The following is a 55111-nucleotide window of genomic DNA, read 5'->3' as shown; positions in this document are numbered from 1 at the left end:
AGACTGCGGTCATCGATTAACTGAGGGCTGCAAAATGAACACCGTTAAAAAATTGCTGGACTCGCTGCATAAGCTTGCTGACCGCGCTGACAAACTGGTTCCTCTTGTCTTGTCGTTTGCCGTGCTTGCGGCTTTTGTTGTCATTGGTCTGTTGGGGGTGTCGAAATGAGGATGTTGCCTTGGGTGCGCACTCCAGCTGTTTGGCTGCGCGAAGGCGGACTGAAGAGTTTCGGCTGGAGCCATAAGTCCACCGTTCGTGGATCGACGGCCATCGCCTCGCTGCAGCTGTACATAGCGATGCTGACGCAGCAGCAAGAGGTATGGAGGGACGATCAGCTTCAACTGGTATGCGAAGAGACTTACAACCGGCTTAGTGAGATTACTGGTTTGAGCCGGGCGCTCGTCGCCGAGGGAGTCGAGGGGTTAGTGCTCACAGAACGGATTCAGGTAGAGAAGGAGGGACGCAACAATCGCTACATTTTCCCTGACTTCCAACCTGGTGGTAACTGGTGCAAGCTGCCAGCGCGAACCTTGTACAACACACGTTCGCGGCACATCGAGGCCTTCCAGCTTTTCCACAAGCGCACCAAGTGCGAGCTTGATGCCCTGAAGCTGTTCCTGTTCTACGCGGCGAACCGCGACAATTACTCGTTCCACAGCATGTGTTCGTTCGAAACGATAAACAAGAAAACTGGAGTGCCTGAGAAGCGGATCCCCGCTGCAAACGCCTTCCTCGTGAGCACCGGGCTGCTGATGAATATCGGCAAGGAGCAGACCGAGGAAGGAGGCCGCAAGAAGGAGTCGAACAAGTATTTCCTTCGTGGCAATCGCGAATTTTTCGTTGGCAGCAAAGTCGCCCCCGATAAGGTGCCAGCGACCGCATAGCGCGGTCGTCCGTCATCAAATCCTCACCAAGACCTGGTCGCCGGCATATGCCGGCTCCTGGTGCTGGACGTACATGACTCGGGGCGGGCGATCCGTGTCGGATTTGGGCTGGTCACCAGCCTGCAGCAGTGCCACGATGTAGGCGCTCAATACCGCAATGACCACATCCCGCACGATTCTTTTTAGATCAGTTTTCATCATTGGTTGCCCCCCTCCATTTTTCAGGGCAACCGTATTTAAACAGCAGATTTTCGGCAGATTTGGCAGGGTTTCCGATTTGTTTTTTGCGATAACCGTCGCTTCTGCATGCCCCGTCGTCGGCAGGGCGTAGACCCAGTTGCAGCTGGTATCGAGCCCAATTGCATCACTCAACCTGCCTGAGGATCATCTCCTGTAGAGAGCGATTCCCATTGCATATTTTGAGAGTGCTTTCCACTCGCTCAACGTAGTGTCCTTGAAGCTTGATCTGATGAACTGCATTCGGTGGGTGCGGAGATCTCTGTTGATATCGGTCTGGATCCAGAGCTTCTCGGTATCCAGCGCTTCATGCTGAAGGCTGCGAAGCATTGTGTTCAGTTGTCTCTGCTGGTACTTGATCCTGGTCAGTGGCACCTGCTCCCCGGTCTGAATCTCTCGCATATTCACGAGGTCATAGTCTTTGATATCAGCAATCCGCAGGTCATGCTTTTCGCGAATGCAGTAGCTCCAGACCACGTTCAGAACGCACAGGTTATGAAGAACGCTCTCGCTGACCTCGTGCTTGATGAAGTCGATTCTTTCCCAGTCCATGATCCATTTTGCTTGATCGTAAGCCCGGTCTAAATGCATGTTCTTCAACGAGCGCCAAGCCCGCTCTTCCCCAAATTGCGGGCCAGAAAAGCGATCCATCAGCCAAGCCCTGAACTCTTCCTCTCCGAGGTCGGCTGGGACGCGGTCGTCTCCAATTGCCTGTAGGCCTTCAATCAAGCGCTGCAGGTTCGAAACTGCGATTTCTTCATAGCGCTCCAGCTCCAGAAATTCCCAGTGATATCGATTGAGCATGCTCGACAACATCAGCTTTGCAGCAAGTGAGTCCTTGCTGGGTTCGACGCCCTTGAGGACAATCCGAACCGCTTCCTTGCTTTTAGCTGTGACCCGCTGGTGTCGCCATTTAGCTTCAGTCCGAGGGTCGAAGATAGGCACATGTGCCAACAGCTCATTAATATCTTCGTATCGGAATTTCCAGCACAGATCCAGGTGTTCCAGGGTTTCGCCGAGCTTGATGTTTGGCAGAGCACTCAGCATCGCCTCGCAGCTAGCTAGGAGGCCACCGTATTTCTCCTTCTCTTGCGGACGCAATTGATTCAGCAGCTCTACGAGGAAGCGCCTTCTTGCGTCGTTCAGCTCGGAAATATGATCAGCTGCGTCTCGCAGATATTGAGGTACAGGCTTGCCATCTTTGATGGCTCCATCCAGAAGTTTTCCAAGTGGGCCGATGTAGCTAGCCTGATCTTTGCCTGGTGTCACCTCTGGCGCAGCCAGTTGAAGCTGACCCGACCATTGCGGACGCAGGGCATACATGATCGTGCAAAGCTCCATGTACCGTCCGACTTCCTCGTCGTGGGTAGAGCGGTCATCTGCCGTCATGCTGTCAAGCCAGTTTTGATACGCTTGCTTGTCGAGGCCTAGGATTTCTTGGATGCTTTGAACTGCTCGATCTTTTCGAGCGAGATATCCTTGAGCAAGCCTCTCTTGTCCTTTGTCGCTCATCATCTTTCCCATATCTGATTACCGGGCAGGAGCGGCGGCAGGTTGGTCTTCGAGGATTGCCCGAGTGCGTTTGCCCAGTTCCTGGCCGCCGAGCACGCCGACAGTGTACTCATCCACCGTGATGGCTTGGCGCATAGCGTCACGGAAGCAGGTGCCGGGTTTCACGTCCTGGATAGCCTGGGCCAGAGCGTTCAGGTACTCGGGCTCCGAGAACTTCTTACGAGCCTGCTGCAAGTGGTAGGAGTCACCACCAGCTGTCCAGGCGAAGGAAACGGTCTTCTTGATCATGGATAACCTCTGCGTTTCTGTTGATTGGGATCGCCAGTCCAGTGTCATCCGATCAACCATCCACCTTCGAGCAGGTAATCCGATTTAATTTTTTGGGCTACGGTTTTGGGGAGGTCACCCGCTTCCTCACTGACCGATTCTCCATTGGCCTGAGCATCTGTAGATGGAGTATCCCTGGCCGTTTTCCACGTGGTTGGCGATCTCATATTCCCGCCAATCACGCATTGCTCCGCCATCGATTTCCCTATGCTTACGCTCGAGTAGCCAAACCACTGTGTTGATGAACTGACCATGCGCGAACGCCGCGATGTCATTGGCCGGTTGGTCTGCGAGTCGGTCAAGGAAATGCATAGCCCTGGCCACGAAATCAAGAAATGACTCCGCACCTTCTCCATCACAGAGAGCCGGATCAGCCTTTGACCAGTAGGCCTCAACCCAGCCGCGTCGCTGTGAAATCGTGGTATCGACGCATCGGGCCGGCGCCAAGTACGTGTACTCCTGAATCGGCCAGGTTTCGAAGGCAACAGCGGGGTAGAGGGCTGCCGTCACCTGAGCGGTTGCCTGGGCGCGAAGAAACGGAGAAGCAACGATGAGATCAGGGGCTCTGGTGAATGACCTAGCGACCATATGGGCTTGCTCCAGCCCTTTTGCGGTGAGGGGAATACTCGCGTGATCCCTGGTAGGCTGGCCTGCGTTCGCGGCGCTCTCGCCATGTCGTATGAGCCTCACATTCTTCATCGACTATCTTTCTCTGATGACGCTTCCTAGGTCGAGTAATGCTGGCACGGAACAGTGCGGGATAGCCATGGTGAAGGGATGTCGATGTATGCTTGCCTCAACCGACCTGCCTGAGATTCGTTGGAGTGACTCGACAAATTTTCCATGAGCCGAAGAAGACTCCCCCGAGCTCCTACGAACGCAAGATGGCCCGTCCACGCCCACCGTTCCTAAACCAGGAGACGTTGGACACGGTTGTCCGGGATCATCAGGCTTATCTGACTGAGCTCGCTAACTGCACCCCAATCGCAAAGGGGTAGGTCAGACAAAGCGGAGAGGGTGATGAAGAAAGACCTCAGCAAGGTGTTGTTGCCTGATGACCCTCTGTACAGCCAGGCCGTTGAGGCGCTGGAGGTGTATCACCAAGCTCAGGCTGACGGAGTCGCGGGGGCTGAGCTGGAGCGACTGAGGCTTCTGGCGGAGCATAGCTTCCAAGCCGTCACGGATTACCAACTCCGGGCCTTTGGCATGCCCGCTGATAACGGCCATTGAGCCGCTGGGCCGAGCGCGCCCCGTCTATCAGCGACTTAACGCTTCCTGTACCGCATCAACCGTACCGATCCAGTGACGGCCTTTGTCTCGTGGGCTGAAGCCCAGCCTTTCGGCGAACGTTGAAGGCGACTTCATTGTGCTCGCGGTACGGCAGTCTAGAAGGGCAGGTCTTCGTCGCTAATGGGCTCAAGGACAACTGGGGGCTTCGGTGCCAAGGCTTTGTGAATGGCTTCGAGCCGTTCCAGCATTTCATCGAAAGTGATCACCAGGACATCCTTCAAGCTGTTGCGGTACTGCTCAAAGGCACGCTGCTCAACGACCTTTGTTGGATTGCGCCCGATGATGACGATGGCCGCCACAGCATGTGCGTGGACGCGCTCATCGAGATCTTCGGTAAGCCCAAGGATGTTCTTCTGCAGAACGCTCCGCTGGCTGATCACCTGAGCCACGGATCCACTTAGTTCATAAGAGGGGACGTAGGTCTTGCGGTAGGGTTTCCCCAGTAGGTCGTGCTGAGGGTGTTTGATTTCGATCAGAGCAAGATTCCCGGTGGCCTTTGCCGCCATCACGAAGTCGGAATACTGGCCTCCTTGCCCATTGATGTCCTTGCCACCGACATAGGGTTGTTCTGCAATCAACTTCACGGGATACCCGAACGCCATATCCAGGACGAACGAGTTTTCACTGAGGAAACGCTGCCACCTGTTCTCGTTGGCGTTGCCGTCCAGCATGCTTCGGTACGCTGCGATGAGTTGTCCGAGGGTGACGAGCTCGATTTCCGATTTGAGGTTGTACAGAGTACGTCGGGCAGTTTTTGCGAGCGCCGGCACGCTCTGCTGAGCAAGAGCCGCCGCCTGCTTTTGATCCTTCAGGGAAAGGCGAGTTGGCCCGGATCCCAGAGCCACAAGGTTGGCAAGGAAGTCAGGAGGAAGTCGCCTTGCTCTTGCTGGGTAATTCTCAGGTGAAGCTTTGTGTAGCAGACCGGCATAGCAGACCAACCTTTTGTCTTCCGCAGTCTCACGTTGATGACGCTGCGTCAGGCGATCCAGATGCTTCCTCAAACGCTGGAACTGCTCAACCCCCAGGAGATAGGTTTCTCCCTCCACCACGGTGTCGTTTCGGCCATCCTGGCCGTGCAGCATGATGGTTTCCACCCCTTGAATGCTGGCCACTGCCTGAACGATGAAGCGGTACTCGTAGAGCAACCCAAGACCGTGCCGCCAGTCTTTCGCGAAACCTTCAGGGAGCGAGCCCAGCAACAATTCGAGATCGTATTCGTTGCCAGGATGGGTGTATGGCCGGTAGACCGAACGAGTTATCCTGATCGACTTGATGCTGTCGTATTTTGGCTTGCCGTATCTCGCATGGCCCGACCGGGCGTAGATGGGGTAGATCGTCAGATCTTCCGAAGTCACTTCCAGTATCAGGTGCCAATCCGGCGAGTCGTTCGGCAGCGGCACATCGCTGTAGAACACACGTGAAATTCCATAGTCCTCAATGTCTTCTTCAGGCTCAAACCCACTGTCTGCATGGTGTGGGGATAGCACATCTTCCTCGAACTCACCGAGGTACTCTTCACGTTCAAACAAGAGGAAAGGGCCATCGTCGGTACGCTGTTGCATGGCGTACTGCGAGGGGCGCATGGAAGGCATAGTCGTGTCGTCCCTGATCAAAAAAGTGGTCGGAGTCGCCTGGTCGTCGAACGCGTGATACCGAGTCTAACGAGCAGTTTGAGCTCCGGAAAGACGAGCACCAAAATGCCGATACGCCGGGGCCATCGGTGAGCATCTGCCAAGGCGAATCGGTCTGTTCACTCAACCAGAAAGACCGTGTTTCAAGGAGAAAGGCATGAGGCCCACTGACGCGATACGAGGAAGGGAAAGGGAGATTCGGGGCCTCATCAAGGCCTATGGCTTCATTGAGCCGAAACTCTTCGGCTCTATCGCTCGAGGCGATGACCACGAAGGGAGTGACCTTGATCTGCTCGCCACCATCCCTCCAGCAATGGCTGGCAAGATTTCCTTGTTCGACATCGCCGAGCTCGAAGACGAGCTTCAGGCTTTGGTGGGCGTACCGGTCGACTTCCACGTTCACAACAACATGCCTGAGCACCTCAGGCCATCCATTGAGCGGGAGATGGTTACGCTCTAGTTGCTGGAGGGGAGCGTGAACCAGATCGTCAGTAATAAGTCTGGTCTATGCTGATGTGCCGTACTGTGAGCACGAGTGCCCAATGAGATTGGCCGAATTCATTCTTCAAGAGATGGAATCCATACTGCAGGCTTGGGAGAATTTTGCGCGCACCGTAGACACGCCTCTGCCCGATCTTGACGATGCTGGCCTACGAAATCATGCAGAGGGCATTTTGCGTACCGTGGCAGCTGATATGGTCTCGCCTCAGTCAGCAATTCAGCAGTTTGAAAAGTCCCGAGGTATGCAGGCGCCTAACCCGCTAGAGACCGCCGCCCAGCTACATGCTGTGACCCGCCTTGAAGCTGGATTCTCACTCGACCAGGTCGTTGCCGAATATCGAGCGCTGCGCGCTAGCGTGATCCGCTTATGGCTATCCCAGCAATTGGCCGGGGAGCCTCATGACGTCGACGACATGGTTCGTTTCAACGAGGCCATTGATCAAGCCTTGGGCGAGTCCATCACTTCATACGGCATAGCCGTCGAGACTACCCGGAAACTGGTTCTTGGTGTGCTCGGACATGACCTGCGAACGCCTTTGACTGCAGCCCTCTTGGGGGCAGAAATGCTGTGCCGTAAAGGCAATCTTTCAGAGGGTGATCTGAGGGTTGCAAATCAGGTCGCCGCGAATGTGGGACGGTCTAAGCAAATCGTGACTGATCTGCTAGATTTGGCCAAAGCGAATCTCGGATCGGGTATCCCTGTCCAAAAAGAGGACGTCGATTTATCTCTGGTGTGTAAAGCGCTCGTGGAGGAACTTCGTGTTTCTCGACCTGAGATCACGGTGAATCTTCAAGGGGGAAGTCCGGCTCAGGGCCAGTTTGACGCGGCTCGAATGGGGTAGGTGTTCTCCAACCTGATCGCTAATGCATTTCACCATGGCGATCATGCCAAGCCCATTACCGTAACGTTGACCCAGAACCCTGCGGCGGTAGAGTTCACCGTGCATAACTGGGGTAAACCCATTCCACCTGACGTATTGCCTCACTTGTTTGACCCTCAAGGCCGATACTCGCGTCTGACTTCGGAGCACCATGAGGCTTCGGGTGGGCTAGGCCTTGGACTTTTCATCGTTGGAGAAATCGTGGCCCGTCATGGTGGGACAATTGACGTTCAGTCGACTCTGGCATCCGGCACCACTTTCCAGATATTGTTACCTACCCACTAGCTGCCGGCGCTCTCCAACCATCAACGCAATCAGCTACCAAGCTCAGAGGAACACAGCCGCTCTGCAAGTTTATACAGGCAAAAGAAAGCCCGCTGGGGGCGGGCAAGGGAGCTTCTATCACACGTAGGGATTACTGACGTTCGCATAGGGCATGTGAAAAGGTCGTGAAGTGGAGAGGCCAAATGCCAGTGCCTCACTGGGAGCTAGGAAGGTTGTCCACTTACGGCCTCACGCAAATATCCCAGCGATGATCCTGGCGTCGAGCAGGGCGTGATGAGGCAGTTCTTCCCCATCATTCGTCGCGGTCAGGGTCGTGGCATCGGTGGGGAAGTTCCTGACGTTCTGGGGCCATTTTCCATCGTGATAGGCGAGCTCGCAGAACAGCTCCCAGTCGTAGGCAGGTGCGTCTGTGACAATCTTGAGCTCTTCGTCATAGGTTGCCAGGAACCGCAGGAGCGCCGCTCTGGCCTCGATGATTGGCATGGCGTACTCACCACCCCACAACTGCGGCAGTACGATCTCTTTCACGAAATCACTGCAGTCTTCTTCTCGCCACGCGTCGATCACTTCCACGTAGAATTCCCGGCGATCCTGGCCAACCAGAGCCAGGGAGATCAGATTTGCCTGCGCGGTGAGCTGAGTGAACTCACAATCGAGAAAGAGCTTCATCTGTTGGAACCTCTGCAATGACTAGGGCCCGCCTGAAATTGTCCCAGGAAGGCTGCCTGTGGAAAATCGCCTTGGCGTATTTCGGCCCCGAAAAGCTGTTGGAAACGATTGTAGATCTGTGGGGCGGTGCGAGCCCTCCCACAAGGCCGACCGTCGAGCACCTGTCGACCGACACGCTACCCGCTGATGTCGTGAATATACTGAAAATTGCCCAGGTGCGAGTCGGGGCCCTCGTTCCAGATCGCGTGCCTGTACCCGGTGTTGTCACGTTGTACGCCCGGCACGCCAATGACCTCGCCGATGGAATCCTGGCAAGACTGCCGAGAGGCGAGCTCACCCGTACCTTGCGGGGATCGCAGTTAGAAGTCGAACTTGGCCTGTGACGCCCACCTCCAGCAGGGAGAAGTGATGTGACGATTGATCATCGACTACGAAGCCTGGAGATCGCGAGGCGCAGAGCGCTGTGGGCACTTGCCGATCTACAGCCTGGGGACGCTCGTGCTGAAAAGGTGCTGACTGAACTCAACGAGGTTGAACAGGGCCTGCAGGGGGTCGTGAGCGGTGATCAGCTCTCCGCCCAGGAGCTCGTCGATGTGATCAATACGAAGCTCCACAACGGCGTTCAGCTGGTCGTCGAGGACAGCATCCCCGAGCCATGGCTGCAGCGCTTCCAAGCGGCAAGTGTTGGCTCTACCCGCCTGGCAGAGGGGCCCTACCTGCGCGACTTCGAGAAGTTCGTGGCGGTGTGGCAGCAGGAGCTTGAGCACCTGAGCATCCATCGGGCCCACAGATCCAGTGCGAGGTCGCAGTGAAAAGAACGATCCTGGGTATGGCAGAAGCCGGCGAGCCGCTATTGCTGCAGGCTCTCCAAGCCATCCGGGCCCACCAGCAGGCGATGGATGAAGGGCGACCAGCCGAGGAGGTCGAAAGGCTCCGTCTTGAGACTGATCACCTGTATCAAACCGTCATAGACTACCAGTTGCACAAGGCCGGTACGCTAGGCCAGTCAATCCACTGAGATGTATTGAGTAGGAGGAGATTGGCTTGAGATGCAGATTCAAGCATTCTGCACAGCCATACCCTGTGACCTCGACAATATCCCATAAGCAAGCCAGTTTTCCCTCAGCCCTTTTTAGCGATTGGCTGCTCCCAATGTCGTGACCTTGCTAGCCTGAATTTCGAAATTTGCTGATGCTGCCAAAGTGCAAGGGCAACGTTCGGAACCATCATGACTAAAGCAGTACCCTGAGCCATGATTTGGCTCAAAACCAGGACTAAGGTCATCAGCGGGATTGCAACCAGGCCTCCTTCGATACAAAAGAACCCCCTAGAGCGCCCATATCCTGTAGCAACAAATAGATCTCGATGGTTTACGATGTGAGCCTGACTTCTACTAACCGCACCAAGGATTCCCTATGTCCCGTTTGGCAGAATTTCGTCAACTGGAGCAGCAGCTCGCTGCACAACTCGCAGAGCTTGAGGCCCTGAAAGGCAGCTCTGAGCTGCAGAAAGAAATTGAATTTGAGACCAAATTGCGTGATTTGCTTGGCCAGTATGGCTACAGCCTGCGCGATATCATCAACATCCTAGATCCCCAGGCGGGCCGACGTGTTGCCGCTCCTGCTGGTGTCGAAAAAGCGCCGCGCCGTGAGCGTCAGGTGAAGCAGTACAAGAACCCGCACAACGGTGAAATAATCGAAACCAAAGGCGGCAATCACAAGCTCCTGAAAGAGTGGAAAGCTCAATATGGTGCTGATGAAGTCGAGTCTTGGCTTGCCTAATTGCTAAGCTATCGGCGTGGTACGCAGGTATTGCGACCACGCCATGATGGTTGCCAGTATACATCTGGCAATTGCTAAGGTACTATTGGTTTGGAATGCCTAGGTACATAGCATCCTCTCCATTGCCAAATTTTGGAAGCCATTCTTTGTCAGTTGCTGGGTCGATTTGATATCTATAGCTCGAGGTTGAGAATATAACTTGGGCATTATTTTTCGAGGCGAGCGACTTAAGTTCTTCTATGTAATCAGACAGATGAATGTCGGGAATGTCCTGCTGTTTTGGGGTGTCCAGGATTAATATCCTGAAAGGAGAGTTTTTGTCTTCTAGACATATTTCGAATAGTGCGGCGTGGAATGCAAGAACTGTACGGGTCTTTGAGCTGCCTTTGAATATTTCAAGCTTCTCATCTCCCATCATTGGTTTTAGGTTGGAGTCGATTTTGATTTGATTCGATACATTGCGCGCATGCAAAGTATCCAGCCATTTGGTCATGGCCTGCGACAGCCGTAGACGGAATGTAATTACCTCAGCAGATTGTTCGCTTGGTTTTTGGGCCGCCTCTAAGAGTGACAGCGTCTTGTCGCGACGAGCCAGCAAATTGGCGTGGTTGGTTTTCTGAGCTTCTACCTTTTTTAGCTTGCCCAGCTCAAGTTGAAGCTCGAAGATATCTGATGTCGTGGTGCTAATTGCCTCAATGAATGCATCTATTCCAGCCTCGCGCTCGGCGATTGAACGCTTGTGTATAAAGGATTCGATATGGCGATTGGTTAGCGATTTCGCGATCTCCAATCTTTCTGCGGCTTGAATGTTTGCGGCAGTAGAAATCTCTAAATCCTTTATCTGGTCTCTCAAATAGAGAAGGCTCTTGCCATATGACTCGGCACTGGCCATGAACATGCCGCAGTTCGGCGTGGTGCATAGCTCGGAGAAAGATATGAAGGCTCTTCGAGCGTCCTCATTCAAGTTTAGTGTTTGAATTTCGCTTTCTATTTCGTCTCGAATTAGCTTGGCACTGGATATCTTTGACTCGAGCTGTATGGATTCATTGCTAAGTTCGCGGTATCGTACTCGTTGCTCTGCTATCAAATCGTCAAGACCAGACAGAGCTTCGCTCTTAACATTTTTAGTGTTTTTCAGCTCTTCCAGTCGTGTTTTGGAACGTTCTAGTTTTTTCTCTAGCGTATCAATTGTGCGGATAGGAGCTGTCAAGTCTTGCTGTAGACGTTCCAAAAGTTTTCGGCTCGAGACGATAGATGTATCGAGATAGTCAGCCTCTTTTTTTAGTTCTATACCAGTGCGTTTCTTGTCATATAAATTGAAAGGTGGGAGGCCTACCAACAATCTAACCATTTCGGAGTATTGGTCTTTGACGAAAGACTGACGTGCTGCGTAAAACTCCAAATATCCATGATCTTGATCTAAGTAAAAAAGCGGTATTAAGCTTGAAAAATATGGGAGGGTAGGTGTGCCGCTAGTGGTGATTAGTTTATTGGTTTTGATATTTATGAGGTTTAAAAAGAATCGCGAAAAATCCTCGTCATTATAAAAGCGATTGATGGTTTTCGAGCTTTCGTGGACAGTTAGGTCAAACTTTTCTCCGATGGAGCGCTGGAGAGTTATCTTTTTATCATTTATCGCGATTTGTAATATTGCTGACTTGCAATTTCTAGTGATGTCTGCACGAAATTTTACATCCATTCCCAAGCAGAATAGGGTGGACATTATGAGCGGTGTTTTTCCGCTTTCATTCTCTGCAAATAGTTGAGTTATATCACTGCCGAACTCAAGCAGGCCTGATCCCCAGCCATTAGGGCCATTGGCGACAATCTCTAAGGATTCGAATCTCATAGTTTTTCCTCTACTGCGCGTTCCTTGCAAATGTTCCTGTATTCCCGTTGGATGGTTAGGAGGAAAACGCAAAGCTCACCTTCCGACTCGATTGCTCCATCGACGATTTTTTTGCCAGTCGAGGTTGCCTCAAGTCTGGAAGTATTTTTATTTATGGTGATTAAATTAGTCGACTCTAAAAAGGTTAGGGCCTTCACCGTTCGGATTCGAAGGTTGGCCGACCAGCCTAGTTCTTGGCTCGAGCCGCTGAATGTTGCGAGACTATGTTCAAAGCATTGGCCTATGAGCTTGCCAATTTCATCGGCTTTAGGTTTCGATCTACCTTTGGCTAGGCTCAATATCGAAAGTGCAATAAGTGGCATATGGAACAAGCTTTCGTTCTGAAGTGCATCCCTTCGAGAGCGCGGAGCGCTTCGAGTAATGATCAAGGGGGCTTCAGTGGAGGCGATTTCTATAGCTTCAACGAGTTTCATGTTGCTTCGCCTCTTACCAGTTCCGAGAGGACTGCGCCAAAGGTCAGTTCAAGGGTTATGTCAGTTCGCATCAATTGGTTGCAAAGCTTGGTTTGTAGTGTAGTTACTTCGGTAGTGATTTCTGCTGTCTTAATGGCACCTAAAGCCAGTTTTCTAGCGCTTTCAACTACGAGCTCAATGGCTATGGTCATCAGGAAGTCTGGTATGTCATGGCGATACTTTCTGTGCCAAGCTTCCCATTGGCACTTATAGCCCGCAAACGCGTCAATGGTGTTGGAAGAGAATCCCGAGCGTTTCAAGGTTCGCTGAAGAATTGATGCCGACTTGATGGCTTTTTCATCACCGCCGTCTCGTAAAATCTCATAAGTTGATGTAGAGATGGAGAGCACATCCAAGACATCTTTCATGCCAATACTGGCCTTTCGATCTAACTCGGCTGCGGAAATATCTTTAATTAAGATTTCGGCGGATTTAGATTCAATTGTTGAAAGAAGTCGGACTATTATTTTTTGAACTTCGTCAGGCTTTAAGTGGACTTCGCTAAATTTATATATTTGATTGGACGCCATTGAGACGAAAAGATCGTCTTGCTCACTCAGAATCTGTTGCCTTGGTTCCAGGCAGAGGTGCGAAAGAAAATGAAGATGCACATCTTCGGATTCAAAGGCTAGGCTAGGTATCAGTTTTTGAGTTTCTGCTATCAATGTCTTTGTGTGCGCACCTACTGGGCGCTTTCCTCTTACTTCCTCGAGGATTTGCTCCACTTCGTCTTCAAAGTTAATGTTGGTTCGGATTTCTACCGAGTGACATGATTTTCCAAAATTCTTGATGTGGGGTAACAGCTTTCCAGCAAAGCTGTCGGGTAAATTGTGCTCCGTGTTACGGCGTTTTTTGATCCCGAAGATATCAAGTATCGTGTACTGGTCGTTAAGCTTCGTCTTGGTTTTAACTTGGACAAAGCGATATCGAGTTTCACCATCAATAACATATTTTACGACGTAGTCTTCATGGTAATCGCAATATATGCGCTCAATTTCGCTTTCTTCTAGGATCGCTAGGCTTTCGATTAGTGCCGCTCGGAACTGAGCACGAAATCGGTTTATCGTATCCCTGCCTGCCTGCTCCCGGAGGTCAACTTCATTTAGTTTCATGTCGTTTCATTGCTCCAGGTGAAACACATACTTGCTGCCAAGTTTGTTCTGAGTCAGAGATAGTTTTTTGCATGAATAGCGAGACATCGCCAGCAAATAAATAAGGCATGAGCCATGCTTTAGCTGCGAGAGTGGTATGTAAAGGCGCGAGTACCCACTATCTCTTTTCTGAGATCCGTGACCCATGCTAGTCGAACTGAAAGGTTGTAGACGAAGATCCATTCATATCTGTCCCTGATCACCCAACTTTTCCTTTGTCCCTGCTGCTGGCTGGCACATAGCCAGCTTAGCTTAACCTTTTCCAACCTAAGGGCGGAAGTCGAAACCTACTCTCTAGGCCTCAGGTTTCAGTGTTAATGATGGTTGATAGCGAGAAACCTTTCCACTCCTGTAAAAAGGTTTGAGGTTTTCGTTAGGCATCGCTATGCTTGGCCAGGAAAGGAGAGAAAAGGAGTAAGCTCATGAAGGTTTTGGTTGAGATTCGCGATGACCTGATGGCTGCTGTGCTGGGTCTCAGCAGTAGCTCGGGAAGCACTGCAGATGAGGTTCTTAACAACCTTCTAGCGGTTGCTTTGGATCAACCTGAGGCAGAGGCTGTTGATTTGGTGCACGCCGTTCAGGTGACCCTGAAAGCGGTGGAGAAGGTGCCTTTTGGAGACACCTTCCTCGTTGAGGATGTGATCCCAAATGACCTTTGGCATTTGATGACCACTGGTGACAGGAAGTCGTTTGGAAAGGCGTTTCGAAAGCAGGTCGACCTAGCTGGTCTAGCAGAATGGGTCTCACGTAACAGCGGCAATAAAGCCGTATACCGTCGTTCTCTCAAGTAAGGAAGTGCACAATGACAGACCTCGCGTTTGCTGATCGATTCCTTGATGCGGTAATTGATGGTCATCTGGGAAGCGGCCTGGTTATCACCCGCCAAGAACTGATTAGCTATTTCCCTGAAGATCCTGAGACGACCACTGGGTGCTTTCTGTCGAACTCGGAAATCTCCAGCGCTACACATAGCCCGACCTATCGCAAAATGACACTCCGCGTTAGCCCTGGGGTTTACCGTGTTCACCCTGAGGCTCTCCTGGAGCGCATGAAGCAGCGAGGAATTGCAGCGTAGTGAACGCGGGTCACTTGAGAGCAGAGTGGAGCGGATGACGTGATCAGGGATCACATATCATTGCCTGTTTCATGCTTTTGGGGTGGTGGTCAGTGGACACATCAAGTGGCACAGGTTTCGCCATTTACCGAGTGAACATGCCTGCGATGATTCGAGCGTCCAAGAGAGCATGGTGTGGCAACGGGGCTCCATCGTTGCAAGCGTCCAGATTTGTAGCGTCAGTGGGCCTGTTCAGCACGTTGTTAGGCCAGCGTCCGTCGACGTAGGCGAATTCGCAGAATAGCTCCCAATCGAATGCCGGTGCATCGGTCACAATCTCTAGCGTCTCCGTGAAGCCTTTGAGGAAGGTCAAGAGGGCGTCACGCGCGGCAAAAACGGGCATCGCGTAACTCCCATGCCAGAGCTGTGGGAGTACAATCTCGATTACGAAGTCACTGCAATCCTGATAACTCCATGTGTCGAGCAATTCGACGTAGAATTCGCTCCCGTCTTCAGCAACCAAGGCGAGCGAGATCAATTTCGCTTCCGACGAGAGCTGGGTGAACTCGCAATCAAGGTAGAGCTTCAAGGCAGTGACTCCTTTCGCATGAGTGGCAACCGCATCGACATTTCACAAGAGGCCCTTCTCTGGAAGGCGGCACTGGATCATTTCGGGCAATCTGCGCTGTACCAGATCGTCGTCGAACTGTGGCAAGGAGCAGGGCCTCCCGCAAGGCCAACGGTCGAACATCTCGATGAGCATGAGGTAGGCCTTGAGATGATTAATTTACTGAAAATTGCCCAGGTGGAAGTGGATGGTGTCGTGCCTTTCAGAGACGAATCCTCAAGCCGCGTAACGCTGTATAGCAGGCACGCTCAGCACCTGGTTGATGGCCTGCTGGAGAGGATGCCTGTCACTATGCTAACGCGGCAAATGCGGACGGCTCGCGTGTCAAATGACCTAGGCGTGTGAAGCGAGGCTGGAGCCAAGCGAAGCGGCGATGAACGGTCATTGCTAGGCGACGGAGATACGATCAGGATGGCGCTTCGCCATTATGAAAGGGATCTTCGTTATGCCGCCGTATCAGCATCAGTTCGTGTGCTTGGCCAGCTCAATCAAGCATGAGGGGCTCTGTATCGCGGGAAAAATCTGGGATGGGCAAAACCCTGGCTCTTGGATTCGGCCAGTCAGCAATCGCCCTAAAGACTCTATTTCTAACGCAGAGCGTACCTATGGTAACGGCCAACCGGCCCAGTTACTCGATCTGACAACAATATCGTTTTCCGCTGAGCAGCCTCATCCCTATCAGAATGAAAATCACATCATTCTCCATCCGCCCTTGTGGGCTTCGGAACGTCGTCTGGCCTTGGAAGAGATCGAGGCGCTTGAAGATCGCCCAGAGCAACTATGGGAGCTGGGCCACCGCAGCAGATGCGGTGTTAACGATCGCGTCCCCGAGGATCTGTTAACTGGCAGGCGACAGACGCTGTACCTTATTCGCCCCCAAAATATTTCTGTTACCGTATCAGCCGAAAGTGCTGAATGGAACAACCCTAAGCTGACCGCTCGCGCCTCGTTCACCTACAGCGGTAATCAGTACGCTCTGAGCATCACTGATGAGCGTGCTAAGGCATATTTTCTGCGGCAAGGGGTGGGTGTGTATCATCCCCCCCGCATTACCTATTTCACGGTGAGCCTGGGTGAGATTGATCCTCACACCAACTGTGCCTACAAGCTCGTAGCAGCAATTCTCTAAACGGATGCCCATGAAGATTCTGACTATCGGCTTCACCGAGAAGAAGGCTGAACGCTTCTTCTCTCTGATCAAGCTCTCAGGTGCCAAGCGTGTTGTGGACGTTCGGCTGAACAACGTCTCGCAGCTTTCCGGCTTCGCTAAGCGGGACGATCTGAGGTATTTCCTCACAGAGATCTGTGACGTCGATTACGTCCATCTGCCTGACCTGGCTCCTACCAAGGAGATCCTCTCGCCCTACCAGAAGAAGGACATCACCTGGCAGCAGTACGAGGAGAAGTTCATGAATCTGATGGCGAAGCGAAACATCGAGAAGCATGTGCGCCGCGACTTGATGGACGGAGGCTGCCTACTCTGCAGTGAGCATCAACCTCATCAATGCCATCGTCGCCTCGTGACCGAGTATCTAAAAGAGCACTGGAGCGACGAGCCGATCGACGTCAAGCATCTCGTATGAGTGATACCAAGACCATCCTCATCGCCTACCCGAAGGAATTCCTCTGCTTCTCTAAGCTGCAGAGGAAGGTGCAGTTCTACACCAGCCAATCCCATGAGGTGCGGCTGGTCGCGATGTCTGACCCCAACGGATATGTGAATGCCTATGCGGAAGAGCGGGGCATACCCTTCGAGCTGCTGGAAGATTTGAATGGCGCTGTCGAGAAATCAACTCACGCAATTCTATTTGAGGATCGCGAGTGCTTTGCCGAGTTGAGAGGTGCCTTGATCCTGGCAGGAATTCCTACCCGTGTTGTTCCCCTGCAGCTCACGCTGGTGGTAAACAAGGATCGAGGAGACGTCTACGACGTGTACATCGGTCGAGGCACTATCTGGGGAAACCCATACCAGATGGGCCAGGACGGTGACCGAGACGAGGTCATCCGGAAATTCGCCTATGACTTCGGTCGCGGCTTTCTGAAGGCATCAGAAAACCTCGAGCATAATCTGGGCATCATCCGCGGCAAGGTAATCGCGTGCCACTGCAAGCCCGCTGCATGCCACGGGGATGTCTTGGCTGCGCACCTGAATGCTCAAGATGATGGGCTCTAGCAAGCGCTGAAGGGTGTTGGTAGAACGTGGCCCAGGCGTCAACTGCTCGGGCCCCGCCTTCGATAGTCCAGCTAGACAGTCTGGCTCGATGACCTACTCAGTCTCACACGCTTCTGGTCTCTAGAGCCCAACTAGAGCTTAGCGCTAGAAGAGGTTCCCTCACGGCTGGGCCCCATTGCCAAGTAGTCCTTGTAGGCTGCAGTCGAAATACGCACACGGTGCGGAGAGAAGCTGCCTTCCTCAAGGCCTGCCTCCCGAGCCCATTGGGCACAGAGCCGCTGTAGACTATGAGGGCTCATGGGGAGCTGTGAGTTCCTACGAGATGGAAACAGAAAGTCACCTTCTACTAAACCTTGCGCTGTTGCATATTTCTCTATGATGAGCTGGCAGCTATGCGGAATAGTCGCAAGTGGGGTTCGTCCGGAGTCAATGTGTCTGGGGGGACTTGAAATTGATTGGCCGTACCTGGCACTCAGATATTCAAGAGCTCGTACCCCAGTCAACATGCAAGCCAGCAGTGCCTGATCTCTGAGATCTCCAGAAGAATGAACCACTTTTGCGACGGCCTGAATCTGTTCAGATGACATGGCGACGCGCTGACTCGAAGTTTGCTTAGGGCCGATGTGGTTGCTGGGCTCTGGCCGAAGATCCGACCGGTAGGCAGCCAACACGTTAAGTGGGAGACCTTGCACGACTTCTTCCAGCGTGCGCTCGTCCACCTCATTTCCCAGTCGCAAAAGAAGGGTCTTCCTGATGGACTGCTTCGCCAGATTCATTTCGGGCACCGCACGGTTACGGAGATGAACTGGCGGCGTGTTTTGAGCAGTCTTATTGAGCTCGTAGAACCCTTGGTAGCCAAAGCTAATCGCAAGAATTTCGTGCATTTGGGTAAGAGAAATCGACGTTTCTGCTGGTAAGCGCTTGAAAACCCATTTGGCTAGGCGCTTGAAACCATGCTTACGGTTGAGGTCTATCAAAAAGATTGGAATGCGCATGCAGTTCTCCGGTGCCAGGGTGTCGGCTGCCCACTGACTTCGTCGAAGTGCGTGCTAGAGGAGGGTAATGCAACCTGTGGATGTAGCCTTTGCGTGCCGACCGCTCGATGCAGGTACATCGGAAGCTGAAAGCTAGCACAGCACCATTTGAGGTGTCTACCATCGGGCTTTCCATGATGGAGTACATTTGTACTCTAGACGGTTTAAGCCGGAAACCTGAGCCCTATCGAGATTGTTCGCTGTGATTGGTGTCTTCTTACCAGGCGCATCCTCTGATTGAGCTGCCTAAGAGCGCTCACTTTCCATTGCAGGTAGGCTCACTAAAAGAGACTTCCCCCCGCATTGCGTGCCATCATTATGCTACTCTCCGCTGATGGCAGCGAATCGATCGCTGCCACTCGCTAGGGAGCGGGTGCTGGATGAGTAGTCAGGAACGACAGCTACAATTTCGCCAGACTGTAATGAAGTTTGAGCTTTATATAATATCGCTTTGGCTTCTGTTTGTGCTGATGATTGTAGTTAAGGTAGACATCCCAATTTGTTTTGGGGCGGATTGCCATTATGTGGGAACTCTGGCGCTTGTTCGAACTAATGTCCTGCCGTTAATTTCATTGGTTTTCATCGGGCTCGTGGCTCTTTGTTATTATCGGTTTAAATGCAGGATTCAGTCGAATGTAGGTCTGCCGGCTGTTGCAAGCAAAGTGGAGGATTTGAGCTATGAGCATCTCACTTTTCTTACAACCTATATCGTTCCTCTGATCTGCTTTAATTTAGACAATATTAGATACATCATTGCGCTATTTATCCTCTTGTTTGTTATTGGCCAAATTTACGTCAAGACAGATAAATTTTACGCGAATCCAACTTTGGCGATACTCGGATTCAGGCTTTACAAGCTTGAGGTGAATGGCGTCAGCAAAGTAATGATCACAACTCAGCGTATCAATGAGTTGGATAAGGTAGTGTTTACGACAATCGACGAAAAATTCGTATCTGGAAGGAAGGCATGAGCATAGATGCATTGCGACTGACCGCACAAACTCTGGCAAATGATCAGCAAACAGTGGGGATTATGTTCTTCATTTTGCGAGAGCAAAATGCGTTCGTTGCTCGAAAGGTGGAGCTGTCACGCGATGCTCAGCTGGCTTTGACTGCAGAGTTGAAGCTAGAACTTCAAGAGTTTTTTGAGACGGATTACGTCTTACGAGATCTCACAGCGATTGACCTACGCCAGGATGCAATCTTTCGGTACAACCTTCCAAACTATCCGTCTCAGCTGGAGGTGTTGAAAAGTACGCTTGATGCACCGGCTACCATTGCCGACTTCAATCATGCAAATGATTCAGTCACAAATTTGAAGGCGATAGTAGTGGTGTTGGGGAATGGGAATGAAAGCCTCGCAGTCTACAAGCATCACTATCCTACCAACACCTATCGTAGGAATGGCTTCAGTCTACTGCGTGCAGGCATAGCTCAGGATCGCTTTGAGAAGCTTGATCAGGATATTATCCGGATGGGGCATACCATCGATTTCATTTATAATGGAACTGATGTGTTTGTCACAAACTTTAAGGTTCTTGAGAAGTTTTTTGGCTTCAAGGAAGCAGTGAAGGCTGACGCCACTGTAAAGCTCGCGACGCTCACCGCTCGTAATATTATTCAAGATATTGCGGTGCTTGAGGAAAGGATAGCAACTCACGGGGATTTGACGTTCGCGAGGAAAGTGATCAGGGCGATCTCACACTCACGGGTTCTTGATACCGTCCCTAACGACCAGATAATCCAGTTCATCAAGCAGCATCACAGTCTAAGTAAGAAGATCAAAATCAATGCTCTTGATGCTCAGATTATACTGGATACAAAGGTTTCTCAGAACTTCTTTATGAAGCTGCTCAATGATGATTATCTGAAGTCCGAGTTGACAAAGTTTGAGTATGATGCTGATAGCAAGGATTTGGTAGAGGCTGGCCCGTGATTTAAGGGGTAAGTTTTAATGGGTAAAACATGCGACATTCATGAGCGAAAATATCAGGAGAAGGCTATTTCTGCGTGGTCGTAAGATTGGTCGCAGGTTCCTGATTATATCTCTGAGTGCAGCAATTTTAGTTGTTAAAGTGTAAGTGGTGCTTTTTCTACGAGCTTTGTAATTAAGAGGGATCTTTGTGAAATTGGAGACGCTAATTTATGAGGCTTTCGTCTCGTTTAGTAAAGCGCATACCGGTGAGGAGCCAGCTGCTTTTGGTATTGAGGCGGATAGTAAGGGGCGACAGCTGAGTATTAGTTCTGGTACTGAGAGTAAGATTAAGTTGGTCTCCTTGGCGCTTTTGAAGCTTAATTGGCCAGGCTGCATTAAGCTAGATCTGGCGGAGCATCAAAAACTAACAAAAAAAGCAATTCTTGAAGCTTACGTTCAGTGTTTGGATTTCGGAACTCTACCCGTTGCGGCTAGATACTTTTCACACCCCTATTTAAAAGGCTTGGTTAAATCCTTCGTGGTGGAGTTCGCGTCTTTTCTGCCCAAAAATTTCACATGTCATTTGCCGGCTGCATCCACAGGACTGGAGCGTAATGAACCGTATGTGATCGGGCCAGTAAAAATATATAGTCGTATGGATTGGATTGATTCTATTGATTATCCGTCGGGTGCGCTTGATTATGCAGGAGTGGACAATTCCGATTGGCGTGAAAACCTTAAGTCGGCTCTGGTTGATAAAGAAGTAAAATTAAAACCGTTGAGTGCATCGCTTTATGGGATTCTAATCAAGTCTAAGTGTGTCATTAGTGTGGCTACTGAAGGTTATGGTGAGGGTCTTTCTCAAAAACTTTCCACGATAATGGCGAGAACGGCGCTTGACTCCATATCTTTAATTTTTGGAAAATACAAGCTCTTTAGAAGTCTTATGCTTTACACTGAGAGAAGGCCTCCGATCTTGACGCATAGCCTAGTTGAGACAGATGGGTTTCTATGGCTTGCGGGCGCTAAGCTCTCTGATGAAGTAAGTCCGTTCCTTCCTTGTGTTGAAGATTTGAGTGATGCTAAGAAAAAATTTTTAGAAGCTGTTGGTAGAGTGCTGACAGGTCTAACGAGTCTGGATGACGGATGTCCGGGTCTTTGCCAGCGATGGTCAACCGCACTTGATTGGCACGGCGAAGCATGCCGAGAGGTTAGTGATCAGATAGCGATTGCAAAATTTGGGACTTGCCTAGATGTATTAAGTAGCGGAGGTGGGAAGACTTCAGTAATAGCAAATATGGTTTCAAATCTGACTAAGATACCTGTGGATGACAATGTTGTAAATATTGGAGAACCTCTTACGCTTTATAAGGCTATCTCTAAAATCTATGAGAATGGTAGATCTGAGATTTTGCATGGCAATAAAGTTGATAGGATGACTTCTTTTGAGTCGCTGAGGGAGATGGCGGAGCACTTTTCCAGAATTACACTCATCAGTGCTGCTCTAGCTTATCTCAACTATTCAGGAGCTGATTCGGATAAGGCATTCTGCGAGATGTGAATTTATTTTGCGGTTCTTTCGAATTTTCAGCACTGCCCATTTGGCCTTGAAAGCTGCTCACAATAGTCTCTCCCAGAACTGACCGCACGAAGCAAATTTCAACGTGCCTCAAAATGCTTACCTTGCTACGAGCATCCTCCAAACGCTTCGAGAAAATCGGTGAGCGGCAAAGTGCTACTTTTATGCGCTTTGCCGCCGCTGAGTTTTGCAAATATCTTGATGGCCTATTAAGGAAATATGGAATACAAGGTGGTGAAAGTAATCACAGCAAACGCCCGGCTTACCGGTATTGCTGATACCAAGCTGATCCTGGTGCTACCAGCGAGCACTGCATCCGAATTCCCGACAGCCGATTTCTTCGACCAGGCCAACTCCAGATACTGTTTGGTGAGGCCGGTGAACTTGAGAGCAGCGAAGGCGAGAGCCTGGAAGAAGTGCTGAGCAGCATCTTGTAGAAACTGACGAAGCCGATGCTCAGTCTAGGAATGCCAACTCGGTTTGCAACGAGTTTGGCATTACAGCTTCCCTTGCACCTCGACGGCTTCGACGACCAGCTCGGGCGCCGGCTTCCTGTGGGATGCTCACCGTAAATTTCAGACCTGTTAGACCTCCATTTCGCTGCAGGTCTGCAAGCTCTGCGCTCAGCTTCGAGATCAAGTCGTTTGCCGGCTCACCTGTATCTTCACTCAGTGTGAGAGTCATGAGTGTCAATGGGCTAAGCCCAAGGCGCTCACTCACCTGCTCGAGCTTGTCCAGGGTGATGCTCGATTTACCAAGCTCAAGCTTCGAAAGGTATGTGCGGCTGGTGGTGTCAGAGAAGTCTCTCTGGGTGATATTGCGCTTGCTGCGCAGTGCACGAAGCACGCTGGCGAAGGAGGCTTTGAGCGTCATGCTTCAGTCTCGGGGATTGGCTATCTCGGTAGAAGGCTACGTAGTGAGCATAAAGCCTATCACGGCTGGATAAAGTGGACGCCCTTGCGTATACCTTGATTGACGTCGCCATTGGCCTCCACTGGGCCGTTACTCGAGGACAAGAATGTGAATGTGGGCGAGTTGATCGAAGAGCTCCGCAAGTACGACCCTGACCTACCAGTTTTGATTCCGCGATCTGACTGCTCAGCACTGGAAGACGCCGTTGCGTGTTACCCAGACGTCGTGCGCGAAGGGCGGATCATGGGCTATGAGTCCCTGACCTGGTTCCAAGGGGAGCCCGATGACCCAGGTGCCGAAAAGCATCAAGTCGTCGTCATCGACTCCAGTCTGCCAATTCCAACGTGAGCGAAATGAAAGCCAATCTAGTGCTTCAGTGATCGCGTGTACCGAGCGCCCATACTGCATCGCCAGCGCTTCGTGATAGAGAGAAGCCTCCAGCGTTCTGGATGTGGTTTGCGATCTCGTAAGCACGCCAATCGGCCATCGCCTGGCCATCCATCGCCTGGCCATCCAGAACTCGAGGCTTCTTCTCCAGCAGCCAGGCGACTGCGTTCAAATATTGCCCATGAGAAAACATGACGATGTCACCGGCTGGATGCTGCTCAAGCCGATCCAAAAAAGCTGGCTCGGGCAACAAAATCATGGAATGACTCCGCGCCGGCGCCGTCGCGATAGGCGGGGTCGGACTTCAGCCAGTATGCATCTACCCAGCCCTTCCTCTGGGCCACAGTCGTATCGACACAGCGCTCGGGTGCAAGGTAGGTAAACTCTTCGACAGCCCATGTCTCAAACGGTGTCCCGGGGAAGGTCGTGGCAGTTGCCTGAGCGGTGGCCTGCGCTCGTGCGAAGGGAGATGCGACGATCAGGTCAGGTGCCACGGAAAATGATCCGGCGATCATCCGAGCTTGTTCCAGGCCCCAAGGCGTGAGAGGAATGCTTGCATGATCTCGACTGGCTTGCCCCGCGTTTGCTGCACTCTGGCCGTGCCGAATCAGCCGTACACGTTTCATCAGCTATCGTCCTTGTCATGGGGTTCTAACACTAGCCTGCTTCCTTGCATCTGAGGCAGCCAGAGCATCGTGTCGATCATTGAGTTTGAGGTGGGGCAGTGGACAGAGACCTGAGCAAATTGCTTCCTCCGGATCATCCCATGTACACGGATGCGGTTGAAGCTCTGAAGCGATACCACCAAGCACAATCGGAAGGGATATCAGGGCCAGAGCTGGAGCGTCTCAGGCTGATGGCTGAGCACCGGTTTCAAGCGGTTACTGATTACCAGCTTCAGGCATTGGGTGGCCCCGCTGAGAAAGGTCATTAGCCGGTGCAGGTGAGTGAGGTTCGGTGGGCAGTGGGGCGAAAGTCAGGGCAAGGCTCACCTTGTTGCGGATTTTCTAAGTCTCACAGCCTTTGCGATTCCCGGGCTTCAGAGGGAAGTACGTCCGATTTTTCGGATTTTTTTGCGGATTTAACCCGGCGACGAAATCAGCTAGTTCTCGGTGCCAAACAGACGACGGAGCAGCTCGCCTGTGGGTGTGCCAGCGTATCGCGTTTGCAGCTCCTCAAGCTTGGCAGAGCGGTACTCGCTGGATAGAAGGCTGAGTCCATGTAGCGCATTCATCAACTGCTGAGTAGCTGAGATCTCGTCAGCCATGTTCAGCCAGGCTGAACTGATCAGCTTCACCTTGTCTTCGGCTTCGCGGCTGGCGATCTGCGACTCAATAAGCTTGTTCGCATGCACCAAGGTTTTGAGTGAGGTCAGGGACTGCTCGAGCTCGTTTAGCCGTTCACCGAGGCGAGCGGCCTGGTCAAGATTGGCCGGCTCGCCATCGACATAGATGGTGTCTTCCTGCACCGAATAGATTGCCAAGGAACCCTCACCACCGCCGGTTACGTCCAAGGCAAGGACATTGCCCAGACGTAGGGCATTCGGAATCCATGTGTGCCCGATACAGACACGCCATGCCCCCCGCACACCACTTCGATGATGCTTTTTGATCCGCTCGCGGCCCCACAAGGCCACATCCTGAATCTGTGGGTTTGCGAGACTCAGGGTGAAATCATCCCAGGCCAATCCCACGGGCACGTCAGCGTGAACCACACCTACCACGCCTTGAGCTGTCTCCACCTCGATAGCCATCGGCAAGCTATCCAGCTTGTCGACGATCATGGGCTTGGATTCGTCATCAATCGTGAGCCACCAGCGCGCTCCATGAGCGGAGTAGGGTAGGTGAGGGCTAGCTCGATAGGCGTCGATGAGCATCTGCTCGTGATTGCCCTTCACCGTGAAGAACCACGGTTCGCCCAATAGTTTCAGTGCGTCGAGCATGCCTGGGCCACGGTCGATGAGATCTCCAACTGCAATCAGCCGGTCGACGGATTGGTCGAAACCGAGTGCCTTGAGGCCTCTATGGAGCTCTCGTGTTTTGAAGTGGATGTCACCAACAATGAAGTCACGGCCAGCCCGATTTTGAGGGAGTTTTAGCAAATGAGGCATACGCTACAGACGCTCCTGAGCCGGCCTGGAAGACTCGGATATTTTACCTTGTGCACGCAGGATCTCACCCATTAGCGCCCCTAGGTTTCGAGCGTCGTCGATCCCTCTATGGTACTGACCAGACCATTCGATGCCCCAGCCCTCAACTGCAAGCCGGAGAGCCAATGCACGGCAGCTTAGTATTTTCCAGTGCCATTTCTTAGCATTGGTGTGGCTAAGGTCGGCCAGCATCGGTTCGCAGCGATTCCGTACTGCATCCATTGCCAACTGCTTGGCATCGTAATCACCCCAGGAGCACCAAATCAGCCCTTCGGTCTTAAACGGACTCAGGTAGTCATCCAGCTTCTGGCGAACCTTGTCGTATGAATCTGCGCCGTCGACGTCGGCTTGATCAATCGTGGTCAGTCTCTTGCAAAAGTCGGTAAGAATCGGATTCAGCACTGGGCGCACGAAGCTGGTGTACTCGCTGACGATCTTGCAATCCCGATGCAGATCTAGAACTACAGCTCCGACTTCGATTGTCTCCATCTCGTGACGACTTACAGCAAGCTTGTGTTCCGGCTTTAGCTCATCGGTCAGGCCTGTAGGGTACTCGTCGCACGTGGCTTCGAGATCTACGCAAAGGAGATATCGGGTGCCTGCCAGCAGCTCGCGGAGTGCCTGGAGGTGCTGTGGTTTTTTGATCTGCATGTTCATCCTTCCCAGAAGCCTTCGTTCATTCGAAGCGGAGTCGAAGAGCTGAATGTGCTACTCGCTCGCAGGTATTCCTGTGCGCCGCCCTGCTAGGTATGAGTTCCTAGCGCGGAGTACAAATGTACTTCTGCCATGGAAATGCCTACTCATGGTGCTTCGAGCTGTCCGAGTGTCCCGATTTCACCGCTTGCTGTTCTGACTCCTCAGGCGCCTCTATCGTCGCTAATGGTTTGCCGTTCTTGGTCACAACAAACACGTGGCCTTTGGCAACAAGTGCAACGATTCGCCTCAGGCGCCTGCGGGCTTGGCTCATCGGGATGACGGTCACCATCTACGCAGCTCCTGGATTTCCGCTGCCAGCATGTCGTGGGCAGAGCGTGTGAACCCAGCGTCCGCTCACTTGCTGCCCCGGCGCGCCACACTGCTCGCACGTCTTCAGTGACAGCTCCTCAGCTACAGCCACGGCACCTTGGCAGTAAGCGTCGCCACCGTCGTAGAAAAAATGCAGCTCACCGAACTTCGATTTCACCTGGGCCACCACGACCTGCGGCACCTCTGGATGCCGATCCAGATGGGCTTGGAGCGTGTGGCACAGGGCATAGAGGATCTCGCGCCATCCGGGGCTGCAGTAGATGTCATCCACACCAGGATCAGAAAATAGTCGTGGATACCGAGCCCTGAATTGTTCGATCTCAAGCACGGGCACGGACGTTATGTTTTGGGTCATGTTCAAAGCTCGCACGAAGGACAATTCTTATCGGGGTTGTAATGTCGGGCAAGAAGCAAGCGGAGCGCGCAGCCAGGATGGCGAAGGCGTGAGGATGGAAGCCCAGCGGGCCGAGATCTGAAGGGGCTCGGTTTACGACAGCCGCTCCCCCGGGACACGCCACGAAATGGAACTGATGATCAGCCAGAATCATCCGCGAAGACTCTCTCCCAATCTCTCTCCGCAAGCTCAGCGCAAGCACTAGGCGCTCCGCCAAAACACCGGTTAGATACTCGATGCATTTCTGCCTCGTCCGTGTAGCTGATCTGAGCTCCATGCTCATCAACGAGCACACCATTGGCACCAATCAGCAGCGCATGACCAGCTACGACGTCGTGAGCTGAAACGGGGTAAAGCGATACTCCGCAGATCCCCTCCCCAGTTGCCACTCTGGCCAGTCTGTATGCAATGGAGGGCATCGGATGAAAACCACCAGGAGCACATAAATCTGCATTGGTTTGAGGTTTTTTATCAGCTGAGGTACTGACCATCACCAGGCTAGATTTGGAAAGCTGTTGAGTGGAAAGATCCAGGCGCACAGGTAATCCATTTCGGAGCAAATGATCCATACCCCTCGCCCAAGCGATGCAATCCGATTTTCCTTCCGGAGTGACCGGAGCGTGTACTACTCCAAGTACAGGCACCTTCGCCTCTAGCAAGCCAATCGACAGCGCTGATCCCTTCAGCCCTCTCAGGAAATCACTGGTTCCATCATTGGGATCGACGACCCAGCAGAAGCGATGACCGGAGAGCACATGGCCAGTTTCCTCGCCCCAAAAGTCGCAGGGCAAGATGTTCAAAAGCTCCGAGCGCAGCACCTGTTCTATTTCAGCATCGACATCTGCTTTGCTCCCTGAGCCGCGTCGACCGTCCGGTCGGACATATTCCTGCGCTAACAGAATCCCAGCACGCTCGACTGCGGTGATGACAAGGGGCAGGATCTGCTTCACATCCACTATTGTCATGTTCACTCCCGGCAACAGAAGGGAAGAGGCCGTTTCCCCCCTGATCATTCGGGCGCGCTGCTGCTCGGCGGGCGAGCTGCCTCGAGGCTGAGCGGAGCGCGCTTACTTGCCTGAAATGCTACGGCTTCTGAGGTGTGCTGATGGTGCTATGCCCACATGTCAGACACTCACCGGTTTCGATAGGGATTTCGACTCGATTAGGGCTAAGGTCGTTCCGACAATGCCCAATAGCGTGCTTCATGTAATAATTTGTTGTCTCAACTGGAATATGCCCTAATGCTTTCTGGACTCGAGAGATAACGCTGTCGTAGTTGTTGATGTATAGGGTCGTAAGCTCAAAAGCCTTACTTTGAATGGTTTTTTTGCATACTTCGGTGGGAGGTGGTGCGTCAAGTATCTTGTAAATTGCAAGATGCTTAAAGGGCCATTTTTCGATCTGATCATTCAGTGCCGCATAGTCGATATTCTGACCGGGGCACGTGTTGTTGAGCATAGCATCAATGACGCGAAGGCTTTGCGCTTTGATTTCTTCTAATGATACAAACTGGAGATCATCTTTATCGATGCTCTTACGGGCGTCATGAAGGTCTACGTAGCCAAGGCATCGGCTCATCAAATTTTGGGCAGCGGAAAGCTTAATTTTTTTGTTGCCTGGCCAGTCGCGTTGAAGACATCTAGCTAGCCGTAAAATACCTTTGCCCGACACGAAGTCAGCAGCGAACAGGGAAATTTGCATGGTCATCCTCCATGGTTCGAAGCGGTGCCGGCTGTCCGCAAGGACTTATGTCAGATGAACTGCGAAATGCAGGTGAATGACCTGTGAGTTATCTATGCGCGCCGACCGCTCGATCCAGGCTGACCGATTTGCCAATGCTAGCACGATGAAAGTGGGGGTTGTCCAGCACATATAAACGGTATGCAGAGAACATACTCAAAAGTTGCATCCGGGCTCGGATATGCTGCGACGTCGGGGGGGAGGTGGTTTAGGGATAAGCTGGTGGGCGTCGTAGGCGGAGGTGCGGTCATGCGGGGAGATGGACGCATGCAGGGCCGTGACTCGCAAAGAGCGGCCCGCTCTACGACAGAGGTTCGCCTTGGTGGTACGCTGCACTACTTGTACACGTATCATTGATGGCCTAGGGAAAATGAGATGAGTGAGGAAAAAGTCCGCGCCCGAGAATTAACAAGGCGTCAAGCGCTCTGGAAGCTCGCTTCACTTAAACCTGGCCATCCTGAAGCAGTTCCTTTGGTGGCGATTCTCGAACGCATTTCTATCGAGGAACATAACGACGCTGTATTTGAACCAGCACTGACGCTTGATATTGTTAGCCTCAGCGTGCCTACTCGACGCAGTTCCTCCGGCAAAGAAATAGTCCGTGAGTCTGACATTCAACAGCCTTGGCGTGAACGTTTTCTCCAAGCGAGCTCAGGATCAACTCGACTGGTGGAAGGGTTCTACGCCAATGACTGGAAGAATTTTTTGCTTGAGTGGGCTGCTGAGGTTCAGCATCTAGAAGCACACATTGCTGCGATATCCAACCGATCAAATGAATGATTTTTTTGGAATGCATGATGCCTGAAATTCGTGCTTCAAGCTGCCAAAATCTGTTGAACATGCCGAGCTCTACAGCTCTCGATCCCAGGCATCCATTGCTTCCTTGAGGTTTCCATACCAGTAAAGCTTGGACGTCTTCAGCGCAGTAGCGACTTGCTTACTTATGTTTGCGTCAAGCCAGGGTGGCAGGTTCTCGCTATCAACACTGAATAAGCTCGCAAACGCAACTGAATACAAGCCAGTGGTGAGGGACTGCAGGCATACATACTGCACTGAAGAACCGTCAGCTAATCGCCGCCAGCTTACATGTTGGATAGCATCTAGGCCGTCATGAAGATTGTGGTGGAAGTTTTCGAGTGGGCTAGCAATTGGTGCGGTTGTTACTTTGTGCTGTTTACTGACCAAGTGCTTCAGTTTTTCGCGGGAGGCTATGACGATATCGCGAATTTCTTCAGGGTCGATTGACATGCTGCGTTCGTTCACCGACAAAGTCTTGAGGTTGTTAATTGCCTCAATGAACTCTCGCTCCTGATCCTTCTCTCGCTGTGTCCGTTTGTCAGGGAAGAGCCACTGAGTGATTTGTCTTAAAAACATGAAGGAGCCCGTCAGCCATTTGCTGTCGGCAGGCTACCACCCGGTGGGCTCGGCAGCTATGAATTTCAGTGCAACAGGTGATGCGAGATGGCCGCCGTCGAAGAAAGGTGGGTGACCAAGGCAGAACTGTTTTGCCACCAGCAGGTCTGTATGCCATCTTGTTTGCCATCGTGATAGTCCTGCGAGCAAGTCTGGGAGGTCAGGCGCTTATGGACGATGGGTTTGTAAGAATCTACTAAGGGTGAATGGAATGGCTGGCAGCAGTTTTTTTGCTTTGTTGGATGATATCGCGGCTCTGCTAGATGATATCTCTTTGATGAGTAAGGTCGCGGCCAAGAAGTCGGCCAGCGTGCTGAGTGACGACTTAGCAGTCAATGCTGAGCAAGTTACAGGCGTCAAAGCAGATCGTGAGCTCCCTGTGGTCTGGGCTGTGTTCAAAGGATCACTCCTTAATAAGGCGATTTTGGTGCCTTGTGCGCTATTGCTTAGCGCGTTCCTCCCTTGGTCAGTGAAGTGGCTGCTAATGGCAGGAGGAGTATACCTTTGCTATGAAGGGTTCGAAGCTATTAAGGAGAAGCTATTTCAAAGTGGTCACGAGTCCGGTGCAAGCGAGGCCAAGTCTGCGCCTAAAACTAAGGAGGAGCTGGCAGCTTACGAAAGGCGTAAAGTTAAGGGGGCTATCCGGACGGACTTTATATTGAGCGCGGAAATTACAGTTATAACTTTGAATGTTGTGTCGTCTGCCCCTTTGCTACAACAGATTGTGACGCTGATTGTAATTTCATTGGCTATGACTGTTGGCGTGTATGGGCTGGTTGCGGGAATTGTCAGGTTGGATGACGCTGGTCTTGCTTTGCTCAATTCTAAATCTGACGGTGGCACCGGAGCGGTTTTGAGGAAAGTTGGCGGTGTATTGGTGGCGTCAGCCCCAGTTCTTATGAAGGCACTGTCGTGGATTGGGACTGTCGCGATGTTCCTTGTTGGCGGCACCTTTGTGGCAGAAGGTATTCACCCAATCGAGCACCTCATTGAAGCTACCACGAGCTCCTTTGAAGGATGGGCGCCTGTTGTGAAGATAGGAGCATATGGTGTGGTTGGGGCTTTAGCTGGGATGGTCGCTGCAGTTGCGATGCGGGCGCTTTCGTGGGGCGTGGAGACAGCCAAGAGAAATTGAATGTCACAGGCTGTCGTATAGCACCTTCGTCAATTTACAGAAAATCTCCCATTGCGGTGACCCTGACGGGGATTTCCCCACCGCCGTCGGGTGTTTTTTCTAGATGGAATGGGCTTGTGTTGTGCAGAATCAGGCGATGCACAAGCCTACATTGGGCAGCTAGGCCCAGTGAATCGCCGTATTGTGCAGGATAGGGGTAGTTAAAACATTTTGTCGGCGGAAATCATCGCCATTACCTTGGGTATCGTGGCTGACTCGCCGCTGACCCAGCAGATCATCGTGCTGTCGGGCATTGCGGTGGTGATGACCATTGGTGTGTATGGGTTGGTAGGCGGGATCGTCAAGCTTGACGACCTTGGGCTGTGGATGGCCCGCAAAACCTCCAGGCTGACTCAGGCAGTGGGTAACGGCATCCTGCGGGCGGCGCCGTACATGATGAAAAGCCTGTCGGTGATTGGTACTGCGGCGATGTTCCTGGTGGGCGGTGGGATCCTGGTGCATGGCATCGAGCCGCTGCATCATGCCATCGAGGCGTTCAGCGAAGGGCGTGGCGGGGCGCTGACCGGGGCGTTGCTCAACGCTGGGGTCGGTGTTGTGGCCGGTGCCATGGTGCTGGCGGTGGTCAGTGCTGCGGGGAAGTTGTGGCGGGCGATCAGACCTGCCAATTGAGGCGCCTGGCCGGGGCTTTGCCCCGGTTCGCGGGTGAACCCGCTCCTACCAGGTACCGCATTTGCCTTGAACCCGGCGCGGCCCCTGTAGGAGCGGGTTTACCCGCGAATGGGCCGCAAAGCGGCCCCGGTAACTCAGGTCAGAAGTGCACCTTGACCAAGAAGCTCATGGTGTTCTGGTCGGTAGTGAAGGCGTCGCTGTCCTTGATACCGTACTTGTTCTTCCAGTAGTCATACTCCACACCCACGTACAGCTGTTTCTCACCCAGGTGCAATGCCTTGCCCAGGTCGTACTTGATCTGCGGGTTGAAGTGCAGGTTGGCCTGGTAGGTGCCGCGGCGGTTCTCGTCGTTGTCCACCACCCAGTCCATGAAGCCGTCGATCAGCACGTCGGAATCGCCGACCGGAATGGTGTACGACCACACCGGGGTGATCTGCCACACGTTGTCGCCGGCACGGCTGCCGTCGGTGGTGCGGTTGTAGAAGTTCAGCTGGAAGTAGTCGAAGCCCGGGATGGCCAGGTCGAAGCCCGGGCCGATCAGGTAGGACTCGGTGTCACCCTCGCCAAACTCGTAGGTCATTGCCAGCAGCACGTCCTTGACCGGGCCAAACTCGATCTTCTGGTCGAAAATCTTGCCGAACGACAGGCGTGGGCTGATCTCACCGTAGTAGGTGTTCGGGCCGTTGCCGGCGTCTTTCTGGCCCTGGTAGAAGATCTTGTCGACGAAAATGAAGTTGTCGCCGTACTTCCAGCCATCGGCGTGCTCGAAGGTGACGGTTTGCTGAATCGCGGGGTTGACCTTGAAGTTCTTGCCCCACAGGTAGGTCAGGCTGTTGTTCTGCCATTGCAGCAGGTCGCCGCCGAAGGTGGTGCCGCAGGCCAGCAGGCCGCCGGCGAGGATCAGGCTGTTGATAGTACGCATTGCGAGTGTCGCTCCCTTGATTGATCTGTTGTCAGCGCTCGGTGTCGGCGCTTTTTTTTGTCTTTTGAGTCAGCTTTTTTCGATAGGCCACAGCTGTTTGGCAAGGGTTGGGCCAACTTTTCCGGGTTGGCAAAACCTTCCTGCTCGACTTCGTTCTGAACGGATGAAAAGGGTATTTCAGGCTGGCAACACGTTGGCCAACCGCCCGAATTCATTGACTGAGCGGTCAGTAAACGCAGGCAGAATCCGTTCTGCCCTGATCGAGGGGGCGCGCAGATTACTGGCTTGCGCGCCGGGCCTCAAGTGCTCCGTCCTGGAGCGGGGTGATTCAAACTTGTGCGTTTGGTCAACTTCCTAGAAGTGTACCTTGATCAGCGCACTGGCGACGCTCTGGTTGCTGTCCAGGTTGCCGCGGCTGTCAATGCCGTACTTGTCTTTCCAGTAGCTGTATTCAAAGCCGACGTAGAGCTGTTTGGCGCCCAGGTTCAGCGCCTTGCCCAGGTCGTATTTGACCTGCGGGTTGAAGTGCAGGTTGGCGTGATAGGTGCCACGACGGGACTGGTCGTTGTCGGTAACCCAGTCCATGTAACCGTCGATCAGAATGTCTGACCGACCTACAGGGATGGTGTACGACCAGCCGGGGGTAATCTGCCAGACGTTGTCACCGGGGCGGCTGCCTTCGGTGTTACGCACGTAGAAATTGAGGGTGAAATAGTTGAAGCCGGGGATGTTCAAGTCAAAGCCTGGGCCGATCAGGTAGGCCTCGTTGTCGCCTTCACCGCGCTCGTAGGTCATGGCAAGCAGCACGTCCTTGATCGGGCCAAAGGCAAGCTTGCGGTCGAAGATCTTGCCCAATGACAGGCGTGGGCTGAACTCGCCGTAGTAGGTGGTCACACCTTTGCCGGGGTCGGCCTTGCCGTTGTAGAAGATCTTGTCGACGAACATGAAGGTGTCGCCGTACTTCCATTTGTTGGCGTGCTCGAAGGTGATGGTCTGCTGGATATCAGGGTTGACCTTGAAGTCCTTGCCGTACAGGTAGGTCAGGCTTTCGCCGTGCCATTGCAGCCATTCGCCTGCGTGCGAGGGTAGGGTGACCAGCAGGCTGCTGCCCAACAACAGGGACGTGGTGATGCGCTTCATGTTGTGATTCCCGGACTTATTGTTTTTGTTGGCGTTTTTTTGGCGCGCAGGCGCCCCGGGCGACCCATTCCGGCGGGTCGACGGCGTAGCTGTTACTGCAGAGGTGGACGAGGGGCGGCCATGCACCGCCCCCTTTGGCTCAATGCTGGTGACAGACGTCGTTGTGCATTGCGCGGTCGGCACCGCCAAGGATGTTGAACAGTACGTTCAACACCAGGGCACAGACCGTGGCCATGGCGATACCGCTGTGGGTGATGGGTTCCATCCACTGTGGCATCTGGGCAAAGAACTCCGGACGTACCACGGGGATCAACCCGAAGCCGACGCTCACGGCAACCAACAGCTGGTTGCGGCGGTCGCCGATGTCCGCCTCCTGAAGAATCTTGATCCCGGTGGCGGTGACCATGCCGAACATGGCGATGGACGCGCCGCCCAGTACCGCAGGCGGGATCGAGGCAATCAGGAAGGCCGCCTTGGGCAGCAGGCTGAGCAGGATCAGCAGTGCACCGGCCACGATGGTGACATAGCGGCAGCGCACCCCGGTCATCTGCACCAGGCCGATGTTCTGGGCGAACGAGGAGTGGGTGAAGGTGTTGAAGAAGCCCGCAATGAACGACGCACCGGCATCGCACAGCAGGCCGCGACGCAGCATGCCAGGGGTGACTTCGCGATCGGTCACCTTGCCCAGGGCCAGGAACATGCCGGTGGACTCGACGAAGATGATCACCACTACCAGGCACATGGACAGGATCGGCGCCAGGCTGAAGGTTGGCATGCCGAAGTGCAGGGGGGTGACCACCTGCAGCCACGGTGCGTCGTTCAGGCCCGACAGGTCGACCATGCCGATGGAGCCGGCCAGGATATAGCCAAGGCCCATGCCCACCAGTACCGACACGTTGACCCAGAAACCGCGCATGAAGCGGTTGATCAGCAGGATCACAGCCAGTACCAGGCCGGCCACCAGCAGGTAGATCGGCGAGCCGAACGTTTCTGCTTCATGGCCGCCACCGGCCCAGTTGACAGCCACCGGGAACAGCGACAGGCCAATCGAGGTGATCACCGTACCGGTAACCAGCGGTGGGAAGAAGCGGACAACCTTGGACATGAACGGCGCGATCAGCATGCCGAAGAACCCGGCAGCGATGGTCGCGCCGAAGATCCCCTGCAGGCCCACGCCGGGCATGCCGGCCATGGCCACCATGCTGCCGACGGCAGCGAAACTGGCACCCATCATCACCGGCATGCGGATGCCCACCGGGCCGATACCGAACGACTGGATGATGGTAGCGACGCCAGCGACCAGCAGGTCGGCGTTGATCAGGAAAGCGACTTCTTCACGGGACAACCCGGCGGCCTGGCCGATGATCAACGGCACGGCGATCGCGCCACCGTACATCAGCAGAACGTGTTGCAGGCCAACCAGGATCAGTTGGAACAAAGGCAAGGGTTCTCGCGGCGGCGCAATGGGGATATACGCCTTGCGTGACTCGGACATGCAGCACCTCGAGTTTTGTTTTTATTCTCGGATCCAAGCGGCAGGCCTCATGCCTGCGCGCTCGATGCTTGCTTGTTGCGTTACACATGAAGCTTGAGGCCGGGGCTACCGGCCTCTTCGCGGGCAAGCCCGCTCCTACAGGGAAAGGTGATTCCCTTGGGGGCGGGTTGCCTGGCGAGGTGCTGTCAGTTGACCTGGGCGCCTTTGGCGATCCAGTCGCCGACGAGCTTGCGCTCTTCGGTGGTCATCTGGGTGATGTTGCCCAGCGGCATGATCTGGCTGGCAACCGCTTGCGCCTGAATGCGCGCGGCCTGGGCCTGGATCTGCTGCGGAGTGTCGAACATCACGCCGGCAGGGGCGGTGCTGAACAGTGGGCTGGTCGGCTTGGACGAGTGGCACACGGTGCAGCGTTCCTGGATGACATTGTGGATCTTGTCGAAGTCGCCGCCACCGGCCTGGGCAGCGGCCTGGGCCGGTGCTTGCGCAGGTGCGGCGGGTGCTTCGGCAGCCTTGGCGGCGTCCTCGGCACGCTGCTCGGCAGCAGTCTTGCCACCTACCGCAGTTGCCGGCAGCGGTTGGTACTCGATCTTCGCTGCTGCTTGCTCAGGGCTTACGGCCATCGGTTTCGGGCCGGTAACGTAGGCCAGGCAGATCATCGCCAGAGCGCCGACGGGCAGGGTCCAGGCGTACTTGTTGCTGTCGTGGCGGGTGTTGAAGTAGTGGCGGATCAGAACCGCGGCTACTGCGATACCGGCCAGGATCAGCCAGTTGTACTGGCTACCGTAGGTGCTCGGGAAATGGTTGCTGATCATGATGAACAGCACCGGCAGGGTGAAGTAGTTGTTGTGACGCGAGCGCAGCAGGCCCTTGGCCGGCAGTACCGGGTCGGGCGTCTGGTTGTTCTCGATCGCCGCCACCAGCTGGCGTTGGGCCGGCATGATGATGCGGAACACGTTACCGACCATGATGGTGCCGATGATCGCGCCGGTGTGCAGGTAGGCACCGCGGCCGCTGAACACCAGGCTGAAGCCCCAGCAGGCAGCGATGATCAGCACGAACAGCACACCACCGAGTAGCGCTGGCTTCTTGCCCAGGGGCGAGTCGCACAGGAAGTCGTAGATGAACCAGCCCGCGATCAGCGAACCGATACCGATGGCCACGCCTTCGGCACCGCTCAGGGTGCTGCCAGGTGCCAGCAGGTACAGGGTCGGGTTCCAGTAGAACACCACGCACAGCAGGGCGATACCGGACATCCAGGTGAAATAGGCTTCCCATTTGAACCAGTGCAGGTTCTCGGGCATTTTCGGGGGGGCGAGCTTGTATTTCTCCAGGTGGTAGATACCACCGCCGTGAATCGCCCAGAGATCACCCGACAACCCATCGCGCGGGTTGCTTCGGTTCAGGTGGTTCTCCAGCCAGACGAAGTAGAACGATGCACCGATCCAGGCGACGCCGGTGATCATGTGAACCCAGCGAATGCTCAGGTTCAGCCATTCGTGAAGGTGTGCTTCCACAGTATGTACCTCTGCCAGTCACCGAGAAGATGACTGACCTTTTCTTATTGGTGGGGATTGAGGATCAGCATCTGTTCCTCGGTGAAGTAATGCTCATCGCAGTTGTTGCCAGAACCACTGCGATCAACCACCAGGAAATCATCCCGCTTTTCGATCGTCAGCACCGGGTGGTGCCAGACGCCGCGATGGTAATTAACGCCCTGCCTGCCATTACTGCGGAAGGCTCGGACCAAGCCTGATACAGGTGCATCGCCAACGGGCGCGACCACGATCAGAAAGGGGTTGCCGAGCAGCGGGATGAAAGCCTGGCTGCCCAGCGGATGGCGTTCCAGCATGCGCACGGTCAGCGGCATGTCCTGCGCGTCGGCGCGGAAGATGCTGATGATCGCCTTGTCTTCAGGCTCGGCGGTTTCGACCGTGGCGAGCTTGTGAAAGCGCATGGTCGAGCCGTTGTTGATCATGAAGTGGTCGCTGCCGTCGGTTTCGATCACGTCTCCGAACTGGGCGAAGGCTTCTTTGGTCAAGGGCTCGATCATCAGGGTGCGCATGCGGTTATCTCTTCTATTGTTCGTTTTCTGAATAAGGTTCGGCTGTTGTTTACAGCTGCAGCAGGCGGAACAGGGCGATCAGGTTGATCTGCGCCAGGGCTTCCTTGAATTCGGCATCGGCATCGTTGTGGATGCGTTTTTCAAAGGCGGCGAGAATCTGGTGCCGGTTGCTGCCCTTCACCGCCATGATGAACGGGAACTGAAACTTGGCTTTATAGGCATCGTTCAGCTCGGTGAAACGGGCGAACTCCTCGGCGGTGCACTGGTGAATGCCGGCGCCAGCCTGTTCGTTGGTGCTCGATTCGGTCAGCTCGCCCTGGATGGCGGCCTTGCCGGCCAGGTCCGGGTGAGCGTTGATCAGCGCCAGCTGGTCGGCGTGGTTGGCGCTGAGCAGGATGTCGCTCATGCGCTGGTGCAGCGCCTCGATCTCGTCCAGCTCGCCCAGTTGGCCCAGGTCATAGGCTTTTTCCGCAACCCACGGCGAGTGCTCGTAGATGTCGGCGAAGGCCTTGACGAAGGCGTCACGGTCCAGGGTGGATGGTTTGAGGGTATTGAAGGCGGTCATCAGGCGTTCTCTTTCTTGTACGGGTGGGTGGTGTGCCAGTGGCGGGCGATATCCACGCGACGGGCGAACCAGACCTGGTCATGACTTTTTGCGTAATCGACGAAGCGCTTGAGCGCAGCCAGGCGTGCCGGGCGGCCGACCAAGCGGCAGTGCAGGCCGATGGAAAGCATTTTCGGTGCGTCGGCGCCTTCGGCGTACAGCACATCAAAGGCGTCTTTCAGGTACTGGAAGAACTGCTCGCCGCAGTTGAAGCCCTGGACCTGGGTGAAGCGCATGTCGTTGGTGTCCAGGGTGTAGGGGATCACCAGGTGCGGCTTGCCGGTGGGGTTGTTCGGCTCCCAGTAGGGCAGGTCGTCGTCGTAGGTGTCGCTGTCATAGAGGAAGCCACCTTCTTCCATCACCAGGCGGCGGGTGTTCGGGCCGGTACGGCCGGTGTACCAGCCCAGCGGGCGCTCGCCGGTGAGTTCGGTGAGGATACGGATGGCTTCGAGCATGTGCTCGCGCTCCTGGGCCTCGTCCATGTTCTGGTAGTCGATCCAGCGGTAGCCGTGGCTGCAGATCTCGTGGCCGGCTTCGACCATGGCGCGGATCACGTCGGGGTGGCGCTGGGCGGCCATGGCCACGGCGAAGACGGTGAGTGGCACGCCGCTGTCCTTGAACAGCTTCAGCAGGCGCCATACACCGGCACGGCTGCCGTATTCATACAGCGACTCCATGCTCATGTTGCGCTGGCCCTGCAGGGGTTGGGCAGCGACCATCTCGGACAGGAAGGCTTCGGATTCCTTGTCACCGTGCAGGATGTTGCGTTCGCCACCTTCCTCGTAATTGAGGACGAAAGACAGCGCGATGCGGGCGTTACCCGGCCATTGCGGGTGAGGAGGGTTGTTGCCGTAACCGATCAGGTCGCGAGGGTAATCAGCGCTCACTGCAGTCTTCCTTCTTGTGCGTTAGTGCGGGGGGTGGGCGGGCCGCGTCGGTATGTCGCACCACCGGATGGGCTGATTGTATACAACTTCTGAAATCTTTTGTAAGCCTGTTTTTCCGCATTTCTTCCCTTTTGTCGCCTGACAGCGACCTGGAAATACAGTGCAAGAAACCTGCCTGATTGGTCAGCTAATGAGGTTGGCATCGTTATGGTGCGTGTATTTGCGACCGATGGGTGGTTTATGGGCAGCAAATGGAGGGTGTGACAGAGGGGATCAAAAAATTGTGTACAATCCTTTGGTGGAATGTCTTAATAACGTCATTCCCGCCTGCCGCAGGCGCTAAGCTGGTGCGATGGCTGAGTATTTTTTGCCCACAGATTGAACAAGAGGCGACACGCAATGGGACGTTTGACCACACACGTACTGGATGCCGCGCATGGCTGCCCGGGTAGCTCGATCAAGGTCGAGCTGTACCGCGTTGAAGGCCAGCAACTGGAGCTGGTGAACACTGCCCTGACCAACAGCGATGGCCGCGTCGACGCGCCGCTGCTGCAGGGGGACGATTACCGCACTGGCGTTTACCAGTTGCAGTTCAGCGCTGGGGATTACTACCGCGCCCGTGGCGTGCAATTGCCGGCCCAGGCGTTTCTGGATGTTGTCGTGCTGCGCTTTGGCATCGACGAGTCGCAGGAGCACTACCACGTGCCGCTGCTGATTTCGCCGTACAGCTATTCGACCTATCGTGGAAGCTAGTTGGTCGCTAGAAGAATCTTCGTAGGTCCTTTGGCCCGCTCTCACACTGGCGGGCTTTTTTTCGTCTGCTGTTTTTTGCATTGCCTGTGCCGGCCTCTTCGCGGGTAAACCCGCTCCTACACGACGGCCTGTGCCCAACCCCCGACATGTGTGTCCACCACCGATCAGGTGTAGGAGCGGGTTTACCCGCGAATACGGTGGCGGCAGCAACGGTGAACGGCGGGTGGAGATTGGCCAGCAGGGCCGGCCTCTTCGCGGGTAAACCCGCTCCTACGGGGGGACCGCGCAGGCCTTTCCAATGTTAAGCAAGATAGTGGCTCCTACGTCTGTTTCGGGCCATTTGACGCAGTGGGATTTGCGCGTGAATGCCTTGGCGCATGGAGCCATATCGCGGCGTACCAGCACGGGGGGGCGCGTCCCTCGCATTAATGGCCCGAAACAAGCGTAGGAACGACCTTGTTCGCGATGCGCCGCGCGGGCGGCGCTCGATTTCGAGAACACTGGAAATCTAAAGCCAAGCGCCCTCGGTCAGAGGAACACGAACTTGGCAATGAAGATCGCGCACAGCACCCACAGGCTGGCCGAGATTTCCTTGTACTTGCCGGTACCCGCCTTCAATGCCACATAGCTGATGAAGCCCAGGGCAATACCATCGGCGACCGAGAACGTCAGCGGCATCATGATCACCGTGACGATCGCCGGAATGCTGTCGGTGGCCTCATCCCAATGAATGTGCGCCATGCTGCCCATCATCAGCATTGCAACGTAGATCAGCGCACCTGCTGTCGCGTAGGCCGGGATCATCCCCGCCAGCGGGGCGAAGAACATCGCTGCGACGAACAGCAAGCCGACCACCACCGCCGTCAAACCGGTACGGCCACCTGCGGCGACACCTGCGGCACTCTCCACATAACTGGTCACTGGCGGCACGCCGACCACGGCACCGAATACGCTAGAAGCACTGTCGGCCTTCAAGGCGCGCGACAGGCCTTCGATACGCCCGTCCGGCGCCACCAGGTTGGCCCGTTGCGCGACACCCATCAGCGTGCCGGCAGTGTCGAACATGTGCACGAAGAGGAACGCCAGCACCACGCTGATCATACTGACGTTGAACACGCCAGCCACGTCCATGGCCATCCAGGTGGGCGCCAGGCTCGGCGGCATCGACATCACCCCGCCAAACTTGACCAAGCCCAGGCCCCAGCCGGCCAGGGTGACGCCAATGATGCTGATCAGGATCGCGCCGAATACCCGCTTATAGCTGAGGATGGCGATCAGCAGGAAGCACACGGCCGCCAGCAGCGGCCCCGGCTCATGCAGCGAGCCCAGCTTGATCAGGGTGGCGGGGCTGTCGACGACGATGCCTGCAGTCTTCAGGCCGATCAGCCCGAGAAACAATCCGACGCCGGCCCCCATGGCATGGCGCAGGCTGACCGGGATGCTGTTGAGCAGCCATTCACGCACTTTCGACAAGGTCAGGAACATGAACAACACGCCCGAGACGAATACCGCACCCAGCGCCGTTTCCCAGTTGTAGCCCATGGTGCCGACCACGGTGTAGGTAAAGAAGGCATTGAGCCCCATGCCCGGCGCCAGGCCCACCGGCCAGTTGGCGTACAGGCCCATCAGCAGGCAGCCCAGCGCGGCGGCGATGCAGGTGGCGACGAAAGCGGCACCATGGTCGATGCCGGCGTCGGCCATGATGTTGGGGTTGACGAAGATGATGTAGGCCATGGTGATGAAGGTGGTCACCCCAGCGATCATTTCGGTTCTGACGGTGCTGCCGTGTTGCTTGAGTTTGAAAATCCGCTCCAGCCAGCTCGTTTCGAGCGGTGGGGCAAGATCCAGCGTAGGGGCTTCGGATTTGCGGCTTTCCACAGCGAGTACTCCTCAAGTCGTTCTTGTTGTTATGGAGCCAGTTTCCTGAGCGATGCACTTGGCGGCTCCGCGGGAAGGCAGACGTCTGACCGTTTGTTGACTTATGGGTCAAGAAGTTGCTCGGTGGATTATGCTTTTGTGTACAAAGAAAGCAAATAATGTTTTATGTTTTGTATGCGCAATGTGTCGTACAACGGCTATATAGGTAAAACGCCCCCTGCGGAATCGCCTCAGCCTGTGTACAATGGCGCCATACTTTCTCTTCGTGCCTCGAGAGCCCATGAACGAACAGCTGCAACCTCTGAAGAAACCTGCACGAGTCGGCAAGGCCGGCCGCAGCGGTACCCAGGACGACATCGTCTACGCGCATATTTTCGAGGCGATCCTCGAGCAGCGCCTGGCTCCGGGCACCAAGTTGAGCGAGGAAGCGCTGGGCGAGATCTTTGGCGTCAGCCGCACCATCATCCGCCGTGCCTTGTCGCGCCTGGCCCACGAAAGCGTGGTGCTGCTGCGGCCGAACCGCGGCGCGGTGGTGGCCAGCCCGACCGTCGAAGAGGCGCGCCAGGTGTTCTTCTCACGGCGCATGGTCGAACGCGCCATCACCGAGTTGGCGGTGCAGCATGCCACCCCCGAGCAGCTCAACGAGCTGCGGCAGATGGTGCGCGAAGAGCGCGACAGCTTCTCGCGCGGTGACCGGGGTGCCGGCATCCGCCTTTCCGGTGAGTTCCACCTCAAGCTGGCCGAAGCGGCGGGCAATGCACCGCTGGTGAGTTTCCAGCGCAGCCTGGTCTCGCAGACTTCGCTGATCATTGCCCAGTACGAAAGCGGTAACCGCTCGCACTGCTCATACGATGAACACATGCAGCTCATCGATGCCATCGAGGCGCGCGATGCCGAGCAGGCCGTGAGCCTGATGATGCATCACATGGACCACATCGACAGCAAGCTGAACCTGGACGAGGAGAGCGCCTCGGACGATTTGCATGCCGTGTTCTCGCATCTGTTGAAAAAACCCAAGGTTTCCGTCAAGGGTTGATCGTTTGCCTGCGTGATCGAGGGGCTGCAAGGCAGCCCTTCCAGCCACTACTGGCCATAACCCAAAGGTCTGCTAAATTCTTGTGAGCAAACCTTCATCAAGCAGTTGGGCTTGCGCATTCGTTGCGTTCAACTTCTTGAGGAATGGATTCATGAGCATGTCCCTGGGTAAACGCATGGGGGCCGAACTGATCGGCACCTTCTGGCTGGTCCTTGGTGGCTGTGGCAGTGCGGTACTCGCAGCCAGTTCCCCTCTCGGCATCGGTGTGCTCGGTGTCGCCTTCGCCTTCGGCCTCACCGTACTGACCATGGCCTTTGCCATCGGCCATATCTCTGGTTGCCATCTAAACCCTGCTGTGTCGTTCGGGCTGGTGGTAGGCGGGCGCTTCCCGGCCAAAGAGCTGCTGCCTTATGTGATCGCCCAGGTGATCGGTGCCATTCTGGCGGCCGGTGTGATCTACCTCATCGCCAGCGGCAAGGCCGGTTTCGAGCTGTCTGCGGGGTTGGCTTCAAACGGCTACGCCGACCACTCACCTGGTGGCTATACGCTGGGTGCGGGTTTTGTCAGTGAAGTGGTGATGACGGCGATGTTCCTGGTGGTCATCATGGGGGCGACCGACGCCCGCGCACCGGCAGGTTTTGCACCCATCGCCATTGGCCTGGCCCTGACCCTGATCCACCTGATCTCGATCCCGGTGACCAATACCTCGGTCAACCCCGCGCGTAGCACGGGGCCGGCCTTGTTCGTCGGTGGCTGGGCCCTGCAGCAGCTGTGGCTGTTCTGGGTGGCGCCGCTGATCGGTGCTGCAATCGGCGGCGCGCTGTATCGGGGCCTGGCGAAAGAACCTTAGCGCTGGTGCACGCAGCGCCCGGCGGCGTAGGTTTCACGTACGGTACGGTCATCGCCCAGGGTGGTGAGCACGAACAAGGTTTCTTCAATGCTGTTGGACTGCTGGATACGGTAGTCCAACAGTGGTGTGGCCTTGTAGTCCAGCACCACGAAGTCCGCATCGTTGCCCGGGCGCAGGCTACCGATACGGTCGTCCAGGCGCAGTGCGCGGGCGCCGCCGAGGGTGGCCAGGTACAGCGATTTGTACGGATGCAGGCGCGCGCCTTGCAGCTGCATCACCTTGTATGCCTCGTTCAGGGTGTTCAGCAGAGAGAAGCTGGTGCCGGCGCCAACGTCGGTACCCAGGCCCACGTTGACCTTGAATCGCTCGGCCTGGGGCAGGTTGAACAGGCCACTGCCGAGGAACAGGTTGGAGGTGGGGCAGAAGGCCACGGCCGAGCCGGTTTCGGCCAGGCGTTGGCACTCTTCGTCGCACAGGTGAACGCCGTGGGCAAACACCGAGCGCTCGCCCAGCAGCTCGAAGTGATCGTAGACGTCCAGATAACCTTTCTGCTCGGGGAACAGCGACTTGACCCAGTCGATTTCCTTGAGGTTTTCCGACAGGTGCGTGTGCATGTATACGCCCGGGTGCTCCTTGAGCAATTGGCCGGCCAGGGTCAATTGTTCCGGCGTGCTGGTTGGGGCGAACCGCGGGGTAACGGCATAATGCAGGCGGCCCTTGCCATGCCAGCGCTCGATCAGTGCCTTGCTTTCGGCATAGCCCGATTCGGCGGTGTCGGTCAGGTAGTCCGGCGCGTTGCGATCCATCATTACCTTGCCGGCGATCAGGCGCAGGTCCAGGCGTTCAGCCTCTTCGAACAGGGCATTCACCGACTCCGGGTGCACGCTGCCGAATACCAGCGCAGTGGTGGTGCCGTTGCGCAACAGTTCCTTGAGGAAGATCTTCGCCACCTGGTCGGCGTGGCCTTTATCGGCGAACTGCTTTTCGCAAGGGAAGGTGTAGGTGTTCAGCCAGTCCAGCAACTGCTCGCCGTACGAGCCGATCATGCCGGTCTGCGGGAAGTGGATGTGGGTATCGATGAAGCCTGGGGTGATCAGCGCGTCCTGGTAGTGCTCGACCGGGATGCCGGCATCCAGCGTCGGCAGCAGTTCACTTGCGTGCCCAACGGCGCTGATGCGGCCATCGTCGACCACCAGCAGGCCGTCTTCGTAGTATTCATGGGAAGCCTCCAGGCCCACCTCGGCCGGGTCGGCAATGCTGTGCAGGATGGCGGCACGGTAGGCTTTGCGGGTAACGGTCATAACACACTCGTCAAATGGCTTGGCTGCGCCGGGAGGGCGGCAGCAACTGGGCAATGGGGCCGGCATTGGCGGCAGCGTCGTGCTGGCCGAAGCAGGCGTTGTAAGTGGCAATGATTTCACCGGCGATAGACACGGCGATCTCGATGGGCAGCTTGCCCTTGACCTCGGCCAGGCCCATCGGGCAGCGCATGCGTGCCATCACGGCCTCCTCGAAGCCTCGCTCGCGCAGGCGGTGCTCGAACTTGACCCGTTTGGTCTTCGAGCCGATCAGGCCGAACCAGGTGAAATCGTTGCGCTTGAGAATGGCGGCGGTCAGTTCCAGGTCGAGCTGGTGGTTGTGGGTCATGACGATGCAGTAGCTGCCGGGTGGCAGGTCCGCGACTTCGTCGACCGGTTCCTCACTGACGACCTTGGTCACCCCTTTGGGGATGAGTTCGGGGAATTCCTGTTCACGCGAGTCGATCCAGCGCACCCGGCAGGGGAGCGCGGCGAGCAAGGGTACCAGAGCCCTGCCGACATGGCCCGCGCCGAACACGGCGATCTGCGCCTGTACCGCGGCCATCGGCTCGAACAGCAGCACGGTGGCGCCGCCGCAACACTGGCCCAGGCTGGCACCGAGGCTGAAGCGCTCCAGGTGCGGGGTGGTGCGCTGCTCTTCGAGCATCTGCCGGGCGATGTGCAGCGCCTTGTATTCCAGGTGGCCGCCGCCGATGGTGTCGAACAGGCCGCTGGCGCTGACCACCATCTTCGAGCCTGCGTTGCGCGGGGTAGAGCCGCGCTCCTCGATGATGGTCACCAGCACGCAGGCTTCGCCACGGGACTGGTGGTCGGCGAGGGCGTTGATCCATTGGTGCATGATGCAACCTCTCTAAGCCATGCTGCCGACCCTTGTAGGAGCGGGTTTACCCGCGAATGCGGCGGTGAAGCCACTATCGCATTCGCGGGTAAACCCGCTCCTACGAGGGCCTTGCGTTGTCAGTGGATAATGGTTTCCAGTTCCAGTTCGTTCGACTGTGTTTCAGCCACCGCCTTGCGCATCTGCTCGCAGCCCCACAGCACCCGCTCCGGCGTAGCTGGCGCATCCACCTGCGGCTGCACGCGGTAATCGGCCAGGCTGGCCACGGCATCCTTGATTGCACACCAGGCTGCAATGCCGAGCATGAACGGGGGCTCGCCCACGGCCTTGGAGTGGAATACGGTGTCTTCCGGGTTCTTGCGGTTCTCCACCAGCTTCACCCGCAGGTCCAGTGGCATGTCAGCCACGGCCGGGATCTTGTAGCTGGCCGGGCCGTTGGTCATCAGCTTGCCTTTGGCGTTCCACACCAGCTCTTCGGTAGTCAGCCAGCCCATGCCCTGGATGAAACCGCCCTCCACCTGGCCGATGTCGATCGCAGGGTTCAGCGAATCGCCCACGTCGTGCAGGATGTCGGCGCGCAACATCTTGTATTCGCCGGTCAGCGTGTCGACGATCACTTCCACGCAGGCAGCGCCAAAGGCGAAGTAATAGAACGGCCGGCCGCGGGCCTGGCTGCGATCGTAGAAGATCTTCGGCGTGCGGTAGAACCCGGTGCTGGACAGCGACACCTGAGCGAAGTAAGCCTGCTGCACCAGTTGCTCGAAGCTGACGATCTGGTCGCGCACCCGCACATGGCCGTTGCGGAACTCGACGTCTTCCTCGGTCACTTGATAGTGCCGTGCGGCAAACTCGGTCAGGCGGCGCTTGAGGATTTCAGCCGCGTTCTGCGCCGCCTTGCCGTTCAGGTCGGCGCCGCTGGAAGCAGCCGTAGGCGAGGTGTTAGGCACCTTGTCGGTGTTGGTGGCGGTGATCTGGATGCGGCTGAAATCCACCTGGAAGATCTGCGCCACCACCTGGGCCACCTTGGTGTTCAGGCCCTGGCCCATTTCGGTGCCGCCGTGGTTCAGGTGAATGCTGCCGTCGGTGTAGATATGGATCAGTGCACCGGCCTGGTTGAGGAAGGTGGCGGTGAACGAAATGCCGAACTTGACCGGTGTCAGTGCCAGGCCTTTCTTCAGGATCGGGCTGTTGGCGTTGAAGCGGCGGATCGACTCGCGTCGCTCGGCGTAGTCGCTGCTGGCCTCCAGCTCGGCGGTCATCTCTTCGAGCATGTTGTGCTCGACGGTCTGGTAGTAGTGGGTGACGTTGCGTTCGGTCTTGCCGTAATAGTTGGCCTTGCGCACGGCCAGCGGGTCGCGGCCCAGATGACGGGCGATATGGTCCATGACCTGCTCGATGGCGACCATACCCTGTGGGCCGCCAAAGCCGCGGTAGGCGGTGTTGGACGCGGTGTTGGTCTTGCAGCGGTGGCCGTGGACGGTGGCATCGCCCAGGTAGTAAGCGTTGTCGGAGTGGAACATGGCACGGTCGACGATCGAACCGGACAGGTCGGGCGAATAGCCACAGTTGCCGGCCAGGTCGAAATTGATACCGTGCAGCCGGCCGTTGTCGTCGAAGCCCACGTCATACTCGACGTAGAACGGGTGGCGCTTGCCGGTCATGGTCATGTCTTCGACCCGCGGCAGGCGCATCTTGGTTGGTTGGCCGGTCAGGCGCGCGATTACCGCGCACAAGCATGCCGGGCTGGCGGCCTGGGTTTCCTTGCCGCCAAAACCGCCGCCCATGCGGCGCATGTCCAGCACCACCTTGTTCATCGGCACGTCGAGCACTTCGGCGACCAGTTTCTGCACTTCGGTGGGGTTCTGCGTGGAGCAGTAGACGATCATGCCGCCGTCTTCGGTAGGCATGACCGAGGAAATCTGCGTTTCCAGGTAGAAGTGCTCCTGGCCGCCGATGTGCAAGGTGCCCTGAATGCGATGGGGGGCGCTGGCCAGAGCAGCAGCCGAATCGCCGCGCTGATGGGTGTGGCTATCGAGCACGAAGTGCTTCTTGCGCAGCGCCTCGACCACGTCCAGCACCGGTTCCAGGTCTTCGTACTCGACGATGGCGGCCATGGCCGCCTTGCGTGCGGTTTCAAGATCGCGGGCAGCGACAGCGAGCACCGGCTGGCCGAAGAACTCGACCTTGTCGATGGCCAGCAGCGGGTCGCCGGCCACCACCGGGCCGATGTCCTTCAGCCCGGGGATGTCTTCGTGGGTGATGGCGATACGCACACCCTCGAAGGCATAGCACGGCGTGGTGTCGATGCGCAGGATGCGCGCATGGGCGCGGTCGGCGGTACGTGCATACACATGCAACTGGTTAGGGAATTCCAGGCGATCGTCAATGTACAGCGCCTCCCCCGATACATGCTTGTCGGCGCTGTCGTGCTTGACGCTGCGGCCGACACCGGTGGTCAGGTCCTGGCTGAACAGTTCGGCCATCTCGGCCTGGTTCTTGGCTATGTGATGGTTAGACATAAGCGGTCACCCGGGTTTCGATGTGCGGCGTTTGCTGTTCGATGAAGTACTTGCGCAGCAGGTTCTGCGCGGTCAGCAGGCGGTATTCCTTGCTGGCACGGAAGTCGCTGAGCGGGGTGAAGTCCTCGGCCAGGGCCTGGCAGGCGCGCTCGATGGCGGCCTGGTTCCACGGCTTGCCGCGCAGCGCCGCCTCACAGGCGCGGGCGCGCTTGGGAATCGCCGCCATGCCGCCGAAGGCGATACGCACACCGCTGACCACACCGTCTTCGATGCTGAGGTTGAAGGCTGCGCACACGGCGGAGATGTCATCGTCCAGGCGCTTGGACACTTTATAGGCGCGGAACGCCCAGTCACTGGAGGCGCGCGGTACGATGATCTTCTCGATGAACTCGCTGTCCTGGCGAGCCGTGATGCGGTAGTCGATGAAGTAGTCTTCCAGCGGCATCACCCGTTGGCGTTCACCCTGGCGCAGCACCACCTGCGCGTCCAGGGCGATTAGTAGGGGTGGCGAGTCGCCGATTGGCGAGGCGTTGCCGATGTTGCCGCCGAGGGTGCCCTGGTTGCGTATCTGCAGCGAGGCAAAGCGGTGCAGCAGGGCGCCGAAGTCGGGATATTCCTCGTTAAGCGCGCCATAGCAGTCGGTGAGCGGGGTGGCGGCGCCGATTTCCAGGTGGCTGGCGGTTTTCTCGATGCGCTTGAGCTCGGCCACGTGGCCGACGTAGATCATCACCGGCAAGGTCTTGTGGAACTGGGTGACTTCCAGCGCCAGGTCGGTACCACCGGCCAGCAGTCGCGCTTCGGGGTGCGAGCTGTACAGGTCAGCCAGATCCGCCACGGTCAGCGGCACCAGGCAGCGCTTGTCGCCGCTGTTCAGCTCGCCGGTCTGGGTCGGGGCAATCGCCTTGAGGCGGCTGATGGTTTGCGCCTGCTGGGTATCGAACTGGTCGCGGCAGGGCTGGCGGCAGCTCTGCTCGGCGGCGTCGAGGATCGGCCGGTAACCGGTGCAGCGGCACAGGTTGCCAGCCAGGGCTTCCTGGGCCTGGTGCAGGTCAGGGCCGCTGCTGTTCTTTTGCAGGGCAAACAGTGACATGACGAAGCCGGGCGTGCAGAAGCCGCATTGCGAACCATGGCAGTCCGCCATCGCTTGTTGAACGCTGTGCAGTTGACCCTGTTGTTTGAGGCCCTCGACACTGATCAGTTGCTTGCCATGCAGCGACGAGACGAAGGTCAGGCACGCGTTCAGGCTGCGGTAGCGCAGGCTGTCGTTACCCAGGTCGTCCTGGATCAGCTCGCCGACCACCACGGTGCAAGCGCCGCAGTCTCCACTGGCGCAGCCCTCCTTGGTGCCGGTTTTGCCCAGGTGCTCGCGCAGGTACTGCAGCACCGTCATGTTAGGGTCCAGGGCGTGCTCACTACGCAGCTCCTGGTTGACGAGAAACTGGATCACGGGGATGGCCTCGCAATGGTTTTATTGTTGTTGGGCGGACTCTAAGCAAGACCTGTCTAGCAGGTCAATATTTTTCTGACTCAAGGGTCAAGAAAATGCACATGTCCATGCCCAGCCGCACACACTGCCTCTATTCCAAGCATAGATCGCGCCGGGCGCGTGGCTGTCTGAAAGGTCAAATAAACCACCTGGCCCCTCTGCGCGATTACCGCCCAAGTACGCTACAATTCGCCCCTTGTGCCCAGTTCAATGATTTTGAAGGAAAACCATGACGTTCAAGGCCCCGGACAGCCTCTCCGAGCAGATTGCCGATTACCTGGCCGAACGCATCATCCGCGGCGAGCTGGCGCCAGGCGAACGTATCCAGGAGCAGAAAGTTACCCAGGCGCTCAACGTCAGCCGCGGCTCGGTGCGCGAAGCACTGCTGATCCTCGAACGCCGTCATCTGGTGGCGATCCTGCCGCGCCGGGGCGCCCATGTGACCCAGCTGGATGAGCGCAGCGTTCGCAGCCTGTGCTCGCTGATGGGCGAGTTCTACATCCTGCTGGGCAATGCAGTTGCGCAAAAATGGCGCACCGAAGCCGACCTGCGCCCGTTTCTGGAAATCCAGCAGCGGCTCCAGCGTGCCCATGACCAGCTCGACATCAAGACCTTCGTCGCCGACAGTTTTGCGGTCATGCGTGCGGCCTATCCCTTCGCCGACAACCCGTTCCTGCAGGAAACCGTGGAAAACCTGCAGCCGGCCATGAGCCGTGCCTATTACCTGTCGCTGGACCAGCGCCAGGCCAACATGATCGACTATCTCGACCTGTTCGCCCGGCTGCTCGAAGCCGTGGTCTCGCGTGACCTGCCGCGCATTCGCGAGGTGCTCACCGCCTATGGCCAGCGCAGCTGCGAACTGGTGCTGGCGGCACTGGCCAGAGGCTGACCGATGCGCCTGAAGTGCATTCGCCTGGCCGGGTTCAAGTCGTTCGTCGACCCGACCACGGTCAACTTCCCCAGCAACATGGCGGCCGTGGTCGGCCCAAACGGCTGCGGCAAGTCCAATATCATCGACGCGGTGCGTTGGGTGATGGGCGAGAGTTCGGCGAAGAACCTGCGCGGCGAGTCGATGACCGACGTCATCTTCAACGGCTCCAGTGGCCGCAAGCCGGTCAGCCAGGCCAGTATCGAACTGGTGTTCGACAACAGCGAAACCACCCTGGTCGGCGAGTATGCCGCCTACGCCGAGATTTCGATCCGCCGCAAGGTTACCCGCGACGGGCAGAACAGCTATTACCTCAACGGCACCAAGTGCCGACGGCGTGACATCACGGATATTTTCCTCGGGACGGGTCTGGGGCCGCGCAGCTACTCGATCATCGAGCAGGGCATGATCTCCAAGCTGATCGAGGCCAAGCCCGAGGAGCTGCGCAACTTCATCGAGGAAGCGGCTGGCATTTCCAAATACAAGGAGCGCCGCCGCGAAACCGAGAACCGCATCCGCCGCACCCAGGAAAACCTGGCGCGCCTGACCGACCTGCGCGAAGAGCTCGAGCGCCAGCTGGAGCGTCTGCATCGCCAGGCCCAGGCAGCCGAGAAGTACCGTGAGTACAAGGCTCAGGAGCGGCAGATGAAAGCGCGCCTGTCTGCCTTGCGCTGGCGAGACCTGGACGAACAAGTACGCCAGCGCGAATCGGTGATCGGCGATCAGGGCGTTTCTCACGAGGCACTGGTGGCCGAGCAGCGCAATGCCGATGCCAGTATCGAACGCCTGCGCGACGGTCATCACGAACTGTCCGAACGCTTCAACCAGGTGCAGGGCCGTTTCTACTCGGTAGCCGGTGACATCGCCCGGGTCGAGCAGAGTATCCAGCATGGCCAGCAGCGCCTGCGGCAGTTGCAGGACGACTTCAAGGAAGCCGAGCGCACACGCCTGGAAACCGAATCGCACCTGGGGCACGACCGTACTTTGCTGGCGACTTTGGGCGAAGAGCTGGCCATGCTCGAACCCGAGCAGGAAATGACCCTGGCTGCTGCCGAGGAAGCCGCTGCCGCGCTGGAAGAGGCCGAGCTGGGGATGCACGGCTGGCAGGAACAGTGGGACAGCTTCAACAGCCGCTCCGCCGAACCGCGCCGCCAGGCCGAAGTGCAGCAGGCGCGCCTGCAGCAGCTGGAAACCAGTCTTGAGCGCCAGGCCGAGCGCCAGCGCAAGTTGGTCGAGGAGCGCGAGCAACTGGGCAGCGACCCGCAGGATGCCGCCATGCTCGAACTGGCCGAGCAACTGGCCAGCAGCGAAATGCTGCTGGAAGAACTGCAGCTCTGCGAAGAGCAGGTGATCGAGCGCCTGGAAAGCGCGCGCGAGCAACTGCAGCAGGCCACCCAGGCGCAACAGCAGGCACAGGGCGACCTGCAGCGCCTGGGCGGGCGCCTGGCCTCGCTTGAAGCCTTGCAGCAGGCCGCCCTGGAGCCGGGCGCAGGTGCTGCGCAATGGCTGCACGGCCAAGGGCTGGAGCAACAGCCGCGGCTGGCCGAAGGTTTGGGGGTGGAGCCGGGTTGGGAGCTGGCGGTAGAGACGGTGCTTGGCGCCGATCTGCAGGCTGTGCTGGTGGACGATTTCAACGACCTCGATTTTGCGGGCCTGGAACAGGGTGAGCTGCGCTTGCTGCTGGCCGTCGGCGCGGGGGCGACGTTGCCCGGCAGCTTGCTGGAGAAGGTCGAGGGCCGTATCGACCTGGCGCCCTGGCTGGGCCAGGTAAGGCCTGTGGAAGACCTGGCCCAGGCGCTGGAGCAGCGCGGGGCGCTCGGCGAAGGGCAGAGCCTGGTCAGTCGCGATGGCTACTGGGTCGGCCGGCACTTCCTGCGGGTACGCCGGGGTGGCGAGGCCGAAGGCGGCGTGCTGGCGCGCGGCCAGGAAATCGAACGCCTGGGCCAGGAACAACTGGAACAGGAAGCGGCGCTGGAGCAACTCGATCAACAGTTGCAGGCCCTGCGCGAGCAGCAACTGGACCTGGAGGAGCAGCGCGAACAGTTGCGCCGCCGCACCCAGGATGAAAACCGCCTGCACGGCGAGCTGAAGGCCAGTCTTTCGGCCAGCCGCGCGCGCGCCGAGCAGGTCGAACTGCGCCGCCGCCGCCTGCAGGAAGAGCTGGGCGAGCTGGAAGAACAGCGCGCCCTGGAACACGAGCAACTGGGCGAAGCGCGCCTGCTGCTGCAAGAGGCTTTGGAGCTCATGGCCCAGGACACCGAGCAGCGCGAACAGTTGATGGCCCGCCGCGACACCCTGCGCGAAAGCCTTGACCGGGTGCGTCAGGAGGCCCGCCAGCACAAGGACCACGCTCACCAGCTGGCGGTGCGCCTGGGTTCGTTGCGTGCCCAGCACGACTCCACCCGCCAGGCGCTGGAGCGTCTGGAGCAGCAAGCTGCACGCCTGACCGAGCGCCAGGAACAACTGAGCCTGAACCTGGAGGAAGGTGAAGCTCCGCAGGAAGAACTGCGCCTGAAGCTGGAGGAGCTGCTGGAGCGGCGCATGAGCGTCGACGAGGAAATGCGCCTGGCTCGCCTGCACATGGACGAAGCTGACCGCGAACTGCGCGATGCCGAAAAACGCCGCACCCAGGCCGAGCAGCAGGCCCAGCTACTGCGTGGTCAACTGGAGCAGCTGCGCCTGGAGTGCCAGGGCCTGGATGTGCGGCGCAAAACCTTGCAGGAACAGTTGCTGGCCGATGGCTATGACCTGCAAGGCGTGCTCGCCACCCTGGAAGCCGAGGCCAGCGAGCAGGGCACCGAGCAGGAGCTGGAACAGCTTGAAGCGCGCATCCAGCGCCTGGGGGCGATCAACCTGGCGGCCATCGAAGAATACGAGCAGCAGTCCGAGCGCAAACGTTACCTGGACGCCCAGGACGCCGATCTGGTCGAAGCGCTGGAGACCCTCGAAAACGTCATCCGCAAGATCGACAAGGAAACCCGCAACCGCTTCAAGGATACCTTTGATCAGATAAATGCCGGATTACAGGCACTTTTCCCAAAAGTTTTCGGTGGTGGCAGCGCTTATCTGGAACTGACGGGCGAAGATTTACTCGATACAGGGGTGACGATCATGGCGCGCCCACCGGGCAAGAAGAACAGCACCATCCATTTGCTGTCCGGCGGCGAGAAGGCACTGACCGCCTTGGCGCTGGTGTTTGCCATCTTCAAGTTGAACCCCGCACCGTTCTGCATGCTCGACGAGGTCGATGCGCCGCTGGACGATGCCAACGTCGGGCGCTACGCGCGTCTGGTCAAGGAAATGAGTGAAAGCGTGCAGTTCATCTACATCACCCATAACAAGATTGCGATGGAGATGGCGGACCAATTGATGGGGGTGACCATGCATGAACCAGGTTGTTCACGCCTTGTTGCGGTTGATGTGGAGGCGGCCATGGCCATGGTCGACGCGTGATGCACGACAATAGGGGCACATTCTGCAGCGAAATGCCCCCGCCGTGTGCGACAGACGGTGTAAAGTTGTCTTTGGTCGTGCTAGCTTAATGTCACTCGTTTTTTGCGTGGGTAAAACGCCTGTCAGAACATAGAGTTGGCGCCACGTGTTAAAGGGCTTTGAACCCTTTGTTTTCAAGCATATTTTTATAGAGGCACGGGATTACATGGAAATCGGTCTGCGCGAGTGGCTGATCCTCATCGGCATCATTGTTATCGCCGGGATTCTTTTCGACGGCTGGCGCCGCATGCGCGGCGGGAAAGGCAAGTTGAAATTCCGTCTGGATCGCAGTTATTCCAACCTGCCGGACGAAGAGGGTGGCAGTGCCGAAGTGCTCGGCCCGTCGCGAGTGCTCGATACCCACAAGGAGCCTGAGCTGGACGAAAGCGACCTGCCGTCGCTCAGCGCGTCTGCGCGTGATCGCGAGCGTGAGCCCAAGCCGGTCAAGGCCAGCAAGCGCGGCAAGCGTGCCAGTGCGGCTGCCGATGTGCAGCAGGGTGACCTGAACCTGAGCGCCGAGCCGCGCGAGCCCGACCTGTTTGCCGACAGCGATGACGACTTTGCCGCCGACAACAACCGTAGCAGCAGCGCAGCGCCTGCCAGCAACAGCGTCAAGGAGTTGCCACCTGCCGAAGAGGTGCTGGTCATCAGCGTGATCTCCCGCGACGAGGGTGGCTTCAAGGGCCCGGCGTTGCTGCAGAACATCCTGGAAAGCGGCTTGCGCTTCGGCGAAATGGACATCTTCCACCGCCACGAGAGCATGGCCGGTCACGGCGAGGTGCTGTTCTCGATGGCCAACGCAGTCAAGCCTGGCGTGTTCGACCTGGACGACATCGATCATTTCAGCACCCGCGCGGTGAGCTTCTTCCTCGGCTTGCCGGGCCCGCGTCATCCGAAGCAGGCCTTCGATGTGATGGTTGCCGCGGCACGCAAGCTGGCCCACGAACTGAACGGTGAGCTCAAGGACGACCAGCGTAGCGTGCTGACCGCCCAGACCATCGAGCACTACCGCCAGCGTATTGTCGAGTTCGAGCGCCGTGCGCTGACCCAGAAGCGCTGACAGATCCAGACGAAAGAGCAGCCTGAGGGCGTGCTGGCCGGTTCGGGTATCGTCGTTGCCTGTGCCGGCCTCTTCGCGGGTAAACCCGCTCCTACAGGTACATCACAGCCCTGGAAGCATGTG

59 protein-coding genes and 2 pseudogenes are annotated in these 55111 nt (G+C 56.4%); 29 read left to right on the top strand and 32 right to left on the bottom strand.

The features are described from left to right. Positions 1-34 precede the first annotated feature (34 nt). Together QYE47_RS13790 and QYE47_RS13785 are read left to right on the top strand one after the other, a co-directional pair. Complete coding sequence (locus QYE47_RS13790) at positions 35-169, top strand: hypothetical protein (protein WP_281869234.1); 135 nt, start codon at positions 35-37, stop codon at positions 167-169. Between the two features lie 14 nt (positions 170-183). Then, entirely contained in the window at positions 184-885 is a 702-nt protein-coding gene (locus QYE47_RS13785) for a DNA-binding protein (RefSeq protein ID WP_301159085.1), read from the top strand. A 15-nt stretch (positions 886-900) separates the two neighbouring features. Here the strand turns inward: QYE47_RS13785 and QYE47_RS13780 are convergent, their stop codons facing one another. From QYE47_RS13780 to QYE47_RS13765, 4 genes are all read right to left on the bottom strand, one after another. Then, positions 901-1257 carry a hypothetical protein gene (locus QYE47_RS13780; RefSeq protein ID WP_301159084.1) on the bottom strand — a complete coding sequence of 119 codons (357 nt, stop codon included), beginning with the start codon at positions 1255-1257 and terminating at the stop codon, positions 901-903. A gap of 12 nt (positions 1258-1269) precedes the next feature. After that, entirely contained in the window at positions 1270-2634 is a 1365-nt protein-coding gene (locus tag QYE47_RS13775) for a hypothetical protein (protein WP_301159083.1), read from the bottom strand. Between the two features lie 18 nt (positions 2635-2652). Continuing rightward, a complete protein-coding gene (locus QYE47_RS13770) occupies positions 2653-2922 on the bottom strand; it encodes a hypothetical protein (RefSeq protein WP_121757813.1) in 270 nt (89 codons plus the stop codon). Positions 2923-3048: 126 nt separating this feature from the next. Continuing rightward, positions 3049-3660 (bottom strand): histidine phosphatase family protein, encoded by a 612-nt coding sequence (locus QYE47_RS13765; protein ID WP_301159082.1) that lies wholly within the window; start codon positions 3658-3660, stop codon positions 3049-3051. Positions 3661-3981: 321 nt separating this feature from the next. Between QYE47_RS13765 and QYE47_RS13760 the strand changes: the two genes are divergently transcribed. Beyond that, positions 3982-4191: a hypothetical protein gene (locus tag QYE47_RS13760; RefSeq protein ID WP_301159081.1), complete on the top strand. Its 210-nt coding sequence runs from the start codon at positions 3982-3984 to the stop codon at positions 4189-4191. A gap of 155 nt (positions 4192-4346) precedes the next feature. On the opposite strand, the gene QYE47_RS13755 is transcribed toward QYE47_RS13760, so the two are convergent. After that, on the bottom strand, positions 4347-5813 hold the full coding sequence (locus QYE47_RS13755) for a Shedu immune nuclease family protein (protein ID WP_301159080.1): 1467 nt from the start codon (positions 5811-5813) through the stop codon (positions 4347-4349). 226 nt (positions 5814-6039) lie between these two features. Between QYE47_RS13755 and QYE47_RS13750 the strand changes: the two genes are divergently transcribed. The 3 genes from QYE47_RS13750 to QYE47_RS27290 all read left to right on the top strand — a co-directional run bounded on the left by QYE47_RS13750 (position 6040) and on the right by QYE47_RS27290 (position 7549). Next, positions 6040-6342 (top strand): nucleotidyltransferase family protein, encoded by a 303-nt coding sequence (locus tag QYE47_RS13750; protein WP_301159079.1) that lies wholly within the window; start codon positions 6040-6042, stop codon positions 6340-6342. 82 nt (positions 6343-6424) lie between these two features. Beyond that, positions 6425-7225, top strand: a complete 801-nt coding sequence (locus tag QYE47_RS13745; RefSeq protein ID WP_367317249.1) for a histidine kinase dimerization/phospho-acceptor domain-containing protein — start codon at positions 6425-6427, stop codon at positions 7223-7225. After that, positions 7226-7549, top strand: coding sequence for a sensor histidine kinase (locus QYE47_RS27290; protein WP_367317248.1), 324 nt, complete (start codon positions 7226-7228; stop codon positions 7547-7549). 228 nt (positions 7550-7777) lie between these two features. On the opposite strand, the gene QYE47_RS13740 is transcribed toward QYE47_RS27290, so the two are convergent. Beyond that, positions 7778-8218: a 3'-5' exoribonuclease gene (locus QYE47_RS13740; RefSeq protein WP_301159078.1), complete on the bottom strand. Its 441-nt coding sequence runs from the start codon at positions 8216-8218 to the stop codon at positions 7778-7780. Between the two features lie 17 nt (positions 8219-8235). On the opposite strand from QYE47_RS13740, the gene QYE47_RS13735 reads away from it, so the two are divergent. The 4 genes from QYE47_RS13735 (at position 8236) to QYE47_RS13720 (ending at position 9999) form a co-directional block, all read left to right on the top strand. Further along, on the top strand, positions 8236-8601 hold the full coding sequence (locus QYE47_RS13735; RefSeq protein WP_301159077.1) for a hypothetical protein: 366 nt from the start codon (positions 8236-8238) through the stop codon (positions 8599-8601). A gap of 27 nt (positions 8602-8628) precedes the next feature. Continuing rightward, entirely contained in the window at positions 8629-9030 is a 402-nt protein-coding gene (locus tag QYE47_RS13730) for a hypothetical protein (RefSeq protein ID WP_301159076.1), read from the top strand. A 17-nt stretch (positions 9031-9047) separates the two neighbouring features. Beyond that, a complete protein-coding gene (locus QYE47_RS13725; RefSeq protein ID WP_247722176.1) occupies positions 9048-9236 on the top strand; it encodes a hypothetical protein in 189 nt (62 codons plus the stop codon). 397 nt (positions 9237-9633) lie between these two features. Further along, positions 9634-9999 carry a histone-like nucleoid-structuring protein, MvaT/MvaU family gene (locus QYE47_RS13720; RefSeq protein ID WP_301159075.1) on the top strand — a complete coding sequence of 122 codons (366 nt, stop codon included), beginning with the start codon at positions 9634-9636 and terminating at the stop codon, positions 9997-9999. 82 nt (positions 10000-10081) lie between these two features. Here QYE47_RS13720 and QYE47_RS13715 read toward each other — a convergent pair whose 3' ends face one another. Genes QYE47_RS13715 through QYE47_RS13705 form a run of 3 tightly spaced genes read right to left on the bottom strand, consistent with a single transcriptional unit; the run spans position 10082 to position 13472 of the window. Then, entirely contained in the window at positions 10082-11848 is a 1767-nt protein-coding gene (locus QYE47_RS13715; protein ID WP_301159074.1) for a hypothetical protein, read from the bottom strand. Further along, positions 11845-12321: a hypothetical protein gene (locus tag QYE47_RS13710; RefSeq protein ID WP_088512370.1), complete on the bottom strand. Its 477-nt coding sequence runs from the start codon at positions 12319-12321 to the stop codon at positions 11845-11847. Before QYE47_RS13710 ends, QYE47_RS13715 begins: the two co-directional genes overlap by 4 nt. Further along, positions 12318-13472 (bottom strand): dsDNA nuclease domain-containing protein, encoded by a 1155-nt coding sequence (locus QYE47_RS13705; RefSeq protein WP_088512369.1) that lies wholly within the window; start codon positions 13470-13472, stop codon positions 12318-12320. Before QYE47_RS13705 ends, QYE47_RS13710 begins: the two co-directional genes overlap by 4 nt. A gap of 461 nt (positions 13473-13933) precedes the next feature. Here QYE47_RS13705 and QYE47_RS13700 point away from each other — a divergent pair, with 461 nt between their 5' ends. Together QYE47_RS13700 and QYE47_RS13695 are read left to right on the top strand one after the other, a co-directional pair. Beyond that, positions 13934-14302: a DUF1413 domain-containing protein gene (locus QYE47_RS13700; RefSeq protein WP_088512368.1), complete on the top strand. Its 369-nt coding sequence runs from the start codon at positions 13934-13936 to the stop codon at positions 14300-14302. 11 nt (positions 14303-14313) lie between these two features. Continuing rightward, positions 14314-14586, top strand: a complete 273-nt coding sequence (locus QYE47_RS13695; protein ID WP_280087025.1) for a hypothetical protein — start codon at positions 14314-14316, stop codon at positions 14584-14586. A gap of 124 nt (positions 14587-14710) precedes the next feature. Here QYE47_RS13695 and QYE47_RS13690 read toward each other — a convergent pair whose 3' ends face one another. After that, the gene (locus tag QYE47_RS13690; RefSeq protein WP_301159073.1) at positions 14711-15154 is read right to left on the bottom strand and encodes a 3'-5' exoribonuclease; all 444 of its coding nucleotides are present in this window, start codon (positions 15152-15154) and stop codon (positions 14711-14713) included. An 18-nt stretch (positions 15155-15172) separates the two neighbouring features. Here QYE47_RS13690 and QYE47_RS13685 point away from each other — a divergent pair, with 18 nt between their 5' ends. From QYE47_RS13685 to QYE47_RS13670, 4 genes are all read left to right on the top strand, one after another. Next, positions 15173-15538, top strand: coding sequence for a hypothetical protein (locus QYE47_RS13685; protein ID WP_301159072.1), 366 nt, complete (start codon positions 15173-15175; stop codon positions 15536-15538). 82 nt (positions 15539-15620) lie between these two features. Beyond that, the gene (locus tag QYE47_RS13680) at positions 15621-16322 is read left to right on the top strand and encodes a hypothetical protein (protein ID WP_301159071.1); all 702 of its coding nucleotides are present in this window, start codon (positions 15621-15623) and stop codon (positions 16320-16322) included. A 10-nt stretch (positions 16323-16332) separates the two neighbouring features. Next, on the top strand, positions 16333-16776 hold the full coding sequence (locus QYE47_RS13675; RefSeq protein ID WP_301159070.1) for a DUF488 family protein: 444 nt from the start codon (positions 16333-16335) through the stop codon (positions 16774-16776). Continuing rightward, positions 16773-17366, top strand: coding sequence for a DUF4326 domain-containing protein (locus tag QYE47_RS13670; protein WP_301159069.1), 594 nt, complete (start codon positions 16773-16775; stop codon positions 17364-17366). Before QYE47_RS13675 ends, QYE47_RS13670 begins: the two co-directional genes overlap by 4 nt. A 131-nt stretch (positions 17367-17497) precedes the next feature. On the opposite strand, the gene QYE47_RS13665 is transcribed toward QYE47_RS13670, so the two are convergent. Next, the gene (locus QYE47_RS13665) at positions 17498-18361 is read right to left on the bottom strand and encodes a hypothetical protein (RefSeq protein ID WP_301159068.1); all 864 of its coding nucleotides are present in this window, start codon (positions 18359-18361) and stop codon (positions 17498-17500) included. A gap of 419 nt (positions 18362-18780) precedes the next feature. On the opposite strand from QYE47_RS13665, the gene kwaA reads away from it, so the two are divergent. From kwaA to QYE47_RS13650, 3 genes are all read left to right on the top strand, one after another. Further along, the gene (gene kwaA, locus QYE47_RS13660; protein WP_154211926.1) at positions 18781-19371 is read left to right on the top strand and encodes an anti-phage protein KwaA; all 591 of its coding nucleotides are present in this window, start codon (positions 18781-18783) and stop codon (positions 19369-19371) included. Beyond that, positions 19368-20336 carry an anti-phage protein KwaB gene (kwaB, locus tag QYE47_RS13655; RefSeq protein ID WP_154211925.1) on the top strand — a complete coding sequence of 323 codons (969 nt, stop codon included), beginning with the start codon at positions 19368-19370 and terminating at the stop codon, positions 20334-20336. The genes kwaA and kwaB overlap by 4 nt, the downstream gene beginning before the upstream one ends. A 187-nt stretch (positions 20337-20523) precedes the next feature. Further along, positions 20524-21876, top strand: a complete 1353-nt coding sequence (locus tag QYE47_RS13650) for a hypothetical protein (RefSeq protein ID WP_154211924.1) — start codon at positions 20524-20526, stop codon at positions 21874-21876. A 474-nt stretch (positions 21877-22350) separates the two neighbouring features. Here QYE47_RS13650 and QYE47_RS13645 read toward each other — a convergent pair whose 3' ends face one another. Next, positions 22351-22767 (bottom strand): helix-turn-helix domain-containing protein, encoded by a 417-nt coding sequence (locus QYE47_RS13645; protein WP_154211923.1) that lies wholly within the window; start codon positions 22765-22767, stop codon positions 22351-22353. Between the two features lie 412 nt (positions 22768-23179). Continuing rightward, positions 23180-23819, bottom strand: a pseudogene (locus QYE47_RS13640) (histidine phosphatase family protein). 98 nt (positions 23820-23917) lie between these two features. Between QYE47_RS13640 and QYE47_RS13635 the strand changes: the two are divergent. Beyond that, positions 23918-24127 (top strand): hypothetical protein, encoded by a 210-nt coding sequence (locus QYE47_RS13635; RefSeq protein WP_301159067.1) that lies wholly within the window; start codon positions 23918-23920, stop codon positions 24125-24127. Between the two features lie 168 nt (positions 24128-24295). Here the strand turns inward: QYE47_RS13635 and QYE47_RS13630 are convergent, their stop codons facing one another. The 6 genes from QYE47_RS13630 to QYE47_RS13605 form a co-directional block, all read right to left on the bottom strand. Beyond that, positions 24296-25303, bottom strand: a complete 1008-nt coding sequence (locus QYE47_RS13630; RefSeq protein ID WP_154211922.1) for a metallophosphoesterase — start codon at positions 25301-25303, stop codon at positions 24296-24298. A 3-nt stretch (positions 25304-25306) separates the two neighbouring features. Next, positions 25307-25993 (bottom strand): 3'-5' exonuclease, encoded by a 687-nt coding sequence (locus QYE47_RS13625; RefSeq protein ID WP_154211921.1) that lies wholly within the window; start codon positions 25991-25993, stop codon positions 25307-25309. A 145-nt stretch (positions 25994-26138) separates the two neighbouring features. Next, a complete protein-coding gene (locus QYE47_RS13620) occupies positions 26139-26309 on the bottom strand; it encodes a type II toxin-antitoxin system Phd/YefM family antitoxin (RefSeq protein ID WP_256600093.1) in 171 nt (56 codons plus the stop codon). Between the two features lie 18 nt (positions 26310-26327). After that, complete coding sequence (locus tag QYE47_RS13615) at positions 26328-26696, bottom strand: hypothetical protein (RefSeq protein ID WP_247722131.1); 369 nt, start codon at positions 26694-26696, stop codon at positions 26328-26330. 206 nt (positions 26697-26902) lie between these two features. Continuing rightward, the gene (locus tag QYE47_RS13610; RefSeq protein ID WP_154211919.1) at positions 26903-27727 is read right to left on the bottom strand and encodes an inositol monophosphatase family protein; all 825 of its coding nucleotides are present in this window, start codon (positions 27725-27727) and stop codon (positions 26903-26905) included. Positions 27728-27845: 118 nt separating this feature from the next. Next, positions 27846-28463, bottom strand: a complete 618-nt coding sequence (locus tag QYE47_RS13605; protein ID WP_154211918.1) for a hypothetical protein — start codon at positions 28461-28463, stop codon at positions 27846-27848. A gap of 414 nt (positions 28464-28877) precedes the next feature. Here QYE47_RS13605 and QYE47_RS13600 point away from each other — a divergent pair, with 414 nt between their 5' ends. Then, on the top strand, positions 28878-29282 hold the full coding sequence (locus QYE47_RS13600; RefSeq protein WP_154211917.1) for a hypothetical protein: 405 nt from the start codon (positions 28878-28880) through the stop codon (positions 29280-29282). A 69-nt stretch (positions 29283-29351) separates the two neighbouring features. Here QYE47_RS13600 and QYE47_RS13595 read toward each other — a convergent pair whose 3' ends face one another. Beyond that, the gene (locus QYE47_RS13595; RefSeq protein ID WP_238784018.1) at positions 29352-29750 is read right to left on the bottom strand and encodes a hypothetical protein; all 399 of its coding nucleotides are present in this window, start codon (positions 29748-29750) and stop codon (positions 29352-29354) included. Between the two features lie 376 nt (positions 29751-30126). On the opposite strand from QYE47_RS13595, the gene QYE47_RS13590 reads away from it, so the two are divergent. Beyond that, on the top strand, positions 30127-31050 hold the full coding sequence (locus QYE47_RS13590; protein ID WP_154211915.1) for a DUF808 domain-containing protein: 924 nt from the start codon (positions 30127-30129) through the stop codon (positions 31048-31050). Between the two features lie 207 nt (positions 31051-31257). Further along, positions 31258-31719: pseudogene (locus QYE47_RS13585) on the top strand (DUF808 family protein); the annotation flags it as partial. Between the two features lie 139 nt (positions 31720-31858). On the opposite strand, the gene QYE47_RS13580 reads toward QYE47_RS13585, so the two are convergent. The 7 genes from QYE47_RS13580 to puuE form a co-directional block, all read right to left on the bottom strand. Beyond that, the gene (locus QYE47_RS13580) at positions 31859-32641 is read right to left on the bottom strand and encodes an outer membrane protein OmpK (RefSeq protein ID WP_012051676.1); all 783 of its coding nucleotides are present in this window, start codon (positions 32639-32641) and stop codon (positions 31859-31861) included. Positions 32642-32995: 354 nt separating this feature from the next. After that, positions 32996-33781, bottom strand: coding sequence for an outer membrane protein OmpK (locus tag QYE47_RS13575; protein ID WP_070383590.1), 786 nt, complete (start codon positions 33779-33781; stop codon positions 32996-32998). A gap of 139 nt (positions 33782-33920) precedes the next feature. After that, positions 33921-35276 (bottom strand): nucleobase:cation symporter-2 family protein, encoded by a 1356-nt coding sequence (locus QYE47_RS13570; RefSeq protein ID WP_014590200.1) that lies wholly within the window; start codon positions 35274-35276, stop codon positions 33921-33923. Between the two features lie 185 nt (positions 35277-35461). Further along, positions 35462-36790 (bottom strand): urate hydroxylase PuuD, encoded by a 1329-nt coding sequence (locus QYE47_RS13565; protein ID WP_014590201.1) that lies wholly within the window; start codon positions 36788-36790, stop codon positions 35462-35464. 44 nt (positions 36791-36834) lie between these two features. Then, positions 36835-37338 carry an ureidoglycolate lyase gene (locus QYE47_RS13560; protein WP_003254333.1) on the bottom strand — a complete coding sequence of 168 codons (504 nt, stop codon included), beginning with the start codon at positions 37336-37338 and terminating at the stop codon, positions 36835-36837. 49 nt (positions 37339-37387) lie between these two features. Continuing rightward, complete coding sequence (gene uraD / locus QYE47_RS13555) at positions 37388-37903, bottom strand: 2-oxo-4-hydroxy-4-carboxy-5-ureidoimidazoline decarboxylase (protein ID WP_010955031.1); 516 nt, start codon at positions 37901-37903, stop codon at positions 37388-37390. Continuing rightward, positions 37903-38829 carry an allantoinase PuuE gene (puuE, locus tag QYE47_RS13550; protein ID WP_014590202.1) on the bottom strand — a complete coding sequence of 309 codons (927 nt, stop codon included), beginning with the start codon at positions 38827-38829 and terminating at the stop codon, positions 37903-37905. The genes uraD and puuE overlap by 1 nt, the downstream gene beginning before the upstream one ends. A 399-nt stretch (positions 38830-39228) precedes the next feature. On the opposite strand from puuE, the gene uraH reads away from it, so the two are divergent. Next, positions 39229-39582, top strand: coding sequence for a hydroxyisourate hydrolase (gene uraH, locus QYE47_RS13545; protein ID WP_003254328.1), 354 nt, complete (start codon positions 39229-39231; stop codon positions 39580-39582). Between the two features lie 528 nt (positions 39583-40110). On the opposite strand, the gene QYE47_RS13540 is transcribed toward uraH, so the two are convergent. Further along, on the bottom strand, positions 40111-41430 hold the full coding sequence (locus tag QYE47_RS13540; RefSeq protein WP_237141853.1) for an NCS2 family permease: 1320 nt from the start codon (positions 41428-41430) through the stop codon (positions 40111-40113). Between the two features lie 310 nt (positions 41431-41740). On the opposite strand from QYE47_RS13540, the gene QYE47_RS13535 reads away from it, so the two are divergent. Beyond that, positions 41741-42496, top strand: a complete 756-nt coding sequence (locus QYE47_RS13535) for a GntR family transcriptional regulator (RefSeq protein ID WP_014590204.1) — start codon at positions 41741-41743, stop codon at positions 42494-42496. A gap of 151 nt (positions 42497-42647) precedes the next feature. After that, positions 42648-43346, top strand: a complete 699-nt coding sequence (aqpZ, locus tag QYE47_RS13530; RefSeq protein WP_014590205.1) for an aquaporin Z — start codon at positions 42648-42650, stop codon at positions 43344-43346. Here aqpZ and guaD read toward each other — a convergent pair. The 4 genes from guaD to xdhA all read right to left on the bottom strand — a co-directional run bounded on the left by guaD (position 43343) and on the right by xdhA (position 49469). Continuing rightward, entirely contained in the window at positions 43343-44647 is a 1305-nt protein-coding gene (guaD, locus tag QYE47_RS13525) for a guanine deaminase (protein ID WP_019438555.1), read from the bottom strand. The two genes, aqpZ and guaD, sit on opposite strands and share 4 nt — an antisense overlap. Before the next feature lie 10 nt (positions 44648-44657). Beyond that, a complete protein-coding gene (xdhC, locus tag QYE47_RS13520) occupies positions 44658-45503 on the bottom strand; it encodes a xanthine dehydrogenase accessory protein XdhC (RefSeq protein WP_014590207.1) in 846 nt (281 codons plus the stop codon). Between the two features lie 119 nt (positions 45504-45622). Next, entirely contained in the window at positions 45623-48022 is a 2400-nt protein-coding gene (gene xdhB / locus QYE47_RS13515; RefSeq protein WP_019438874.1) for a xanthine dehydrogenase molybdopterin binding subunit, read from the bottom strand. Further along, entirely contained in the window at positions 48015-49469 is a 1455-nt protein-coding gene (xdhA, locus tag QYE47_RS13510; protein ID WP_070383592.1) for a xanthine dehydrogenase small subunit, read from the bottom strand. The genes xdhB and xdhA overlap by 8 nt, the downstream gene beginning before the upstream one ends. Positions 49470-49737: 268 nt before the next feature. Between xdhA and QYE47_RS13505 the strand changes: the two genes are divergently transcribed. The 3 genes from QYE47_RS13505 (at position 49738) to zipA (ending at position 54988) form a co-directional block, all read left to right on the top strand. Continuing rightward, positions 49738-50397 (top strand): GntR family transcriptional regulator, encoded by a 660-nt coding sequence (locus QYE47_RS13505; protein WP_010955022.1) that lies wholly within the window; start codon positions 49738-49740, stop codon positions 50395-50397. Between the two features lie 3 nt (positions 50398-50400). Then, positions 50401-53889 carry a chromosome segregation protein SMC gene (gene smc, locus QYE47_RS13500; protein ID WP_070383593.1) on the top strand — a complete coding sequence of 1163 codons (3489 nt, stop codon included), beginning with the start codon at positions 50401-50403 and terminating at the stop codon, positions 53887-53889. Positions 53890-54094: 205 nt separating this feature from the next. After that, positions 54095-54988: a cell division protein ZipA gene (gene zipA / locus QYE47_RS13495; protein WP_014590211.1), complete on the top strand. Its 894-nt coding sequence runs from the start codon at positions 54095-54097 to the stop codon at positions 54986-54988. Positions 54989-55111: the final 123 nt, after the last annotated feature.

It is taken from the genome of Pseudomonas sp. 2,4-D (assembly GCF_030418155.1).
Lineage (GTDB): Bacteria > Pseudomonadota > Gammaproteobacteria > Pseudomonadales > Pseudomonadaceae > Aquipseudomonas > Aquipseudomonas alloputida.
Note: the sequence above shows the minus strand (reverse complement) of the source record. Positions and strands in the feature narration are given on the sequence as shown.

Excerpts from the sequence above, each read along its gene's own strand:
- guaD (WP_019438555.1), bottom strand. The coding sequence starts at position 44,647 with ATGACCGTTACCCGCAAAGCCTACCGTGCCGCCATCCTGCACAGCATT.
- QYE47_RS13575 (WP_070383590.1), bottom strand. The coding sequence starts at position 33,781 with ATGAAGCGCATCACCACGTCCCTGTTGTTGGGCAGCAGCCTGCTGGTC.
- QYE47_RS13725 (WP_247722176.1), top strand. The coding sequence starts at position 9,048 with ATGGCAGAAGCCGGCGAGCCGCTATTGCTGCAGGCTCTCCAAGCCATC.
- QYE47_RS13760 (WP_301159081.1), top strand. The coding sequence starts at position 3,982 with ATGAAGAAAGACCTCAGCAAGGTGTTGTTGCCTGATGACCCTCTGTAC.
- QYE47_RS13775 (WP_301159083.1), bottom strand. The coding sequence starts at position 2,634 with ATGAGCGACAAAGGACAAGAGAGGCTTGCTCAAGGATATCTCGCTCGA.
- kwaA (WP_154211926.1), top strand. The coding sequence starts at position 18,781 with ATGAGTAGTCAGGAACGACAGCTACAATTTCGCCAGACTGTAATGAAG.
- QYE47_RS13580 (WP_012051676.1), bottom strand. The coding sequence starts at position 32,641 with ATGCGTACTATCAACAGCCTGATCCTCGCCGGCGGCCTGCTGGCCTGC.
- uraD (WP_010955031.1), bottom strand. The coding sequence starts at position 37,903 with ATGACCGCCTTCAATACCCTCAAACCATCCACCCTGGACCGTGACGCC.
- QYE47_RS13645 (WP_154211923.1), bottom strand. The coding sequence starts at position 22,767 with ATGACGCTCAAAGCCTCCTTCGCCAGCGTGCTTCGTGCACTGCGCAGC.
- QYE47_RS13770 (WP_121757813.1), bottom strand. The coding sequence starts at position 2,922 with ATGATCAAGAAGACCGTTTCCTTCGCCTGGACAGCTGGTGGTGACTCC.
- QYE47_RS13570 (WP_014590200.1), bottom strand. The coding sequence starts at position 35,276 with ATGTCCGAGTCACGCAAGGCGTATATCCCCATTGCGCCGCCGCGAGAA.
- QYE47_RS13735 (WP_301159077.1), top strand. The coding sequence starts at position 8,236 with ATGACTAGGGCCCGCCTGAAATTGTCCCAGGAAGGCTGCCTGTGGAAA.
- QYE47_RS13680 (WP_301159071.1), top strand. The coding sequence starts at position 15,621 with ATGAAAGGGATCTTCGTTATGCCGCCGTATCAGCATCAGTTCGTGTGC.
- QYE47_RS13695 (WP_280087025.1), top strand. The coding sequence starts at position 14,314 with ATGACAGACCTCGCGTTTGCTGATCGATTCCTTGATGCGGTAATTGAT.
- QYE47_RS13595 (WP_238784018.1), bottom strand. The coding sequence starts at position 29,750 with ATGTCAATCGACCCTGAAGAAATTCGCGATATCGTCATAGCCTCCCGC.
- QYE47_RS13710 (WP_088512370.1), bottom strand. The coding sequence starts at position 12,321 with ATGAAACTCGTTGAAGCTATAGAAATCGCCTCCACTGAAGCCCCCTTG.
- QYE47_RS13590 (WP_154211915.1), top strand. The coding sequence starts at position 30,127 with ATGGCTGGCAGCAGTTTTTTTGCTTTGTTGGATGATATCGCGGCTCTG.
- QYE47_RS13740 (WP_301159078.1), bottom strand. The coding sequence starts at position 8,218 with ATGAAGCTCTTTCTCGATTGTGAGTTCACTCAGCTCACCGCGCAGGCA.
- QYE47_RS13755 (WP_301159080.1), bottom strand. The coding sequence starts at position 5,813 with ATGCAACAGCGTACCGACGATGGCCCTTTCCTCTTGTTTGAACGTGAA.
- QYE47_RS13505 (WP_010955022.1), top strand. The coding sequence starts at position 49,738 with ATGACGTTCAAGGCCCCGGACAGCCTCTCCGAGCAGATTGCCGATTAC.
- QYE47_RS13715 (WP_301159074.1), bottom strand. The coding sequence starts at position 11,848 with ATGAGATTCGAATCCTTAGAGATTGTCGCCAATGGCCCTAATGGCTGG.
- QYE47_RS13605 (WP_154211918.1), bottom strand. The coding sequence starts at position 28,463 with ATGCAAATTTCCCTGTTCGCTGCTGACTTCGTGTCGGGCAAAGGTATT.
- QYE47_RS13790 (WP_281869234.1), top strand. The coding sequence starts at position 35 with ATGAACACCGTTAAAAAATTGCTGGACTCGCTGCATAAGCTTGCTGAC.
- smc (WP_070383593.1), top strand. The coding sequence starts at position 50,401 with ATGCGCCTGAAGTGCATTCGCCTGGCCGGGTTCAAGTCGTTCGTCGAC.
- zipA (WP_014590211.1), top strand. The coding sequence starts at position 54,095 with ATGGAAATCGGTCTGCGCGAGTGGCTGATCCTCATCGGCATCATTGTT.
- QYE47_RS13600 (WP_154211917.1), top strand. The coding sequence starts at position 28,878 with ATGAGTGAGGAAAAAGTCCGCGCCCGAGAATTAACAAGGCGTCAAGCG.
- QYE47_RS13765 (WP_301159082.1), bottom strand. The coding sequence starts at position 3,660 with ATGAAGAATGTGAGGCTCATACGACATGGCGAGAGCGCCGCGAACGCA.
- QYE47_RS13665 (WP_301159068.1), bottom strand. The coding sequence starts at position 18,361 with ATGCGCATTCCAATCTTTTTGATAGACCTCAACCGTAAGCATGGTTTC.
- QYE47_RS13750 (WP_301159079.1), top strand. The coding sequence starts at position 6,040 with ATGAGGCCCACTGACGCGATACGAGGAAGGGAAAGGGAGATTCGGGGC.
- QYE47_RS13625 (WP_154211921.1), bottom strand. The coding sequence starts at position 25,993 with ATGCAGATCAAAAAACCACAGCACCTCCAGGCACTCCGCGAGCTGCTG.
- QYE47_RS13705 (WP_088512369.1), bottom strand. The coding sequence starts at position 13,472 with ATGAAACTAAATGAAGTTGACCTCCGGGAGCAGGCAGGCAGGGATACG.
- QYE47_RS13630 (WP_154211922.1), bottom strand. The coding sequence starts at position 25,303 with ATGCCTCATTTGCTAAAACTCCCTCAAAATCGGGCTGGCCGTGACTTC.
- aqpZ (WP_014590205.1), top strand. The coding sequence starts at position 42,648 with ATGAGCATGTCCCTGGGTAAACGCATGGGGGCCGAACTGATCGGCACC.
- QYE47_RS13685 (WP_301159072.1), top strand. The coding sequence starts at position 15,173 with ATGAGTGGCAACCGCATCGACATTTCACAAGAGGCCCTTCTCTGGAAG.
- xdhB (WP_019438874.1), bottom strand. The coding sequence starts at position 48,022 with ATGTCTAACCATCACATAGCCAAGAACCAGGCCGAGATGGCCGAACTG.
- kwaB (WP_154211925.1), top strand. The coding sequence starts at position 19,368 with ATGAGCATAGATGCATTGCGACTGACCGCACAAACTCTGGCAAATGAT.
- QYE47_RS13535 (WP_014590204.1), top strand. The coding sequence starts at position 41,741 with ATGAACGAACAGCTGCAACCTCTGAAGAAACCTGCACGAGTCGGCAAG.
- QYE47_RS13745 (WP_367317249.1), top strand. The coding sequence starts at position 6,425 with ATGAGATTGGCCGAATTCATTCTTCAAGAGATGGAATCCATACTGCAG.
- QYE47_RS13700 (WP_088512368.1), top strand. The coding sequence starts at position 13,934 with ATGAAGGTTTTGGTTGAGATTCGCGATGACCTGATGGCTGCTGTGCTG.
- QYE47_RS13675 (WP_301159070.1), top strand. The coding sequence starts at position 16,333 with ATGAAGATTCTGACTATCGGCTTCACCGAGAAGAAGGCTGAACGCTTC.
- QYE47_RS13670 (WP_301159069.1), top strand. The coding sequence starts at position 16,773 with ATGAGTGATACCAAGACCATCCTCATCGCCTACCCGAAGGAATTCCTC.
- QYE47_RS13610 (WP_154211919.1), bottom strand. The coding sequence starts at position 27,727 with ATGACAATAGTGGATGTGAAGCAGATCCTGCCCCTTGTCATCACCGCA.
- uraH (WP_003254328.1), top strand. The coding sequence starts at position 39,229 with ATGGGACGTTTGACCACACACGTACTGGATGCCGCGCATGGCTGCCCG.
- xdhC (WP_014590207.1), bottom strand. The coding sequence starts at position 45,503 with ATGCACCAATGGATCAACGCCCTCGCCGACCACCAGTCCCGTGGCGAA.
- QYE47_RS13560 (WP_003254333.1), bottom strand. The coding sequence starts at position 37,338 with ATGCGCACCCTGATGATCGAGCCCTTGACCAAAGAAGCCTTCGCCCAG.
- QYE47_RS13620 (WP_256600093.1), bottom strand. The coding sequence starts at position 26,309 with ATGAGCCAAGCCCGCAGGCGCCTGAGGCGAATCGTTGCACTTGTTGCC.
- QYE47_RS13720 (WP_301159075.1), top strand. The coding sequence starts at position 9,634 with ATGTCCCGTTTGGCAGAATTTCGTCAACTGGAGCAGCAGCTCGCTGCA.